The sequence below is a fragment of the Peribacillus sp. YIM B13482 genome (genome assembly GCF_042787975.1).
GTDB lineage: Bacteria > Bacillota > Bacilli > Bacillales > DSM-1321 > Peribacillus > Peribacillus simplex_A.
The window spans coordinates 1-50,631 of the sequence record NZ_JBHZPF010000036.1 but is presented as its reverse complement, the minus strand read 5'-3'; the positions used below and the strand labels follow the sequence as shown (position 1 = coordinate 50,631).

General features: G+C 42.5%; 47 protein-coding genes, 5 tRNA genes, 1 riboswitch and 1 other annotated feature. Of the genes, 21 read left to right on the top strand and 31 right to left on the bottom strand.

Going from position 1 to position 50,631, the window contains the following annotated elements:
* Positions 1-118: 118 nt before the first annotated feature.
* The 4 genes from ACFX4L_RS16900 to ACFX4L_RS16885 form a co-directional block, all read right to left on the bottom strand.
* Positions 119-3,283: a S8 family peptidase gene (locus tag ACFX4L_RS16900; protein WP_377405701.1), complete on the bottom strand. Its 3,165-nt coding sequence runs from the start codon at positions 3,281-3,283 to the stop codon at positions 119-121.
* 338 nt (positions 3,284-3,621) lie between these two features.
* The gene (leuS, locus tag ACFX4L_RS16895) at positions 3,622-6,036 is read right to left on the bottom strand and encodes a leucine--tRNA ligase (RefSeq protein WP_289319484.1); all 2,415 of its coding nucleotides are present in this window, start codon (positions 6,034-6,036) and stop codon (positions 3,622-3,624) included.
* Positions 6,037-6,090: 54 nt separating this feature from the next.
* Positions 6,091-6,326 (bottom strand) — a binding site (T-box leader).
* A 153-nt stretch (positions 6,327-6,479) separates the two neighbouring features.
* Positions 6,480-6,743, bottom strand: a complete 264-nt coding sequence (locus ACFX4L_RS16890; RefSeq protein WP_061465304.1) for a DUF2524 family protein — start codon at positions 6,741-6,743, stop codon at positions 6,480-6,482.
* A gap of 95 nt (positions 6,744-6,838) precedes the next feature.
* Complete coding sequence (locus tag ACFX4L_RS16885) at positions 6,839-7,345, bottom strand: SMI1/KNR4 family protein (protein ID WP_061465305.1); 507 nt, start codon at positions 7,343-7,345, stop codon at positions 6,839-6,841.
* 171 nt (positions 7,346-7,516) lie between these two features.
* Between ACFX4L_RS16885 and mnmL the strand changes: the two genes are divergently transcribed.
* The 4 genes from mnmL (at position 7,517) to ACFX4L_RS16865 (ending at position 9,595) form a co-directional block, all read left to right on the top strand.
* Complete coding sequence (mnmL, locus tag ACFX4L_RS16880; RefSeq protein WP_284469443.1) at positions 7,517-8,485, top strand: tRNA modification radical SAM protein MnmL/YtqA; 969 nt, start codon at positions 7,517-7,519, stop codon at positions 8,483-8,485.
* Entirely contained in the window at positions 8,475-9,047 is a 573-nt protein-coding gene (mnmM, locus tag ACFX4L_RS16875) for a tRNA 5-(aminomethyl)-2-thiouridylate-methyltransferase MnmM (RefSeq protein ID WP_377386801.1), read from the top strand. The genes mnmL and mnmM overlap by 11 nt, the downstream gene beginning before the upstream one ends.
* 152 nt (positions 9,048-9,199) lie before the next feature.
* Positions 9,200-9,397 carry a hypothetical protein gene (locus ACFX4L_RS16870; RefSeq protein ID WP_377386798.1) on the top strand — a complete coding sequence of 66 codons (198 nt, stop codon included), beginning with the start codon at positions 9,200-9,202 and terminating at the stop codon, positions 9,395-9,397.
* 15 nt (positions 9,398-9,412) lie between these two features.
* Entirely contained in the window at positions 9,413-9,595 is a 183-nt protein-coding gene (locus ACFX4L_RS16865) for a hypothetical protein (protein ID WP_377386795.1), read from the top strand.
* A 74-nt stretch (positions 9,596-9,669) separates the two neighbouring features.
* Here the strand turns inward: ACFX4L_RS16865 and ACFX4L_RS16860 are convergent, their stop codons facing one another.
* Positions 9,670-10,473, bottom strand: a complete 804-nt coding sequence (locus ACFX4L_RS16860; RefSeq protein ID WP_061465309.1) for an alpha/beta hydrolase — start codon at positions 10,471-10,473, stop codon at positions 9,670-9,672.
* Positions 10,474-10,683: 210 nt separating this feature from the next.
* Here ACFX4L_RS16860 and ACFX4L_RS16855 point away from each other — a divergent pair, with 210 nt between their 5' ends.
* Entirely contained in the window at positions 10,684-11,202 is a 519-nt protein-coding gene (locus ACFX4L_RS16855) for a gamma carbonic anhydrase (protein ID WP_061466260.1), read from the top strand.
* Positions 11,203-11,722: 520 nt separating this feature from the next.
* On the opposite strand, the gene metK is transcribed toward ACFX4L_RS16855, so the two are convergent.
* Positions 11,723-12,916: a methionine adenosyltransferase gene (gene metK / locus ACFX4L_RS16850; protein WP_061465310.1), complete on the bottom strand. Its 1,194-nt coding sequence runs from the start codon at positions 12,914-12,916 to the stop codon at positions 11,723-11,725.
* Between the two features lie 164 nt (positions 12,917-13,080).
* Positions 13,081-13,244, bottom strand: a riboswitch (SAM riboswitch).
* 399 nt (positions 13,245-13,643) lie between these two features.
* Here metK and pckA point away from each other — a divergent pair.
* Entirely contained in the window at positions 13,644-15,230 is a 1,587-nt protein-coding gene (pckA, locus tag ACFX4L_RS16845) for a phosphoenolpyruvate carboxykinase (ATP) (protein WP_061465311.1), read from the top strand.
* 555 nt (positions 15,231-15,785) lie between these two features.
* On the opposite strand, the gene ACFX4L_RS16840 is transcribed toward pckA, so the two are convergent.
* Genes ACFX4L_RS16840 through ACFX4L_RS16830 form a run of 3 tightly spaced genes read right to left on the bottom strand, consistent with a single transcriptional unit; the run spans position 15,786 to position 19,622 of the window.
* Entirely contained in the window at positions 15,786-17,087 is a 1,302-nt protein-coding gene (locus ACFX4L_RS16840) for a nucleotide sugar dehydrogenase (protein ID WP_089362668.1), read from the bottom strand.
* A gap of 44 nt (positions 17,088-17,131) precedes the next feature.
* Entirely contained in the window at positions 17,132-18,448 is a 1,317-nt protein-coding gene (locus ACFX4L_RS16835; RefSeq protein WP_377386760.1) for a glycosyltransferase, read from the bottom strand.
* Between the two features lie 28 nt (positions 18,449-18,476).
* Positions 18,477-19,622: a glycosyltransferase family 4 protein gene (locus tag ACFX4L_RS16830; RefSeq protein ID WP_377405699.1), complete on the bottom strand. Its 1,146-nt coding sequence runs from the start codon at positions 19,620-19,622 to the stop codon at positions 18,477-18,479.
* Between the two features lie 254 nt (positions 19,623-19,876).
* On the opposite strand from ACFX4L_RS16830, the gene wecB reads away from it, so the two are divergent.
* Positions 19,877-21,013 (top strand): non-hydrolyzing UDP-N-acetylglucosamine 2-epimerase, encoded by a 1,137-nt coding sequence (wecB, locus tag ACFX4L_RS16825; protein ID WP_377386754.1) that lies wholly within the window; start codon positions 19,877-19,879, stop codon positions 21,011-21,013.
* Between the two features lie 418 nt (positions 21,014-21,431).
* On the top strand, positions 21,432-21,632 hold the full coding sequence (locus ACFX4L_RS16820; RefSeq protein WP_377405698.1) for a hypothetical protein: 201 nt from the start codon (positions 21,432-21,434) through the stop codon (positions 21,630-21,632).
* Positions 21,633-21,838: 206 nt separating this feature from the next.
* On the opposite strand, the gene ACFX4L_RS16815 is transcribed toward ACFX4L_RS16820, so the two are convergent.
* Positions 21,839-23,200, bottom strand: a complete 1,362-nt coding sequence (locus tag ACFX4L_RS16815) for an erythromycin esterase family protein (RefSeq protein ID WP_377405696.1) — start codon at positions 23,198-23,200, stop codon at positions 21,839-21,841.
* A 478-nt stretch (positions 23,201-23,678) separates the two neighbouring features.
* Between ACFX4L_RS16815 and ACFX4L_RS16810 the strand changes: the two genes are divergently transcribed.
* Positions 23,679-24,257, top strand: coding sequence for a sensor domain-containing protein (locus tag ACFX4L_RS16810; protein ID WP_284471991.1), 579 nt, complete (start codon positions 23,679-23,681; stop codon positions 24,255-24,257).
* 119 nt (positions 24,258-24,376) lie between these two features.
* Positions 24,377-26,170 (top strand): response regulator, encoded by a 1,794-nt coding sequence (locus ACFX4L_RS16805; protein WP_377386745.1) that lies wholly within the window; start codon positions 24,377-24,379, stop codon positions 26,168-26,170.
* 128 nt (positions 26,171-26,298) lie between these two features.
* Here ACFX4L_RS16805 and ACFX4L_RS16800 read toward each other — a convergent pair whose 3' ends face one another.
* The 4 genes from ACFX4L_RS16800 to ACFX4L_RS16785 all read right to left on the bottom strand — a co-directional run bounded on the left by ACFX4L_RS16800 (position 26,299) and on the right by ACFX4L_RS16785 (position 28,871).
* Positions 26,299-27,072 (bottom strand): sulfite exporter TauE/SafE family protein, encoded by a 774-nt coding sequence (locus ACFX4L_RS16800; protein ID WP_377386742.1) that lies wholly within the window; start codon positions 27,070-27,072, stop codon positions 26,299-26,301.
* Between the two features lie 42 nt (positions 27,073-27,114).
* On the bottom strand, positions 27,115-27,579 hold the full coding sequence (locus ACFX4L_RS16795) for a 2-thiouracil desulfurase family protein (protein ID WP_284471990.1): 465 nt from the start codon (positions 27,577-27,579) through the stop codon (positions 27,115-27,117).
* A gap of 210 nt (positions 27,580-27,789) precedes the next feature.
* Positions 27,790-28,032, bottom strand: a complete 243-nt coding sequence (locus ACFX4L_RS16790; protein WP_089362659.1) for a DUF2584 domain-containing protein — start codon at positions 28,030-28,032, stop codon at positions 27,790-27,792.
* Positions 28,033-28,082: 50 nt separating this feature from the next.
* Positions 28,083-28,871, bottom strand: coding sequence for an alpha/beta hydrolase family protein (locus tag ACFX4L_RS16785; RefSeq protein WP_377386739.1), 789 nt, complete (start codon positions 28,869-28,871; stop codon positions 28,083-28,085).
* Positions 28,872-29,007: 136 nt separating this feature from the next.
* Here ACFX4L_RS16785 and ACFX4L_RS16780 point away from each other — a divergent pair, with 136 nt between their 5' ends.
* Genes ACFX4L_RS16780 through ACFX4L_RS16770 form a run of 3 tightly spaced genes read left to right on the top strand, consistent with a single transcriptional unit; the run spans position 29,008 to position 31,585 of the window.
* A complete protein-coding gene (locus ACFX4L_RS16780; RefSeq protein ID WP_375166196.1) occupies positions 29,008-30,006 on the top strand; it encodes an ABC transporter substrate-binding protein in 999 nt (332 codons plus the stop codon).
* Between the two features lie 27 nt (positions 30,007-30,033).
* On the top strand, positions 30,034-30,804 hold the full coding sequence (locus tag ACFX4L_RS16775) for an ABC transporter ATP-binding protein (RefSeq protein ID WP_089362658.1): 771 nt from the start codon (positions 30,034-30,036) through the stop codon (positions 30,802-30,804).
* Positions 30,794-31,585, top strand: a complete 792-nt coding sequence (locus tag ACFX4L_RS16770; RefSeq protein WP_284469434.1) for an ABC transporter permease — start codon at positions 30,794-30,796, stop codon at positions 31,583-31,585. Before ACFX4L_RS16775 ends, ACFX4L_RS16770 begins: the two co-directional genes overlap by 11 nt.
* A 321-nt stretch (positions 31,586-31,906) precedes the next feature.
* On the opposite strand, the gene ytkD is transcribed toward ACFX4L_RS16770, so the two are convergent.
* Entirely contained in the window at positions 31,907-32,368 is a 462-nt protein-coding gene (gene ytkD / locus ACFX4L_RS16765) for an RNA deprotection pyrophosphohydrolase (RefSeq protein ID WP_284469433.1), read from the bottom strand.
* A gap of 123 nt (positions 32,369-32,491) precedes the next feature.
* Positions 32,492-32,842 (bottom strand): hydrolase, encoded by a 351-nt coding sequence (locus tag ACFX4L_RS16760; protein ID WP_377405694.1) that lies wholly within the window; start codon positions 32,840-32,842, stop codon positions 32,492-32,494.
* 235 nt (positions 32,843-33,077) lie between these two features.
* On the opposite strand from ACFX4L_RS16760, the gene ACFX4L_RS16755 reads away from it, so the two are divergent.
* The gene (locus tag ACFX4L_RS16755) at positions 33,078-33,335 is read left to right on the top strand and encodes a DUF6154 family protein (protein ID WP_061465328.1); all 258 of its coding nucleotides are present in this window, start codon (positions 33,078-33,080) and stop codon (positions 33,333-33,335) included.
* Between the two features lie 104 nt (positions 33,336-33,439).
* On the opposite strand, the gene ACFX4L_RS16750 is transcribed toward ACFX4L_RS16755, so the two are convergent.
* The gene (locus ACFX4L_RS16750) at positions 33,440-33,880 is read right to left on the bottom strand and encodes a Dps family protein (RefSeq protein WP_377386732.1); all 441 of its coding nucleotides are present in this window, start codon (positions 33,878-33,880) and stop codon (positions 33,440-33,442) included.
* A 124-nt stretch (positions 33,881-34,004) separates the two neighbouring features.
* Between ACFX4L_RS16750 and ytzI the strand changes: the two genes are divergently transcribed.
* Positions 34,005-34,160: a YtzI protein gene (ytzI, locus tag ACFX4L_RS16745; RefSeq protein ID WP_377405692.1), complete on the top strand. Its 156-nt coding sequence runs from the start codon at positions 34,005-34,007 to the stop codon at positions 34,158-34,160.
* 39 nt (positions 34,161-34,199) lie between these two features.
* Here ytzI and ACFX4L_RS16740 read toward each other — a convergent pair whose 3' ends face one another.
* On the bottom strand, positions 34,200-34,673 hold the full coding sequence (locus tag ACFX4L_RS16740; protein ID WP_061465330.1) for an S-ribosylhomocysteine lyase: 474 nt from the start codon (positions 34,671-34,673) through the stop codon (positions 34,200-34,202).
* Between the two features lie 208 nt (positions 34,674-34,881).
* On the opposite strand from ACFX4L_RS16740, the gene yidD reads away from it, so the two are divergent.
* Together yidD and ACFX4L_RS16730 are read left to right on the top strand one after the other, a co-directional pair.
* Positions 34,882-35,103, top strand: a complete 222-nt coding sequence (gene yidD / locus ACFX4L_RS16735; protein WP_375166273.1) for a membrane protein insertion efficiency factor YidD — start codon at positions 34,882-34,884, stop codon at positions 35,101-35,103.
* A 115-nt stretch (positions 35,104-35,218) separates the two neighbouring features.
* Positions 35,219-36,175 carry a metal ABC transporter solute-binding protein, Zn/Mn family gene (locus ACFX4L_RS16730; protein ID WP_377405690.1) on the top strand — a complete coding sequence of 319 codons (957 nt, stop codon included), beginning with the start codon at positions 35,219-35,221 and terminating at the stop codon, positions 36,173-36,175.
* An 89-nt stretch (positions 36,176-36,264) separates the two neighbouring features.
* On the opposite strand, the gene ACFX4L_RS16725 is transcribed toward ACFX4L_RS16730, so the two are convergent.
* Entirely contained in the window at positions 36,265-37,329 is a 1,065-nt protein-coding gene (locus tag ACFX4L_RS16725; RefSeq protein ID WP_377387063.1) for a DctP family TRAP transporter solute-binding subunit, read from the bottom strand.
* Between the two features lie 142 nt (positions 37,330-37,471).
* Between ACFX4L_RS16725 and ACFX4L_RS16720 the strand changes: the two genes are divergently transcribed.
* Together ACFX4L_RS16720 and ACFX4L_RS16715 are read left to right on the top strand one after the other, a co-directional pair.
* Positions 37,472-39,082 (top strand): ATP-binding protein, encoded by a 1,611-nt coding sequence (locus ACFX4L_RS16720; RefSeq protein WP_061465333.1) that lies wholly within the window; start codon positions 37,472-37,474, stop codon positions 39,080-39,082.
* Positions 39,075-39,770, top strand: a complete 696-nt coding sequence (locus ACFX4L_RS16715; RefSeq protein WP_089362649.1) for a response regulator — start codon at positions 39,075-39,077, stop codon at positions 39,768-39,770. The genes ACFX4L_RS16720 and ACFX4L_RS16715 overlap by 8 nt, the downstream gene beginning before the upstream one ends.
* A 53-nt stretch (positions 39,771-39,823) precedes the next feature.
* On the opposite strand, the gene ACFX4L_RS16710 is transcribed toward ACFX4L_RS16715, so the two are convergent.
* The 7 genes from ACFX4L_RS16710 to ACFX4L_RS16680 all read right to left on the bottom strand — a co-directional run bounded on the left by ACFX4L_RS16710 (position 39,824) and on the right by ACFX4L_RS16680 (position 47,993).
* Positions 39,824-39,970, bottom strand: a complete 147-nt coding sequence (locus ACFX4L_RS16710) for a hypothetical protein (protein ID WP_155727454.1) — start codon at positions 39,968-39,970, stop codon at positions 39,824-39,826.
* Positions 39,971-40,534: 564 nt separating this feature from the next.
* Positions 40,535-41,638: an o-succinylbenzoate synthase gene (menC, locus tag ACFX4L_RS16705; RefSeq protein WP_377387058.1), complete on the bottom strand. Its 1,104-nt coding sequence runs from the start codon at positions 41,636-41,638 to the stop codon at positions 40,535-40,537.
* A complete protein-coding gene (locus ACFX4L_RS16700; RefSeq protein ID WP_377405688.1) occupies positions 41,635-43,116 on the bottom strand; it encodes an o-succinylbenzoate--CoA ligase in 1,482 nt (493 codons plus the stop codon). The genes menC and ACFX4L_RS16700 overlap by 4 nt, the downstream gene beginning before the upstream one ends.
* 85 nt (positions 43,117-43,201) lie before the next feature.
* Complete coding sequence (gene menB, locus ACFX4L_RS16695) at positions 43,202-44,020, bottom strand: 1,4-dihydroxy-2-naphthoyl-CoA synthase (RefSeq protein ID WP_061465337.1); 819 nt, start codon at positions 44,018-44,020, stop codon at positions 43,202-43,204.
* A 1-nt stretch (position 44,021) separates the two neighbouring features.
* Positions 44,022-44,843 (bottom strand): 2-succinyl-6-hydroxy-2,4-cyclohexadiene-1-carboxylate synthase, encoded by an 822-nt coding sequence (menH, locus tag ACFX4L_RS16690; protein ID WP_377387052.1) that lies wholly within the window; start codon positions 44,841-44,843, stop codon positions 44,022-44,024.
* On the bottom strand, positions 44,840-46,591 hold the full coding sequence (gene menD, locus ACFX4L_RS16685; RefSeq protein WP_377387049.1) for a 2-succinyl-5-enolpyruvyl-6-hydroxy-3-cyclohexene-1-carboxylic-acid synthase: 1,752 nt from the start codon (positions 46,589-46,591) through the stop codon (positions 44,840-44,842). Before menD ends, menH begins: the two co-directional genes overlap by 4 nt.
* The gene (locus ACFX4L_RS16680) at positions 46,584-47,993 is read right to left on the bottom strand and encodes an isochorismate synthase (RefSeq protein WP_377387046.1); all 1,410 of its coding nucleotides are present in this window, start codon (positions 47,991-47,993) and stop codon (positions 46,584-46,586) included. The genes menD and ACFX4L_RS16680 overlap by 8 nt, the downstream gene beginning before the upstream one ends.
* A 298-nt stretch (positions 47,994-48,291) precedes the next feature.
* Between ACFX4L_RS16680 and ACFX4L_RS16675 the strand changes: the two genes are divergently transcribed.
* Together ACFX4L_RS16675 and ACFX4L_RS16670 are read left to right on the top strand one after the other, a co-directional pair.
* The gene (locus ACFX4L_RS16675; protein ID WP_377387043.1) at positions 48,292-49,212 is read left to right on the top strand and encodes a 1,4-dihydroxy-2-naphthoate polyprenyltransferase; all 921 of its coding nucleotides are present in this window, start codon (positions 48,292-48,294) and stop codon (positions 49,210-49,212) included.
* 143 nt (positions 49,213-49,355) lie between these two features.
* Positions 49,356-50,102, top strand: a complete 747-nt coding sequence (locus tag ACFX4L_RS16670; RefSeq protein ID WP_377405686.1) for a TraR/DksA C4-type zinc finger protein — start codon at positions 49,356-49,358, stop codon at positions 50,100-50,102.
* Positions 50,103-50,143: 41 nt separating this feature from the next.
* On the opposite strand, the gene ACFX4L_RS16665 is transcribed toward ACFX4L_RS16670, so the two are convergent.
* The 5 genes from ACFX4L_RS16665 to ACFX4L_RS16645 form a co-directional block, all read right to left on the bottom strand.
* Positions 50,144-50,215 (bottom strand) — tRNA-Glu (locus tag ACFX4L_RS16665).
* Positions 50,216-50,218: 3 nt separating this feature from the next.
* Positions 50,219-50,309: transfer RNA gene (locus tag ACFX4L_RS16660), tRNA-Ser, on the bottom strand.
* A gap of 1 nt (position 50,310) precedes the next feature.
* Positions 50,311-50,385: transfer RNA gene (locus ACFX4L_RS16655), tRNA-Asn, on the bottom strand.
* Between the two features lie 12 nt (positions 50,386-50,397).
* Positions 50,398-50,474: transfer RNA gene (locus tag ACFX4L_RS16650), tRNA-Ile, on the bottom strand.
* Between the two features lie 5 nt (positions 50,475-50,479).
* Positions 50,480-50,553: transfer RNA gene (locus tag ACFX4L_RS16645), tRNA-Gly, on the bottom strand.
* Positions 50,554-50,631: the final 78 nt, after the last annotated feature.

The window sequence follows — 50,631 nt, the reverse complement described above, 5'->3', positions numbered from 1 at the left end:
GAAAATCAACGGCCAAATTGTACAACTCATAAAAAATAGACAAACTCGATTTTCATCGAGTTTGTCTACAGTCTGAGGCCGTTTAACATGTAAGTTAAACGGCCTTCACCTCTAATTATTATTTAGATTTTTTAACTGTTACTTTTGCTGCTTTTCCTGTATTGCCAGCTTTATCTTTTGCTGAGACGTATAATGCAGAACCTGCTTTTTTCTTGCTGATTTTAACAGAGAATTTTCCATTTTTATCAGATTTTGCCGTTCCGATGTTTTTATCATTGTACTTCACGGTTACGGTTGAACCGATTTCCGCTTTACCTGTTACTTTTGTTGCTTTGTCGTTTACTTCATTCACTTTCGGTGCGCCTGGAGCTGTTTTATCTTTAACCGTTACTTTTGCTGCTTTTCCTGTATTGCCAGCTTTGTCTTTTGCAGAGGCATATAATAAGGACCCTGCTTTTTTCTTGCTGATTTTAATGGAGAAGTTCCCCTTTTTATCAGCTGTTGCCGTTCCGATGTTTTTATTGTTGTACTTCACGGTTACGATTGAACCGATTTCCGCTTTACCAGTTACTAAGGTAGCTTTATCGCTTACTTCATTCACTTTTGGCGCACCTGGAGCTGTTTTATCGATAACAGTCACGGATGCCGCCTTGCTTTCACGTTTTGCTAAGTCTGTAGCTGTGACTGAAAGTTTAGTGCCAGCCTTTTGCTTGCTGATTTTCACTTTGAAATTCCCTTTGCTGTCCGTGTTACCTGAACCAATCACTTTTTTTGCGTTATTTTTGATCGTGATTTTCATGTCCGCTTGTGATTGACCCGTTACATACGTATCTTTGTCACTTAGGGCTTTAACAGTTGGCTTGTTAGGGGTTGCACCCTTATTCACGAATACTTTGATTGAAGATACTGCTAGTTTGGAAGAATCAGAGATATTCACAGTAAGCTGCTGCTCAGCTTTTTGGACCGGAATAGTAACGGTGAACGTTCCGTTAGCTGCCGCCGTTCCTTTACCGAGGGATTTCTTCCCGTTTTTCACTTCGATTACCGAACCTTTTTTAGCTGAACCAGTCAGTTTTGTTTGCGTATCCATTACAAGGTTGACTTTTGCTTGTAAATCCACTGTACTAAGTGCACTGTACGCATTCAGCCTTCCATACCCAGAGACTAAATCTTTTCCGACAGGCAGTTCTTCTTCTGGTATTATGATTTCTCCATCTTCTGGTTCATAGTCCTCATAAGGGTCTACATTATCTTCTTCTTCAAAAGCAACATATTCCGATGTCTCATGAAGGATTTCCCTTACTTCATTCACTTTCAGCCCAGGATTTCCGGACAATAACAAGGCTGTAGCTGCCGCAACATGAGGAGTTGCCATTGATGTACCATCCATGTAGGTAACATTCCCATTTAGTACAAGGCTTGGAATTCCTGTCCCTGGAGCGACCATGTCCAATTTCGCGCCATAATTGGAATAATCGGATACTAAATCAAGGGCATTGGTTGCACCGACAGATATCGCGTATTTTGATGATGCAGGATAAGAAAGACCTTCCGTCCCATCATTACCGCTTGCTACGACAACCATTACATTCTTGGCAGCTGCATGTTTCAAGGCATATTCAATCGTCCTGCTATATTCTCCGCCCAAGCTAAGGTTTATGACCTTTGCTCCATGATCCACGGCATATTTAATGCCTAGTGCAACTTTCTCATTGTCTCCAGCTCCTGAAGAATCCAAGACCTTCACAGGCATGATTTTAGCTACTGGATTGATTCCCTGCATCGAATATCCATTATCCGCTTTGGCAGCGATAATTCCGGATACATGTGTACCATGGCCATGGTCATCGATTGCCTTTTCATTCTTATCAATGAAGTTCTTGCCTAAGTCCATGCGAACTGTATCTTTCAAATCCGCCAGTGAATTATCGACACCCGTGTCGATAACCGCTACCAATGTATCTTTTAAATTACGTTTTTTAATTAGGCTTTGCAGTTTTTCGTTATCGATGTCCGCTCCCTTTATGCCCTCTTCGCCACCGGCGTTATTTAATGACCATTGATACGGTGATTGAATGTCGGCTGAAAGTGCTTTGTACGTTTTTACCGGTTCGATATATTCCACTTCTGGAAGTTTTTCGATACTGGATAAAGCTGCTGTACTCATATTAGCTTGATTCTTTAACTCTACAACGTACATATCATCATACAGAACCTCTTGGCGCTTAGGTGCCGATAATGTTCCATATCCTTTTCCGCTTACCTTGGATTGGACAGCGCTTAATGACTTCCCTGGTTTAAGTTTGACGATATATTTGTTCTTTATATTTTTCGAAGCCGGAAGTTTGATTCCTGCTTTGCTTGCGATATCAACGATTCTCTCACCTGCAAGCTTATCAAGATTGATTTTCTTTGCAATGCTGTTCATATCCTTTTTCAATCCAGCTGGAGCGACACTTGCCGCCTTATTGAATAATGCTTTAATCGCTTCTTGCTGCTTATTACTAATGACTGCCGTACTGCTTGCTCCATTTTCAGTAAGATCCTCAATAAGCGGCTTAATGACGACTAAGTGGTTATAGACCGCTTCCCTGGCCTTTTTATTTCCAGCCAGATGAAGGGCCAGAAACGGGGAAGCCTTATAGTATAAAGAGGAAAGGGAGCGTCCCTCAGATGACTTCGTGAGAACTTCATCTCTAAACACGCGGAGTGTTTTCAACATGGATTCTCCCGTTTTCTTATCGTTTACACTCAGTTCAACCGGGCATGCTTCGAGTTCCTCTTCGTCCCCAGAAGATGGCGGCAATGTCACTGAATGGGCATTGATGGAGTATTCAGCTTCATTTTTAGCATCGGGGATGGGATTTCCCTCATCATCCGTTTCGCCGAAATATTCAACTTTAACATAATACGTGCCTTCCCAAGCATACGGGAAATCGACTACAGCTTTTTCATCAGGATAAGAAGAGACAAAATAATTGCTCTCATCTTTTTCTGCTTTTTCTTTATTTTGATATACGGAAATATTCAAGATTTTGTCCGAATTGACTTCGAACTCAATATGGGAGAATTTTTGTATTTCTTCTTTTGTAGGGGTGATTTGATACCATTTAACATCCGGTTTATCAAACTTCCCGTCTAAAGTGTCCCCATTTTTAATCGTTTTTACATTTTCAATAGGTGTTGCAGTTGCAGCTTGAGAATTTAGTGGAACCATCAAGCTGATAATCAGTGCAAAAATAAGTACAAACGCCGTAAATCGACTCACATTCTTAAATTTCACAGTTTCCCCTCCAATAATTGGTTAAAAAATTACAGTACTATACCAAACTATCACACTGTAAAATTTTATCAACCAATTTTTTACCTTTTTTATGGCAAATACTTGATATATTGGGCCTTCAAGCCGAAAAATGATTCTCATGTACCAATTAAGCAAGATATTTAGGTTCCAATGCATTACTACCGCTTGTTGATTCCAAAATTTGATAGACTCATCGCAAATAGATTTAAATCGGGGGAAATCCTAACCATGACCTAATTCCTATGTTCAGCCGATGCCCACGCAAAAAAAAGCTGTCCCAGCATTAAAACATGCGGAACAGCCCTCAATCGATTTAGTTAGTTTGCGACGATATTGACTAATTTGCCTGGTACGGCAATAACTTTGCGGATGGTTTTCCCATCGATTTGTTCTTTGATGGAGTTATCCCCCATCGCAATTTCTTCCAGTTTTTCTTTTGTAGTGTCAGTCGGCACCATTAATTTCGCTTTAACTTTTCCATTGATTTGGATGACGATTTCGACTTCGTTATCCACTAACTTCGCTTCGTCGAACGCAGGCCATGTTCCGTATGTGATGCTCTCGGAGTGACCTAGTTTAGACCAAAGCTCCTCGGCGATATGCGGTGCAACTGGTGCAAGCAATTTGACGAAGCCTTCGATATATACCTTAGGAAGCGAATCCGCTTTATAGGCATCATTAATGAATACCATCAATTGTGAAATCGCCGTATTGAATTTCAATTCTTCATAGTTCTCGGTCACTTTTTTAACCGTTTGATGATAGACTTTTTCAAGCTTGCCCGTGTCATCCGTTTCGGTCACCTTATCTGTGATCGTATTGTCTTCGTTGACCAATAAACGCCAGATACGGTCAAGGAATCTGCGGGAGCCGTCCAATCCGTTTGTAGACCAGGCAATCGAAGCATCCAATGGTCCCATGAACATTTCGTACATTCGAAGTGTATCGGCACCATGGCTTTCAACGATATCATCCGGGTTCACGACATTCCCTTTGGATTTACTCATTTTTTCATTATTCTCGCCAAGGATCATTCCTTGGTTAAATAGGTTTTGGAAAGGTTCCTTCGTTGGCACGACACCGATATCGTACAGGAATTTATGCCAGAAACGGGCGTAAAGCAAGTGAAGCACCGCATGCTCAGCGCCGCCAATATAAATGTCGACCGGCATCCATTCTTTTAATTTTTCAGGATCTGCAAGTGCCTCCTTGTTGTCCGGATCGATATAACGAAGGAAGTACCAGCTGCTGCCTGCCCATTGTGGCATGGTGTTTGTCTCACGGCGCCCTTTTCGTCCGTTTTCATCCGTTACGTTCACCCATTCCGTAATGTTTGCAAGAGGTGATTCGCCTGTACCTGAAGGCTTGATGTCTGTCGCTTTCGGTAAAATCAATGGAAGTTCTTCTTCCTTCACTGCAGACATCGTGCCGTCTTCCCAATGTATGATTGGAATCGGTTCACCCCAGTAACGCTGACGGCTGAATAACCAGTCGCGAAGACGGTATGTTATTTTCTTCGTACCGATTTCTTTTTCTTCCAGCCATTTGATCATGGTTGAAATGCCTTCTTCTTTATTCAAGCCATCAAGGAATTCCGAATTCACATGAAGTCCATCGCCTGTATATGCTTCACTTGTCACATCTCCGCCAGCTACGACTTCCTTGATCGGCAATTCGAACTTGACTGCAAATTCATAATCACGCTCATCATGTGCAGGAACGGCCATGATCGCACCTGTTCCGTAGCTGATCAACACGTAATCAGCAATCCAAATCGGCATTTTTTCGCCGTTTACCGGATTAATGGCATAAGCCCCCGTAAACACGCCTGACTTATCCTTTGCCAAGTCTGTTCTTTCCAGGTCGCTTTTATGTTTCACTTCATCTAAATATGCGTCAACCGCTTTCCTTTGATCAGCCGTCGTAATTTTATCGACAAATGGATGTTCAGGTGCCAATACGGCATATGTTGCACCGAATAACGTATCTGGACGAGTCGTGAACACCGTGAATGTATCATCAAAGCCATCGATATTGAATGTAACCTCCGCGCCCTCGGAACGGCCAATCCAGTTACGTTGCATATCCTTGATGTTTTCCGGCCAATCGACATCATTCAAATCGTCGATTAAGCGGTCTGCATAAGCCGTGATTCGAAGCATCCACTGTTTCATCGGGCGGCGCTCAACCGGATGGCCCCCACGCTCACTTTTTCCATCGATGACTTCTTCGTTCGCCAATACCGTGCCAAGGGCTGGACACCAGTTAACGGCCACTTCATCAATATATGCAAGGCCCTTTTCATATAATTTCAAGAAGATCCATTGCGTCCATTTGTAATAGTCAGGGTCTGTCGTGTTAATTTCACGATCCCAGTCATAAGAAAAACCAAGGGCTTTGATTTGGCGGCGGAACGTGTTGATGTTGTGCTCCGTGAATTCAGCTGGATCATTTCCCGTATCGATCGCATATTGCTCTGCCGGAAGTCCAAAAGCGTCCCAGCCGATCGGATGCAAAACATTATACCCCTGCGCCCGTTTCATCCGTGCCAGGATGTCGCTTGCCGTATAACCTTCCGGGTGACCCACATGAAGACCGGCCCCTGAAGGATATGGGAACATATCCAGCGCGTAGAATTTGCGTTTGCCGCTTTCTTCACCCGTTTTGAATGTCTTGTTGCCTTCCCAATACTGCTGCCATTTCGTTTCTATGCTTCTATGGTCAAAACTCATATTATTTCCTCCTAATTTCCGTATAAAAAAACAATAAAAAACCCCTCATCCCAAAATAGGGACGAGAGGATTATGTATATCTTCCCGCGGTACCACCCACATTGGCGATAGCTAAAATCCGCCCAGCTTAAAACATCATCCGTAACATGGATTAAAACGCCAGGCATTACTTTTTACCTTCACACCTGGAACTCCAAGGCGAGTTCACGACCATCCCAGGTTGACTTGCACCACCCGTCAACTCTCTTTACTGAAATAAAATCGCTACTGTTCCTCATCATAGTCTTTATGAGAATATTTGATTATATTACATTCTAGTCAATTTTACCGATAATTGCAATAGCCGTACATAAACATTATCGACAGGTTTTTCATTATATATGCGAATTCAAGGAAAAACGCGCAAAAAAAGGGAGCTATGCATCCATAGCTCCCTTGCTCCTTTAATGTCGCAGTAATATCATTTCATTTTTCAATTCATTCAATTGCTGCCGCATCCGCGAAAGCATATCCCGTTGCTGGGCATTCGAACTGGCATACAATCGTTCCATATCAGTCAAAGCCTCTTCGATATACCTTTGCGAATTTTGAAATTGTTCATCATCATAATGCTCCTGCCGAGAGGCCTCGTTAAATTCAAACTCTGCAAAATGGAGAGCCCCTTCACATTGCTCTAAAAAATGATCGACGGATTGTCTGGTTGCCATTTCAAACCCTCTCCTTCGCGTCTCATTTGGATGACTCAGTATCATCTTGTTTAGTTTGAGCAAATAACGAGCGGATTATCATTTTTTTTGAGGAATCATCCTTTATCCCAAAACTTCTCCCCTTGATGGGAAATGAACCGCTCAATCCATTCGGCAAAGCCCATATGGAGTTTCTCGCCTTCTTCAAAATCATCGATATGGCCTTTTACCATTAAATAATCCTTATCACCTTTTGCGACGGCCTCCCCATCGATCACGATATTATCTTGATAAATGCAGGCCACTTTAAAGCATCCTTCGTAAGAACTTTCATATGTGTAATTAACAATATCATCCAGGCTATACAAATCATTTCCCTGACCAGATTCTACGCTATCGAACAGACGGCATCCATTCGTTATTTTCAAAAACTCTTTATAATCATCGGGCAGAAGCAATCCGGTTTTCTTTTCAAAGGAATGAATTTGTTCATCCGAAGCAGGTGAATTGAAGGTGCAAGTGGCTTTGTATATGAACCCATCCTCATTTACTTCAATCACCTGATTATTTTCGGCTAATTTCTTTTTCATTTGATTAATCGCTTCTTCAACTTGACCGGTCATGTCCATCAGCTCCCGATTGGATATAGTCATTCACTAGAGATACTAGAAAAAGCAGCTAATTGTTTAGCCTTCAAGTATACAGTATACGCTTATTTTTCAAAAAAAGACCTAGCTGCCCGAATGTTGTATAATATATGTTGCGCTTTATTTTTTACTTAGGAGGTTGCTGATTTGAATCAAGCAAACCCGTTTATATATGCAACGGATAACAAACGATATCATACATGGAATTACCACTTGAGAAATCATTTTGGACATAAGGTTTTTAAAGTTGCCCTTGATGGCGGTTTTGACTGTCCGAACCGTGATGGGACAGTCGCACATGGAGGCTGTACCTTCTGCAGTGCCTCAGGCTCGGGTGACTTTGCGGGCAGCAGGGTCGAACCGCTCGACGTCCAGTTCAAGCAAATCAGCGAACGTATGCATCATAAATGGAAAGACGGTAAGTATATGGCCTATTTCCAAGCGTTCACGAATACGCATGCACCCGTGGCAGAGCTTCGCGAGAAATATGAAAGTGTATTGACCCAGGAAGGTGTCGTCGGACTCTCCATTGCAACGCGTCCGGATTGCCTTCCAGATGATGTAGTCGAGTATTTAGCAGAATTGAACGAACGCACTTATCTATGGGTTGAACTTGGTCTTCAAACGGTTCATGAAAAGACCGCGACGATGATCAACCGTGCCCATGACTTCGATTGCTACAAAGAAGGGGTCGATAAACTGCGCAAACACGGCATCCGCGTATGCTCCCATATCATCAATGGCCTTCCTCAGGAAGATTACGACATGATGATGGAAACAGCCCGGGAAGTCGCCAAACTTGATGTGCAGGGCATAAAGATCCATTTACTTCATCTATTAAAAGGGACCCCTATGGTCAAACAATATGAAAAAGGCCTGCTTGAATTCCTTGACCGTGACGATTATGTCAGCCTGGTATGTGATCAACTGGAAATAATCCCTCCGGAAATGATCGTTCACCGCATAACGGGAGACGGCCCAATCGATTTGATGATCGGGCCAATGTGGAGCGTCAATAAATGGGATGTTTTGAATGCCATTGATGCCGAATTGCAACGCCGCAACAGCTGGCAGGGGAAAAATCATCAGACGGAGGTACAATCAGATGAAGCTTGACCGAATTTTGCCATTCGCCAGGATCCTGCTTGAAAAAGCGGTCCAGCCCGGGGATATTACCATTGATGGCACGATGGGCAACGGTTTTGATACTGTCTTCCTGGCAGGACTAACCGGAGAAAACGGACATGTCTATAGTTTTGACATTCAGAAAGAAGCACTCCAAATCACAGCGGCCAAACTGATGTCCGAGAATTTACAGGAACACTGCACCCTCATTCACGATGGGCATGAACAACTCAGTAAATACATCAGAAAAGAACATTCCGGAAAGATCACAGGTGCCATATTCAACCTAGGCTACCTTCCTGGCAGTGACAAATCAATCATCACCCAAGCAGATACGACGATATCAGCTATTGAACAGCTGTTCGAGATGCTTGCACCTGAAGGCATCATCATCCTCGTCATTTACCATGGACATCCAGGAGGATCGGCTGAACGGGATGCATTGATGGATTATGTACAGGACTTCCCTCAACAAAAAGCGCATATCCTGAAATACGGCTTCATCAACCAAGCCAACAATCCGCCATTCATTGTAGCGATTGAAAAGAGATGATCGCTCCTGACACCGTTCTTTCCCGGAACGGTGTTTTTTCATTAGAAGGAAATGGCTCAAATGATCGGCAGCAAATTTCCAATCATAACTTTTTGAATTTTTCGTCTATAATAATTATAATTAAAGAAAATAGATAAGAAGGTGTAGAAAAAATGGAACAGTTGCCTATTTCATTACTGACCGATATATTGACAGAAAGAATCAAAAGGGATTCGAGTGAAGAGTACGGGAATTTTGTCAGATCGCTTAATTCATTGACAGAAAAACAAAAAAACATGGAAGACCTCAAACAATTTGAAAATCATTTTGATAAGTTCCTGCCACAGCTCGATTTAGTGATTTCCACATAAAACCATGAAGAAATCATGAATATGAAAGCGACGCTTTTAGATTTATTCGCTAATGACTTGAGCTTTAAATCCATCTATCTCCTATCCACCGCCTTATCCAATAAAAATGAACTAACACATTTGAGCCAATTTATGTATCCGGTTACTTTTTGGGCACCGGTCATCAAATCGTACGAATTACTTACAAAAGCAGGTTGATCCATTTCAAATAAAAAAAGCTGCTGAATGTCTCACTTCAGCAGCTTTTTCAATTATTCCGCAGGATTTACCGATCAAACGACATACCCTAATATCTTTAGACGATTTTCAACAAAACTCAGCGCATATTGGAATACATCATCACGCTCCGGTTCGTTGAAGATTTCATGATAAAGCTTCGGCCATTCCTTATATTGCTTTTCACTGGCCAGGTTATAATTAAACCACTCACGAACCGCCTTCTTATTCACGATTCGGTCATCTCCGCCCTGCATGACCAAAAGCGGCACATCCTGAAATTCGGGAATCTCTTCAAAAGCATCCTTCATCGCCTGTGCAAGCTCGCGATACCAGCGAATCGAAACCTTCGTGATATATAATGTATCGTTTCTATCGGATTCACGAATTTCCGCACTTCTCGTCGCCATTTCAGGTGTCAATCCGGAATCTACTCTTAACTGAGGCATCATGATGTTCAAACCATGGGAGATGGTTGTCAGGAACTTCCGCGGCTTCGTCACGAGGCCTAAACATGGAGAAGAAAGAATCACCCCTGCAATGTCCCATTCCTCTTCCTGAAGAAGGCGTATCGAAATCAAACCGCCCATGCTATGTCCAAGTAAAAAGACCGGCAACGAATATTCGTAAGCCTCTTCTATCCAGCTTTTCACTTCGTCTAAATATTCATCAAAGGAATCGATATGTCCCCGGTAGGCGCGAGTTGTCATACCCTGCCCAGGAAGGTCGCCCATGACGACATGGTATCCAGCTGAAAGCCACATTTGTGTTAACCACTTATAACGGCCGTGATGTTCCATCGCCCCATGAATGATGACAATTACGCCTTTTGCGTCTCCTTCTGTCTCCCATTTCCACATTCGAAATCCCCCTTTCACTTTTCACTTGTTGTATACGATCCATGATAGTTAAAATAATATATATAAATTATAACCATATTCGTGATTTTCGCCAAAAAAGAAACCTAACAAGTTGTACATTTATATTATAAATAGCCAAGTGTATTTGCATACGGTATATTAAAATAATACATAAAAACATTCACTTCGGAAAGGAAATGATTGAAAATGATTATTTATCCGTTTAAAGGTAAAGAACCTGATATCGCTGAAAGCGCTTATATTGCTGAAAACGCTGTCGTGACAGGTGATGTGAAAATTGGTGAAGAATCGTCAATTTGGTTCAATTCCGTCATACGCGGCGATGTATCCCCAACCATCATTGGGAACAAAGTCAGTATACAGGATAACAGCGTTCTGCACCAAAGCCCAAATAATCCATTGATCATCGAGGATGAAGTAACCATTGGCCATCAGGTCATTTTACATAGCTGTAAAATCCGAAAAGGAGCTTTGATCGGCATGGGCTCGATTGTGCTTGATGCAGCGGAAATCGGCGAAGGGGCTTTTATAGGTGCAGGCAGTCTCGTTCCCCAAGGCAAAGTCATTCCACCGAACATGTTGGCATTCGGACGCCCAGCTAAGGTCATTCGTGAAATCAACGAAGAAGACCGTCAGGATATGGAACGTATCGTACGCGAATATGCTGAAAAAGGGCAATACTACAAAACGGCAGAACGTATAAAATAAACTGAATATAGCGGGAACTTATAGGTACGCACCAAACTTACGAACTCACGAGTATATGAGCCAAATTCACGAGTAAATGAACCAAACTCACGAGTATTCGCACTAAACTCACGAGTAAACGAGCCAATCTCACGAGTATTCGCACTAAACTCACGAGTATATGCACCAAACTCACGAGTATTCGCACTAATCTCACGAGTAAACGCCCAAACTCACGAGTATTCGCACTAAACTCACGAGTAAACGCCCAATCTCACGAGTATTCGCACTAAACTCACGAGTAAACGAGCCAAACTCACGAGTATTCGCACCAATCCATGAGTTTATGCACCAAACTCACGAGTATTCGCAACAATCTCACGGGTATACGCACCAATCTCACGAGTATTCGCACTAATCTCACGGGTATATGCACGTGAGTGGATTTCTATGGGATTTCTTGAATTATTCCCTCTGACGGCAAAATAAGTCAATAAAAAAAAGGTGTCCGCTATAAGCGGGACACCTTTTCATTTATTGATTATGCTTGTGCTTTTAATGTTTCTGCTTTATCTGTGCGTTCCCATGGAAGATCGACATCTGTACGGCCAAAGTGTCCGTATGCAGCTGTTTGTTTGTAAATCGGGCGACGAAGATCAAGCATTTTGATGATACCGGCTGGACGAAGGTCGAAGTTAGCGCGAACTAGGTCAACAAGGACTTCTTCGCTAACAGTACCAGTTCCGAATGTATCAATCGAGATCGATACAGGCTCTGCCACACCAATTGCGTATGCCAATTGAACTTCCGCTTTGTCAGCAAGGCCAGCTGCCACGATGTTTTTCGCAACGTAACGAGCAGCATATGCCGCAGAACGGTCAACTTTAGTAGCATCCTTACCAGAGAATGCACCGCCGCCGTGACGAGCGTATCCGCCATACGTATCAACGATGATTTTACGTCCAGTAAGACCAGCATCCCCTTGAGGTCCGCCAATTACGAAACGGCCAGTCGGGTTGATGAAGTACTTAGTTTCAGCATCGATCAATTCAGCTGGAACAACTGCTTTAATTACATGTTCTTTTAAATCTGCTTGAATTTGTTCAAGCGTAATTTCTGCATCATGTTGTGTAGAGATAACGATCGTATCTACACGTACAGGACGGTTATTCTCATCATACTCCACAGTTACCTGTGTTTTACCATCAGGGCGTAAGTAAGCAAGCGTTTCATCTTTACGAACTTGAGCCAGGCGGAATGAAAGTTTATGTGCCAATGAGATCGGAAGCGGCATAAGCTCTTCAGTTTCATTACAGGCAAATCCGAACATAAGACCTTGGTCCCCTGCACCGATTGCATCGATTTCTTCCTCTGACATGTGTCCTTCACGAGCTTCCAATGCTTTATCGACGCCAGCTGCGATATCGGCAGACTGCTCATCAATTGAACTTAATACAGCACAAGTTTCAGCATCGAAACCGTATTTCGCACGTGTGTAGCCAATTCCTGCAATCGTATCACGAACGATACGCGGAATATCCACGTAAGCGGATGTTGTAATTTCTCCAGCAACAAGTACAAGACCTGTTGTTACACTTGTTTCGCACGCAACACGTGCATTTGCATCCTTAGCAAGGATAGCATCTAAAATGGAATCTGAAATCTGATCACAAATCTTGTCCGGATGGCCCTCTGTAACAGATTCAGAAGTAAATAGACGTTTCTTTGACATCATATTTCCTCCTTGGAAGTTAGTATGTTGTAGGCATAAGCCTGATTTTTTACGGAACTCGTTTCCCTCATTAGTTTCAACTATAGACACAGAATTACTTATTAAAAACACAAAAACCTTCCCTGGCAAATGAGGAAAGGTTTAAAATTCTGTCTTCTATCCTTTCACTCTTATCGTTCAAGGGTTTTTTACCTTGCTCAGGTTAGCACCATCACCACTATTCCTTGAAGAACCATCGCTTTATTTTCGGCGATCGATCTTGGAGTCAAGTTCAATATGGCAGGTTGCTGGGTTTCAAAGGGCCTGTCCCTCCACCAACTCGGGATAAGAGAATCCGTACAATTTAAGATATTATCGTATCTGGTTGGAATTTGTCAATGCTTTTCTAAAAAAGAACATTTCCCCCAGAATGGGGTTCACGTGAAAATACGTGTTGGTTCAACGTCTTTAAAGGGTTTCCAAGCCAGGGCGAATAGAAATAATGAAAATTGCCATTAATAATAGAACATTGAGAAAAAGAATTGGAAAGGCATCATGATTTACCATTCAAAATTAAGATGCTTCCATGAAAGTATATGCGATCATCCTGACTCGGTTCCTTCCCATTTAAATTGATTAATGCGGCCAGTTGAAAATTATCACAAAAAAAAATAAATAGTATAGACTATTTAAATGAATGTGTTATACTAATTGTAATATAAAAACTTAAACAAAGGAAGGTACCTCATATATGAATTCTGTAGATGTTTCTAATGAGTTACACCAATTATTAACAGGAAACAATGTTCAAACTCAACTTTCAGTTCCTCAATTGGTTGAAAAGGTATTGAGCAGAAACGAAGGCGTTTTAACATCAACTGGAGCAGTAAAAGCTGAAACCGGCAAATATACTGGTCGTTCACCTAAAGATAAATATATCGTGGAAGAAGCATCTGTTAAAGATAAAGTCGATTGGGGTTCAGTGAACCGGCCAATTTCCGAAGATGTGTTCAATAAACTATATAATAAAGTAGTTGACTACCTAAAAGCAAAAGAAGAGATTTTTGTTTTCAAAGGTTTCGCTGGTGCAGACGAATCATCACGCCTTCCTATCCAAGTTGTTAATGAATATGCTTGGCATAATCTTTTCGCCCATACTTTGTTCATCCGTCCAAACGAAGAGGAACTAAGAGGTCACGAATCAGAATTCACAATACTTTCGGCACCTAATTTCAAAGCAGATCCAGAAGTGGACGGAACTTCTTCTGAAACTTTCATCATCGTTTCATTTGAACGCCGCACCATCCTTATCGGCGGAACGGAATATGCAGGAGAAATGAAAAAATCGATCTTCTCGATCATGAACTACTTACTTCCAGAGGCTGGAATCCTTCCAATGCATTGCTCTGCTAACGTAGGACGTGAAGGGGACGTCGCTTTATTCTTCGGACTGTCCGGTACAGGTAAAACAACGTTATCCGCAGACACTAATCGTAAACTGATTGGCGATGACGAGCACGGCTGGTCTTCTAACGGTGTTTTCAACATCGAAGGCGGCTGCTATGCTAAAACGATCAACCTTTCACGCGAAAAAGAACCACAAATTTTCGATGCGATCCGTTTCGGTGCCGTATTGGAAAACGTAGTTGTTGATCCTGAAACACGTGAAGCGAACTATGATGATAGTTCATTAACAGAAAACACTCGTGCTGCATACCAAATGCAAGCGATCGATAACATCGTGAGCCCAAGTATCGCAGGACACCCAAATACAATCATTTTCTTAACAGCTGATGCTTCAGGCGTACTGCCTCCAATCAGCAAGCTTTCCAAGGAACAGGCAATGTTCCATTTCCTAAGTGGGTACACAAGTAAATTGGCTGGTACTGAAAGAGGAGTAACTTCACCGGAAGCTACATTTTCAACATGTTTCGGTTCACCATTCTTACCGCTTCCCGCTACACGCTATGCTGAAATGCTTGGAGATAAAATTGACGAGCACAACGCAAAGGTATACCTTGTCAACACTGGATGGACTGGCGGTGCATACGGAACTGGCAGCCGTATGAAACTTGCTTACACTCGTGCGATGGTACAAGCGGCACTTGAAGGCGAATTAGCAAATATCGAGACAACCAAAGACGATATCTTTGGTTTGGATATTCCACTTCATGTTCCTGGTGTTCCTGACGAAGTGCTTCAGCCAATCAAGACTTGGGAAGATCCTGCTGCATATACACAAGCAGCTACAGCTCTTGCTGCCCAATTCCGTGCAAACTTTAAAAAATTCGGAAGCGTTCCAAGTGAAATCGAAGAACTTGGCGGCCCGACAGCATAATAAATTGTACCCAAAAGGACCAAGCCCTTGCTTGGTCCTTTCTTTATAAACTGACTAATCTGAGCAAAAAATCAACCATTACGATCTCACTGCTGTAAAAGCCACATTAGCCTGAAGCGCAAGGCAAACCAAATCTGCTCTTCACATGTCCACATAGGAAGTCATATTTACAGAACATATAGTATTATCCAATCTATATTTTTAAATAAAAACAGCTAAGAAACTGTCTCCTATGTTCCAGCTAGTGGCTATATTCCATTTGTTCAGAAAGCCCGGGGAAAGGTCTCCTGAACCAATCCTATACATCCTGCTGGCCATATAATAAACGAGAAAGTTCGTCATCCTTTTTTCATACTATAAAACCACTCCTCTTGCCCGCCCCACCTCCTCCTAATTAATTTAGACTTTGCTGCAAATAAAAAATTACAGGTTCATCCTATTATTATTTCAAATGATTTTTTAACATGTTGCAAAACTTAAAGGGTGCTGACTGAGTCAACACCCTTTATTCTCTATCCTATCCATTTCCGGCCTTGCAGCAGAATCAGTTGTTTATTAGATAATCATTTTGTTCCTTACTTCTTTCAAATGCTCTGTTTTATATTCGAATACATTGCCTAAGTTGACAATTTGGGTGTTATGTTTATTTGCATCAATGCAATTTCGAGTATCCAAAATTATTTTATGAGCCATCTTATTCGAAAGTTTGTCATAATCCATTTCTTTAAATTCATTATGATCGGTTAAGACAAGAATCAGGTCGGCATCCTTTACAGCGTCTTCGACAGAAACGACTGGCATTTTTCCAGATTGGACATGTGGGTCATGCAAGGATACTTCCACCTGATCCATGCTCATCAGGATATTTACAACATCAATGGCCGGGCTTTCACGGATATCATCTACATTTCCTTTGTAGGCAAGTCCAAAAACCGCTACCTTTGGTTTACGGATACCTTCAAGTAACATCCTGACACAATTGACGATATAATACGGCATAGAAACGTTCGTGTCGCGGGCTAATTTGATGATTCTAGCTGTCTCAGGAGCTTTAGCGACAATGAAATAAGGATCGACCGCGAGACAATGTCCACCTACCCCTGGTCCTGGTTGATGAATATTTACACGTGGATGCTTATTTGCCATTGATATGACATCCAATACATTGATATCCAATTGGAAGCAAACTTTAGCCAACTCATTCGCAAGAGCAATATTCACATCACGGAAGGTATTTTCCATCAACTTGGACATTTCAGCCGTTTTCGCATCCGTACGAATGATTTCCCCTTTAACGAAAGTTTCATAGACAAGGCTTCCTTTGTAGGAGCAGGCTTCTGTAATGCCGCCGACGATTCGGTTATTATGCACCAATTCTTCTAGTATTCTCCCAGGCAAGACACGTTCCGGACAATGTACGAGAAAGATATCTTTCCCGATCGTTAGCCCTGACATCTCAATCAATGGCTTGATATGATCATCCATGCTCCTTGGTGCAATCGTCGATTCAATAATGATGACATTTCCCTTCTGAACAAAAGGAAGAATACTTGAAGTTGCTTGCATAACATAGGTAAGATCACACGATTGGTGTTGATCCTCATTGTTTGGAGTTGGGACCGCAATGATGAAAACATCCGCAGGCTCAGGATTTAAGGCAGCACGAAATCTTTTGGCATCTAGCACTTCATTTAACACTTCTTCTAGTCCAGGTTCTTCAATATGGAGCTTTCCATTATTCAATTTATTAATAACATCAGGATGGATATCCACGCCAACAACATCTACTCCATGTTTTGCGAACATTAAAGATGTTGGAAGTCCTATATAACCTAGTCCCATTGTACATAATTTCATAATAACCACTCCTCATCATATTTTCTTCTAGTATTCTAGTTTTGTTAAGCTGATTGATAGATTTGGATGAAGATTTCTTTCTCTTGCTTCCAATTGTATTTTAGGCGGGCTTTCAGACAGTTGCTGCTCATTTCCGCTCTTTTTTCTGGATGCTTTAATAAATAATTGACTCCGTCTGCAATAGAACGGGGATCATGGGAGTCGACGCACATACCAACCTTCTCAGTGTCTACTACCTTTTGAATTTCTGGAAAGCTGCAGGCGATGACAGGAACTCCGCTCATCATATATTCAAACAACTTATTGGAAGAAGCAGAATAATGATTAAAGCAGACATTATTCAATACCTGAAAACCTAAATATGCGTTTTTCGTATAATGAAGCAAATCGTCAACAGGCACCTTCGGGATAAATTTCACCCGATGTTCGAGACCCATTGCCTCCACCTTTTTTATTAATTCAGGCTTGATCTTTCCATCTCCAATGAAAACAAGCGTTCCAGCTTCCATCATCGGCACTGCCTCAACCACTTTCTCTAACCCCCTGCCCGTTTGAATGCCGCCTTGATATAACAATATCGGCTCGTCCTCTGGCAGCTTGAGCAACTCGTGTAAATCCACGACTGTACTTTCCTCAGGCAATGTAGGGATTGGGTAGTTATGGACCACTTTCGGATACAGACCGTATAAGTCTTCATTATATTTAGCACGAGTATGATTTTCGGCAATCATTTCGTCGACAAATTTTAATAGAAATTTTTCCATTATCCCGTAAATCCGGCTATTATAACCGGTTCTGCTCGTTTGAACTTCATGAGAATCATATATGAGCTTTTTACGTCTTAGAAATTTACTGCTGATTGCTCCCTGCATTAACGTATTCAAATCATTCGAATGATAAAAGTCATATTTCTTTTTACGTCCGTAATGAACCATTTGAAAAAAAATATAGCTTCTTGTCAAAAGATTCGGCAGTTTTGTTTTCGTAACAATTGTGGCGATTATTGCAAGAAGCCCCATAACACTCACCAATACGACAGTACTGATCCAGCCCTTAATCAGGTTCATGTTCAACAAGGTATTCCAAACCAATAAAGTGAGAACGGTCAATTCAAACATCTTATTTTTCACTTTTTTCACGATTCTAAGTACTCTATTAAGTCTATCCCAGCGATTATTCACTCGAATGACATTAAATCCATTTTTATGTTTCTCTTTTTTTTGTAATTCTTCATTTTTCCAGTTATGAATGGCAATTAAGTCGACTTCATAACCTTCTTCAGTAAGGGCAGTGCACTCCCTTAGAACCCGTGCATCGTTGGTAAAATGATTCCACACAAACATACATACCTTCTTCGCCATTTTTACCTCCACTTTTCCAGATATGCCGTCAGCTAGATGCTTCCATCACGTTAATGAGCCCTTGAATATTTTTTGACCATAGAAAATTTTGTTTTGCATATCGATGGCCATTTTCACCCAGCTCTTCGCGAAGAGCCTTCTCAGAGGCCATTGTTAAAATATGTTGACTGATTTCATCAACCTTTCTACTATCTGCCACAATCCCGCATTGCGCCTCCGAAATCATTTGCCTGGCGCGCCCGGCGACATCACCGACAATCGGTTTCCCTACACACATATAGTCGATTATTTTTCCAGGCAGCACCTTGTTAAAGACATCCTTCTCAACTAAGCTTACATACGCAATATGGGATGAGGATACTTCTTTAAGAGTCACCCTCCTGTTCATCGCTTTGATGACCCTTATATTGGTCAACCCTTTAGAGGATATCTCGTCTTGGACCTCGGACATTCGATAGCCATATCCAATAATCGTGAATTCAATTTGTTTATGTTCTTTCAGTGTTTCAGCAACTGCTATTAACTTTTTAATATCTTGGGCAAGTCCGATATTACCCGTATAAACGACCTTGATCCTATTTTCCGAAATTGGCGGAAGCCTTTTTTTCAAGTTCAGCTCGTCTGCAGTAAGCGAATTTGGAATGAATTGGATATCATCATCTTTGACTCCTTTTGAAAGGATATAATCCCTAAATCCAGGACTATTGATGATAATTTGGTTAGAGTGTCGATATATTTTTCTTTCAAGGAAAAAAGCCATTTTCAAGATCCACTTATTCGTGAATACGCCTACTCCCTGCAATGATTCGGGCCATAAGTCTCTTACATCGGTTATTAGCTTTGCCTTCATCTTTTTCTTGGCAATCAATGCCGCAAATATCGGGAAAATAGGCGGGGTCGTGACAAACACATAGTCATATTTTTTTTCCAATCGAATGATTGTGTAAATGAAGAGCCACATCGCTTCCAAATAATGAAGCAAGCGTCTCCACATATTGCTTGTATACCTCTTCACTTTATCTGGTTGAATCCTGATGATATCTTTTTCCTCAATATCGACTTCATCCCAAAAATGGGAATCTTGATATAAACTTTGATGAGGATAACTCGGCCTCAAAGTGATGACTGTAACCTCATAGCCGCTTCGCTTCAAATTGAGATATACATTTTTCATCCTGTTTCCTGCGCTCCCAATTTCAGGATAAAAGTTTTGCACAATCATCAGGACACTTTTCATATGAGCCTATCACCTCGATTCTTAATATCGTCCTGCTTTTTATTGTAAATGGACGATATTAAGCGGGGGTTAAAGAAATATAAAGTCCCTATTAAGTTTGTAAATATTCTGTTAATTGTTGCGTTAATAAAATTTTTCTTAAGAACAACTCGTTATAATAGGGAGGAAATAAAGAAAGCGAGGAAATCATAATGCCTAAAAATCGTTTAAAGGTCATGACTGTGTTTGGGACAAGACCGGAGGCCATTAAAATGGCACCTGTCGTATTGGAACTGAAAAAACACCAGGAAGAAATCGAAACCATCGTAGTGGTCACCGCCCAGCATCGAGATATGCTTGATCAAGTCCTGCAATGTTTCAAAATAAGACCAGACTACGATTTGAATATGATGAAAGAAAGACAAACATTAGAAGAGATCACAACTCGCGGTATTGGGGAACTGAGCGCTCTTATGAAAGAACTGCAACCAGATATCGTGCTCGTTCATGGAGATACAACGACGACTTTCATCGCCAGCTTAGCCGCTTTTTATAATAAAATTCAAATTGGCCATGTTGAGGCTGGTCTTCGGACGGGTAATAAGTATTCTCCATATCCTGAAGAAATGAATAGACAGCTGACAGGCGTCTTAGCTGATTTGCATTTTGCCCCAACAAATCAGGCAGCAGAGAATCTAATTTTGGAAAATAAAAAGAGTGATTCGATCCATATTACCGGCAATACCGCTATCGACGCTTTGAAAACCACAGTAAGGAAAGACTACGAACATCCAATTCTATCTGGCTTGAATGGAGATCGTATGTTATTGATGACAGCGCACAGACGAGAAAATATCGGTAAACCAATGGAAGAAATATTCCGTTCCGTCAAACGGCTGCTTGAAGATCACACGGATATCCAAGTTGTTTTCCCACTTCATAAAAACCCAGTCGTCCGTGAAATTGCTTACCGGATTTTTGGTGAAACGGAAAGACTTCACTTAATAGAGCCGCTTGAGGTGCTTGATTTTCATAATTTTGCGGCGCACGCCCATCTAATAATGACAGATTCCGGAGGGGTGCAAGAAGAAGCTCCCTCACTTGGTGTTCCTGTCCTTGTATTACGCGATACGACAGAACGGCCAGAAGGGATTGAGGCTGGCACCCTTCTATTGGCAGGAATTGAGGAAGAACGAATTTATCAATTAGCCACAGACTTACTTACAAATGAAGAAGCCTATAAAAAAATGGCGACAGCTTCCAACCCATATGGGGACGGGTTTGCTTCAAAGCGGATTGTTGAAATCCTATTAAAGCATTGTGAAATGAAATCCCCCCTTCCATTATGAAAATAGTTCATGAAAGTAAGATAACGGAAAACGCCTGCCACTTTAGCGGCAGGCGTTTTCTCATTGGGTTGGATTTTAAAACGGATCACTTCCACTTTCAGGTTCTAAGCCAATGTCGGCAGTGCTTGTTCTTCAGTTTCAGCACTTATATAGGCGAGTGAAAAGTCTTCTCATGCAATTAAATGCCAACACAATAGCCTGAATGAGACTCAACGTAAATTAAATTGTATGGACCCATAGAGGAGGCCATAAGCATGGAACAAGCTCTTGAAGAGGAAAAAGCTTTTTTAGCCGGATTTCTGGAAGGGTACCGCTTTATTAAAGAGCCCCAGAGATCAGGTGGAGGTCTGACTCTGGTTTAGAGCATACAATCCGATATGCTATAAAAATAGAAATTATTTAATTGGAGGTGTCCAAGATGCGATGGGATGAAGTTCAGGAGCGTTTTCCTAATGAATGGGTCGTTCTCGAGGCGACCAAGGCGTATTCCAAGGAAGGTCAACGTTTCATTGAAGAGGTGGCCGTTATTGATTCCTACGAGGACTCCAACAAGGAGCTGAACCTTTACTTGTTAAATCTACAATTCACCGACGCCGAACAATCCCGCCAACGCTTTTAAGCCGATAAAAAGATAGACGAAATCGTAGTAATGCCAGAATACACATGGTTTGGTACATCTTTTGAGTAACGTTGCGTTTGCGTACATAGTGATCATAACGTTTGCAAGAATGCACGCCCCCAAGACAATCGAAGAGAACGGCATACAAAACGTAAACAATCCCTCATCCTGGTAACAAGTTAAGGGATTGTCTTTTTTATTTCATATTACTTGATATGCGAAGGGGTCGTTTTTTGAATATGAACCATAATGTCGAATTGCTCTTGAAGGGAAACATCATCATCATATTGCGGTACGTTAGGAATGATCTGTGCACCGCCATCAAAGAATGGCTGCTTTTCTTTTACCCATTGCTGCGCGGCTCCATTCAATTTGCGAAGATCTAACAGGAACTGATCGTAATGAACTTGTCCAAGCATATGATTGGAGCTGTTCTCGTTCTTCTGAATGGTATCCGCTGCAATCTTATTTTCACTTAATGATATATATGCTGTATATTTGCCTTCCGTGGTGGTGGAGCCAATTGCTACGTATTGATTACCTACACGTTCTTTCAGAAACTCCCCGGCGACTTTAGGATACATCTTCTCAGTGATGACACCTTTAGCTATGTGAATATTGTGCCCCCAAACCATCGTTTTTCCGCCAAGTTTTTCTTGAGCCCAAACAGCGTGCTCGGCTAGATACTGATCATGCAGCTTCACCATGCTCGGATAGTCAGCCGGAATCACCATCTTCGTAAAATTCTCTATCACCTTAGTCGTTTCTTTCACCCAAGCTAGCTCGTGTGAATCAGTCTCATTATTCGACTCCGTTTTGTCTTCAAGTAATTTGACTACTTTTTGCGCATTAGCCATATGCTTTTCTTTCACTTCAGTAGTCAGCTTCATATATTCCTGTAGATTACCTGCCACCGATGACAACTCTTTGTAGCTTTGCTCGACTTCCGGCAGCAAATCAGGATGATGCTCCTTTACATAGTTGATCACTTTATCGAAGACACTTTGATCCAGCATTTTTAAGTCGAGTCCGATAAATTGAATTTTCTTTTTATTTACAGGATCAGCGTTGTATTCCCGCATCCATTCTACCATAGCGACGATCTCATCATTTGGGTACAACAGCTTCAAAAACTCCCTAGGGTCGCCTTTTCCCGTTTGGATATACTCGTTCAGCTTTAAACCGTTGCCCCAATCCTCTTCAATCCCAAAATTGGTAAAGCCTAGCTCAGTGACCAAATACTTCACGAGGCGATGCTTCATCATAAAAATCTCCGAGCTTCCGTGAGTAGCCTCTCCTAAACCAACATAATTTGCATTCCCTATCATGTCTTTTAGCGGTTTTAAATCATCCAATGGTTGTTTCGGATCTGACGTCTTCAGTTGCTTCGCCTGTAATTCAAGTGATTTTGCAATACTATTTTGAGATATTTGAGCTGTCTCAACTGGTTGGGTTGTTCCTATTTGATCCGACTTTTCAGCTGGTCTCGTACTGCAACCTGCAGTTAGAGTCGCTGCACTTAGCATTACGGCAACTCCACCGTAAATCATTTTCCTTCTTTTGTTCATGGTATTCACCTCATGGATTTTTTTGAAGTACGACTCTTTCTGCATACAAGCATATTGGGTCGTCTTCAGCAGTCCAATTGTCACTCACTCACTATCATTTAAGCTAGTTACAAATCTACACTATTTCATATGACATGCAATGCTCGCTAACGTATTGATCAGCGCCAACATGTCACAAAGAAAATGATGACATGTTGTCACTGGTGGAGATGACAGCTGTGCGGTTAGTATGGAGCAGTAGGCAACCGCACCAACCTATTTTTTAAAGAGGTGCGGATTCACCTATAGAAAACCGTAGTCAAATCGCATTAACAACTTCAGAACAGTGTTTCCGTCTATGGCGTTTACTTTTTTTGCTGAGGTTGAGCAGGTTGGATATATTCCGAAAATGTCACATAACATTTTTACACTGGTGCGGTTGACGGAAGAAGCCCAACCATACAATACCGCTATTACACGGAGAGGAGCGATGAACCTTATGAAATCAGGTTTCATCCAAAATGGTTATTTTTTATTATTAACTTTCGTTACAGGCTTGTTTTACTTTTGCTTTTATATGGTAGCTCTGTCGTTCAGTTTAAGTCTTTCATTTATAGTAATCGGCATTCCACTATTTACACGAGTACTGCGAACTACGACAACCTTCATCCAATTCGAACGTACGCAGACGAAAGTTTATACAGATATTACGACAGCACATTACGACAAAAAAATAACAACGGATGCATCGATTTGGGTTCATGCCAAATTAGAACTTACGGATCGTCGCAATTGGCTCGCCGTCTTTTGGTTAATGCAGAAGTTGGTGATCGGACTCGTCAGTCTCGTCAGCGTAGCCGTTCTCTATTTAACACCGCTTGCATTCCTGTTGGCACCCATTTTGTATCGATACATCGATATGAATGTCATTTTCATGCAAGTAGATACTTTTGCGAAATCACTCCTTATCATGGTTCTGGGAGCGGTGCTTGCCGCAATAAGCGTCAAGTTGGGTGACCGGTTGACGAAAACATTCGGAGGTTATACGCGAACCATGATTCAACAGCTAGACCGATAGCTACTTTTTTCCGACCTTTATGCAGGTGACGGAGCGTAACAGCCAATTATACACTGCACAAAGGTTTGGTTTATAATACTATAGGAAACAAACAGATAGCTGCTTAGGGGTTGAAAGAATTGTTGGAAATGGTCAAAAAATGGTTTTGGTATGATTGGATTATGCTTGGGCTCCGCCTTATTACTAGCGTTTCGCTCATTCTCACGACGATCAGATTTCAGGAAGGTCTAGCGCTGCCTTTATGGATCGTTATTTTTTGGGAGATTGCCGCTTTCTCCATTCCCTGGATTTGCTTGCTGCTCAACTACAAATATTATTTATTCACAGAGATACTGCTCTTTGGCGGGCTATGCGTACATTTAACCTCGTTGTTTCCGGAAGCATTCCCTTCATTTCTTGTATCAGTCTTTCAGATCGCAGCGAATAGCGCTCGTCTGTCTTATCATTGGACGGCACCGGCAACGGTCTTGGTAATACCCGGAATTTTTTATGTTGTTTCGCCAAATAACAGCTATTGGGTCATGGTCACCTACTACGGACTTGCTTATGTGATGGGATTCGCTTTTCATTTATTGACCGTCAATCATCGGCAAAATGAAACGATCCGCAAGCAAAACGCGGTGCTTGAGCAATATATGTCCCAAATCGAGCGTATTACGCTGGCAGAAGAGCGAAACAGGCTGTCTAGGGAGCTTCACGATACTGTCGGTCATGCTTATACTTCCATCATCATGGGTATGGAAACGTTGCGCCCCGAGCTTGCTAACGAAACGGGTATACAGAGGCTGGATTCCTTGCTTGAGTTGGGCCGCAAAAGTATAGAGGAAGTGAGGGGCTACTTGCATCAAATGGAGTCTCCACAGCAGTCGCTTTCCTTGGTCCAATCTCTGCAAAAGCTTGGGGATGAATTTCAGGAGCATGCCCGGGTCGAGGTAAGCTTTCGTGCGTTCGGAGAGGAGCCCCGACTGTCCCGACAAGCGAAAATGGCGTTCATTCGCTGCTTGCAGGAGTCGCTTACGAATGCGGTTCGTCACGGTCAGGCGACGGATATCACCGTTTCTTTGCAATTTGGGCACCAGGATACAAGGTTGGAGGTGCATGACAACGGAAGAGGGATGGAAGAATGGCAGGAGGGCTTCGGCATGAACGCGATGAAGGAGCGGGCCATGAATTTGCAAGGTCAAGTGTTCGTCTATACGAAACCAGGGGACGGTACGCTTGTCACCTGTACGTTGCCGCGACAAGCGGAAATGGAGAACGACCTTATTCAGCTGTTGATCGTCGACGACCAGCCGTTTATTCGGGAAAGTCTGCAGGTGCTGCTCGACAAGTACCAAGACTTGAACGTAGTCGGCTCGGCAGAGGATGGCGAACAAGCCGTCGACCTGTGCGGACGCCTCCAGCCTCACTTAGTGCTAATGGATTTGGATATGCCACGCATGAATGGAGCCGAAGCAACCAAAATGATCAAGAAGCAATGGCCGCATATTCGCGTATTGATTTTCACGACGTTTCAGGATGCGGAGCAAGCGTTGGACTTACTGCGCAGTGGTGCGGACGGCTTCCTGCTAAAATCAGCCGAACCGTTAGAGCTGGCCGATACCATCCGGCTTATTCACAGAGGAGGCACATTAATCGATCGAGGGATGTCCCATAAAATATTCAAGAAGCTCAATAAGAGCGTCGAATCTACGCAATTGAAAGCCACCAACGACTATGATCTGACTAACAGGGAAATAGAAATATTGCAGCTTGTTGCCAAAGGGCTCCGGTACAAGACGATAGCGTCCAAGCTGTATTTGTCGGACGGCACGGTCAGAAACTACGCCTCCTCGGCCTATATTAAGCTAGGAGTACGCAACAAGGAAGAAGCCGTCCAGAAAGCATTGGAGATCGGAATCATCGTTAGCTAGAATTCGAAGGACAAAACTGAAAGAACAGGCAACTGATTCTGAGAGTGCCGTTCATTGGGACTTGAATTTCACAAAATGAATGTAAAAATGGCCGAAAATACGACTTGTATCTCCGGCCATCTTTTATTTCAGCCAAACACATGAAAATAATTCAAGACATTTTTTCCAATCAGTAAAATCGTGACGCAAATGAATAATAAACGCACATAAGAAGCACCTTTCTTAATTGCGAAATTCGTTCCGACCAAGGCTCCTGCAACCATTGCAAGCCCCATCGGAATTCCATAGGCAAAATTGACGGTCCCCATTGATAAGAAAATGATAAGTGCGGCTATATTGCTTCCAAAGTTCAATATTCTTGCATTCCCAGCTGCCTGGACAAAATCAAACCCTATGATCAAAAATGAAAATAATAAAAAGGAACCTGTGCCTGGTCCAAGAAAACCATCATAAAAGCCAATGGCAAATATAATGACAATCAAAAGAATCATTTTCTTCCGTTTCAGTCCTTTATACTTTGCATCTTTACCCCAATCCTTTTTTACCACCGTGTAAATCGCAACAATGACCAATAGGATCAAAATGAGGGGCTTTAAGATCTCTGCGGAAACGAAATGGACAACATATGCTCCTATTGCCGCTCCAACCACAGTAATCGGAAACAGCTTGATGACGAATTTGAAATTGACTTTTCCAGCCCGAATGAATGAAATCGTACTCGTTAAAGAGCCCATTGTACCCGCCAGCTTATTGGTGGCAAGTGCCGCTGAAGGCGAAATCCCCGTGAACAATAAAGCCGGAATCGAAATTAACCCGCCTCCGCCAACAACGGAATCAATGAATGCGGCAATAAAACCGGCCAGTATTAAAAATAGCAAAGTATAGAGATTGATATCCTCCATGTATTCCCCTTCTTTCATAAACACTCACTAAAACGACATTACTCATTTTTCAACCAGATGGTCGAATAATCTTTCCTCTGAAGTCACCGTAAACCCATGCCGTTTAAGCAAAGCCGCGGTCACCCCATTCCCTACCTTCTTCTTCCCCTTGAAATCACCATTATAAATCGTCGCACTTCCACAGGATGGACTATTTTCTTTTAATACGACTAGCGTCGCTCCGACTTCCTGGGCTTTCAATAATGTAAGATTGGCTCCTTTTATGTACAATTCCGTTACATCCCGGCCAGACTTTTCAATTATCTTCGCTTTTCCATCAAGGACATCCTCACCTTCACCGCCAATTATCTCAGCAGGTTCCCTAGGCGTCGAAAAACCTCCAAGCAACTCAGGGCAAACCGATATAGCCTTTTTCTCCCTCATTAATTCCAGAATCCTATCATCCAGGCTGTGTGTACCGTTGTATCTCACCTCAAGACCTGCTAAACAAGAACTCACCAAAATCATCAAATCACCCCAGCTCATGCTTTTTACACCATTTTACCATTCTTTTAGCATCTTCATTTCGAATATTGACCATCAACCAGAACTTTGCGGTGACGGAAGATAAGTCGTTGGTCGATTTATTAACCCGTAGGTCATTAATGCTGAATTCCGCCAACCAAATCAACAAAAAAAGCGCTTGCAGCGAAATGAATTCTCTGCAAGCACTATCTATTAGTTAGTCGAGTTCAATGATAGTAGTTGGTACGTAATGATGGTTTTTCCACTGGTCCATTCAACTTTTTGGATAACAGCTGTTCCGCTTGAATCAGATTGAATCGTTTTGCGGACATCGATTGGGATATCGATCGGGTATAACCGGTAACCTTCTTTCGACAGCCGAAAAATATTTTCTTCTTCACGGGTTTCGTTCCCTTTTGTAACGATCATGGTATTGAGTTCCATAGGCATGCCCATGTGTATTTCCTCCTCTTGCAAATATACTTTGAATATACTTCATTCTATCATCATTCGGTTTTGTTTTTCATCCAAGATGTTAAATCTTCGACAACTTTTCTGTTAACGGCCGGCGGGAAGAAATGTGTGAATTGAGGAAAATACCAGCTTTCGACCTCTTTGTCGTGCATTTTCAACCTTTTCTCCAACCGGTACGCGTGTTCAATGGCGACATTGTCATCTTTTTCACCATGAATGATCAGAACGGGCACATTCAAATCTTCAATTGCAAACAATGGTGTACGGTATTCATATTGTTCTGGGCATTTTTTTGGTGTTCCGCCGATGACCCGCTTCATCATCCGACGCATATCGACACGCTCGACGTATGTTAAAAACATATCCGATACACCACCCCATGTGACGATTGACGCTGCACTCCTGCAGTATATCCCCGTCCAAAGCGCCATGATGCCGCCTCGGGAAAATCCGAGGATATGAATGTGATCCTTGTTCACTCGGGGGTGCTGTTCAAGAAGATTGAATCCTGATATCGCGTCGAACCTATCTTCGCCTCCAAAATCCTCATCTCCCTCTCCGCCTTGATTTCCACGGTAAAAAGGGGCAAAAACGATGAAACCTTCCACGGCATACTGCACAATCCTTGCTGGCCTCACCTTGCCGACATTTTTAATCCCCCCGCGTAAATATAAGAAGGCATCATGAATTTCGCCATCAACCGGTTCAGCTAGTAACCCTTTTACTTTCAGGCCTTGTGATATGTATGTAACTGAATAAAGATGGATTTGTGGATGCGGTGATGGAAACCGCCTTTTTGAAATAATCGTTCCGTTCTCCAATTTTCCACTCTCCTTTCTCTTTAATCTTATTGTAAAACATCCGCTTGTTTTTATCCCCTGGGAGGCATTCACATTTTTTTCTTCCATTCATACGATAATGTAGGCAAAATACCTATTTATCAAGGAGGAAGGAATTTTGAAAAAATGGTGTAAAGCAGGTGTCGTATTTATACTTCTGTGCATGCTGGTCCCGCTCGGAGCATGTGGCAACAAGGACAAGGAAACAACGAAGGTGAGGGTGGCTGAAGTAACCCGCTCCCTTTTCTATACACCGCAATATGTAGCGATCGAAAAGGGATTTTTTAAAGATGAGGGCCTAAGCATTGATTTGAAAACGACGGCAGGCGGCGACAAGACGATGACCACATTACTGTCCGATGGAGCGGATATTGCTCTAGTTGGGTCTGAAACATCGATCTACGTTCAAGCCCAGGGTTCTAATGACCCCGTCATCAACTTCGCTCAATTAACACAGACGGATGGAACGTTTCTTGTTTCACGTGAAAAAATTGATAACTTCAGATGGGATATGCTGAAAAACTCTACATTCCTAGGCCAGCGAAAAGGCGGGATGCCGCAGATGGCCGGCGAGTTCGTATTGAAAAAACATAACATAGACCCGAAAAAAGATTTGAACCTCATCCAAAATATTGATTTTGCGAATGTAGCAACTGCCTTCGCCTCCGGAACCGGCGATTTTGTTCAACTGTTCGAACCAACTGCCAGTGTGTTTGAAAAAGAAGGAAAAGGCTATATTGTCGCTTCTTTCGGCACCGAATCCGGGCATCTTCCCTATACGGTTTATATGGCTAAGGAAAGCTATTTGAAAGAAGACAAATTGACTGTCGAAAAATTCACGAGGGCATTGAAGAAAGCACAGGATTGGGTTCAGGAAAATGATGCTTCGGAAGTCGCCAAAGTCATTCAGCCGTATTTTGAAGATACCAATATCGAGACCATGGAAACAGTTATCAACCGCTACAAAGAACAAGGTTCATTTGCCACCGACCCCATTCTTGATGAAGAAGAATGGAACAATCTGCAAAACATCATGGATGAAGCAGGCGAGCTGCCTTCACGTATAAGCCATGATGAGCTGGTCAATACCGATTTTGCTGAAGAAGTCATAAAATAGCATAACTAAAGGTAAGGAGGATGTCCGATGAGCTTTTTAAAAATCCAAGACATTCACCATACTTATTTTTCAAATCAGACGGCAGCGACCGCACTCGCGGACATTTCCCTCGACATTGAAAAAGGTGAATTCGTCTCCTTTCTAGGTCCGAGCGGCTGCGGAAAGACTACCCTGCTTTCCATCATCGCTGGACTATTTTCGCCCACCTCTGGAAAGATCCTGCTCGAAAACAAACCGCTGAAGGCCAACAGTGACCTTTCAATTGGCTATATGCTGCAGCAGGATTATCTATTTCCATGGAAGACGATAGAAGAAAATGTTTTATTAGGATTGAAACTGATTAAAAAAGATGAAGGCCTTGAGAGAATAAAGACGCTGAAACTATTAAGTGACGTTGGATTGGGAGGCACCGGAAAATTATATCCGCGCGAACTCTCAGGCGGAATGAGGCAAAGGGCTGCACTGGCACGGACACTGGCGGTCGACCCAAAAATCCTTTTGCTTGATGAACCCTTCTCGGCCCTTGATTACCAAACGAAGTTGAAGCTGGAAGACCTTGTTTTTGAAACCCTGAAATCGTTCGGAAAGACAGCCGTGCTCGTCACCCATGATATCGGTGAAGCCATCGCAATGAGTGACCGCATCTATCTGTTTTCCGCGAACCCGGGAAGCGTGCACAAAACATTCGAGGTGCCCGATGAACTGCGTGAACTGACGCCTTTCCATGCCCGCAACCATCCACAGTATCCAATGCTATTCCAAACGATCTGGAAGGAGCTTGAGAGCCTTGAATATTGAACAGCTTCATAACCAATATAAAACCAAGTTAAAAAAGGAAAACAGGCTCATTCGCTTTTATCAGATCCTGATTTTCATCGTTTTTTTCAGCAGTTGGGAACTTTTTTCCCGGATGGAATGGATAGATCCGCTCATCTTCAGCTCCCCAACCAAAGTGTGGCATCTTTTCATAAAAAAATTGGGTGATGGAACACTGCTTTCCCATTCCGGAGTGACGCTATTCGAGACGGTTCTCGGCTTTATCATAGGGACACTGCTTGGAACGATCCTTGCATCCCTGCTTTGGTGGTCGCCAAGATTATCAAAAACGCTTGACCCCTATCTCGTCATTTTAAATGCCATGCCGAAAGTGGCACTCGGCCCCATCATCATCGTAGCATTCGGCCCTGGCTTTCCATCCATCATCTCGATGGGGGCGATCATCTCCATCATCATCACCACCATCGTTGTCTACACCGCATTTCGCGAAGTGGACCCGAACTACCTAAAGGTACTCCAAACTTTTGGCGCCACAAGAACACAAGCCTTTCGGGAAGCCATATTACCCGCCTCCTTCCCAACGATCATCTCGACATTGAAAGTGAATGTCGGACTCTCCTGGGTCGGCGTCATCGTCGGGGAATTCCTTGTCTCGGCGAAAGGACTCGGTTACCTAATCATTTATGGCTTTCAAGTCTTCAACTTCACCCTCGTCATGCTCGCCTTGATGATCATCGCCGTCTTTGCCACCATCATGTATCAACTTGTCGAACTGCTTGAACGAAAATTAATCAAAGACTAACCTACTGCCGAAAACCCTCGGCAGTTTTTCATTTATGCTGGGATAACTCTGAGTTTGGGCAATTTATCGTGAGTTTGGGCGCTTTACTCGTGAATTTGAGCACTTTACTCGAGAATTTGGGCGCTTTACTCGTGAGTTTGGGCTTTACTCGTGAATTTAGGCAATTTACTCGTGAGTTTAGCCAATTTACTCGTGAATTTGAGCGCTTTACTCGTGAGTTTAGGCGTTTTACTCGTGAGTTTAGGCAATTTACTCGTGAATTTGAGCGTTTTACTCGTGAATTCCAGGCTTTACTCGTGAGTTTGTCCCATTTACTCTTTTTTAGAGAGAATTACTGCTAACCAGCTTTGATATGCTCAACGGCACAATCTCATCTTTCATGATGAAACTAAACTCATCACCCAGTACAGCCGGCAATGCTTCCAAAAAGATCGGGCCGTCCGTTTCCAGGTAATCTTCTTTCTTTTTCACCTCACGCAAATTAGCATAGAATATCGATTTAACGATTGGCTTCACTGGATCATGTACTTTATATTGTCCCAGAAATTGAAGCTGCCCCACCAAGCCCCCTGTTTCTTCATACACTTCCCGTATGGCTGTTTCTTCAATCGACTCCCCTGCTTCCCGCTTACCTCCCGGGAACTCCAACCCCCGCTCTCTGTGTTTGGTCAATACCCACCTTCCCTTGTACCTGCTGAGAACAAAAACATGCCAAGACTCTCCAAAAACAGGATCCTCGGAGAATTCCACCTTGTATCCGTTCGTATCAAAAAAACGTTTCATTTTTCCCCTTCTCTCCATATAAGAAATAATGCTTTATTTCATTGGACTCGTCTTTCATTATATGGATAAAAAAAACCACAATCCAGCAAGAATCTCCATTACATCAAAAAAACGATGGCCCCCTCAATATTCGAGGCCATCGTCTGTTGGTTTTGCCTGTAAAATCCCCATACTTTCTATATGCCGTCTTCCGTCTTCCGTACCTAGTGCATAAATCATCTCATAAATTTTTTGGAGAGTGATATCCTGTTTATCATTTTCCCGGTCAAAATGATATTGAAGGTATGGGACATGTGCCCTGTAAAAGTTTTCTTCCCCTATCGAATAATTATAATCAAATAACTCACGTAACTGGATGATTTCATTATCGGTCGCCTCGATCTCAAAATTCCATGGAGAACTTTCTCTATCCTGTGTTATCTGCCCGTTCGGAAGCCAAATGTAATACTTTTTCCTGTTTTCAGACACATTCATCCACCCTTTCCATAAATCCTACGCTTATTTTTTCACCTATTTCCCTACTTCATACAATGGAAAATTTTGTTTACAGAAGTACAAAGATGTTAAATAATAGATTAAAGTATCTTTCAAAGGGTAAAACATATAATAAGCCCAAGCATCCCTTCAGATTTTTATATGCACCCAGAGGTTTTTTTGATAACCTACATATAAAGAGATAACGATTTCTAATAAATGTGAGGTGAAAGTTTTGAAGTTAATTGAAGAATTATACAATATGTACCGTAATAAGATGACTGGTGATGAAGAAGATATTGATATGCTTACTTTTGCGGTTCTGGAGCAATTGGACCGTAAGGAGATTTTCGAATTGCTTCAAGAGATGGATGATCAAGAACTAACCAATCTAATGGGCCTTTACATTATTGAAACGTTAAAAGGGAAGTTCGCTCAAAATAGCATGAACGACACGAAACCTACACACTTTCCGCCACGGAATATTCATTAATACATACCTGTCTGGTGTCCCTCCTTTGATGGATGCCTTTTTTATTGTTTTAATTTTTCCTCCATTTAAAAAAAGCCCTACCGAAGTAGAGCTTTCCCTAAACCTTAATGTCCTAAATACGCACGCAGCATCCAAGCATGTTTGTTTAAGCTTTTCTTCATGCCTGTCAGCATATCGGCCGTAACCGGATCTTCTTCTTCGGCCACTTCGATAATTTCTAAGAACTCTCCGGAAAGCTTCTCAAAATCACTGATGACGCTTTGAACCATGTCTTCAGTATTTTCGTTACCTGTCGCTTCTTCGATCGTAGTCAATTCCAAGTACTCTTTAAGGGTAGCGACCGGTTTTTCCCCAATGGCCAATAGTCTTTCAGCCAATTCATCATAATTGGCTGTCACTTCTATATATAGTTCTTCCAATTTTTGATGAAGTTCAAAGAAGTGCGGTCCATTCACGAACCAGTGGTAATTATGAATTTTCGTATAAAGAACACTGAAATTTGCAATTTCCTTATTCACTAATATTCCTAGTTTTTTCTGAGCCATAAATATCTACCTCCGTAAGTTGGTTATACCTTTATAATTCCCTCTATTCTAAAATTGAAACATTATCCGCTCCGGTTCTTATGCTAAAATGAATCTAAATTGTGAACGTTAGGAGCTGTAAAGAATGATTACGGTTTTAGTTATCTCCATTATTGTGATTCTGATTGTTTTGGCATTATCCGTCCTGACAATCGGAAAAGGTTACAGCTATAAGCATACAGTGGATCCCAATGACCCTTTGCCAGAGGATGAGGGGAAAAAGGAAGAACCCGAAAAATGAAAAAAAGTTCCTGTCACAAACTGACAGGAACTTTTTTTATTAACCGAAAACTTTATGAAGGTCTTCTTTATCTTGAGCAAGCCAGAAATTCATTAATTTCTTTGCTCCTTCAAGATCATGCAATTTTGCTTGGCCGCATTGTTTTTCATTTGCAGCTGGAATTTCTGTAATTTGAACAGCATCCTTGAATGTATCTTCAAGTACATCGATTATTTCCGTTACTGACGGTTCGCCGCTGACCACAAGGTAATATCCTGTTTGACATCCCATTGGCGAAATATCGATAATATCAAAATGATCGTAGCGCTCAGAATGCTTACGGATATTGAAAGCAAGCAAGTGTTCCAATGTATGGATCGTATCCGGCTTCATCGCTTGTTTATTAGGCTGGCAAAAACGGATATCAAATTTATTAACAACACCATCTGTTCCTACCTTATGGACACCGCAATGTCTAACATATGGGGCTTTAACAGCGTTATGATCTAATTCAAAGCTTTCAACTGAAGGCATTTAATTCACTCCTTAATTGTATGTATCTCTATTCTACCTTGAATAACAATAAATTTCATCTATTAAAAACAATTCTTATTAAATCCATCGGATTACCCATATACTCATTCCTTTTTTACCCTTATTGGAAATTTAGAAAATATGCTATAATTGAGGGTAGTGAATTTACTCGAAAAGAGATGAAAGCATCGTGTTTAAAAAAATATTAATGGGAATCATCCGTTTTTACCAAGTTGCCATTTCACCATTAAAACCGCCTACTTGCCGTTTTTACCCAACTTGTTCCCATTATGGTTTGGAAGCGATCAACCGTTTTGGCCCTATAAAAGGAAGCTGGTTAGCCATCGTCCGGATTCTTAAATGTCATCCGTTTCATCCAGGAGGCATTGACCTTGTTCCAGAAAAAAAGAAAAAAGGTGAAGACCATTAGAAAAAAACCTTGCTTTCTTTTATAATTTTTTGTATTATACAGAAGTCAAATCGTAATCATTTCGTTTTTATAGATCAAATCGTAATCAATACGAATTATAAAGGAGCATTTCCATATGAAAAATCGAGCATTGCTCTCTCTTTTCCTTGTTACTGTGCTGTTTTTGTCAGCCTGCGGCAACTCAAAGGGAGATTCCACTAAAGAAGCCAAGGATACCTTAGATATTTATACGACGGTGTACCCATTACAATACTTCACGGAAGCCATTGGCGGGGAGTATGTGAACGTCAAAACGGTTTATCCACCCGGAACGGATGAACACTCTTTTGAACCCTCTCAAAAGGATATTGTAAAAATGGCGGAGTCAGACCTGTTTTTCTATATTGGCTATAATCTTGAAGGCTTCGTGACGAAGGCTCAACCAATTTTAAGTAAAGAAGGCGTCAGAACAGTCGCAGTAGGCGAAACGGTTCATCTTAATGAAGGTGAGCATGCATACAAAGACGAAGACGAGCATGAACACGAAGACGAAGACAGTCATGACCATGGGGGCGTTAATCCCCATTTGTGGTTAGATCCCATCTATTCCATTGACATGGCTAAAACCATCAAGGACGAATTAACGAAGAAAATGCCTGAACATAAAGACTATTTCAACAGCCACTTCAACGAGCTTTCAAAAAAACTGAAGGCACTTGATAAAAAACTCGCGACGACAATCGAGTCGGGCCGTACCAAAAAGATCATCGTTTCCCATTCCGCATATGGTTATTGGGAGGAACGCTACGGACTTGAACAGATTGGAGTTACAGGACTAACGTCTTCAAACGAACCCTCTCAAAAGGAACTTGCGAAAATCGTAACCATGGCCGATAAAGAAGACTTGAACTATGTCATCTTTGAGCAGAATATCAGTTCTAAACTAACAGAGATCATCCAAAAGGAAATGGGAGCGAAATCGCTTAAGCTCCATAACCTATCCGTGTTGACGGATAAAGATATCGAAGCGGGCGAAGATTACTTCAGTTTAATGGAAAATAATATAAAGACACTGCAAACTGCGTTGCAATAGTCAAAAAAGGCGGGTCCTGACGGGTCCGCCTTTTTTGTCCCCCAATAAAAAAATGGACTCAAAAGTCGAAGCTCTTGAGCCCATTTTCATTATTCATTTAAATGCTTCTCGCGGATTTTTTCCATTTTCGTCATCAATTCCGTGCCAATCGTGGATTCGAATTCCGGATAGATGACCGTCATTTCATCCATCCACTCTTTCTTTTCATCATCTGACAATGTATAGATGTCGATATTCGATTTTTGCTTGATTTCCAGAAGCTGTTTCTGATTCAATTCATTTGATTTGATCCATAACCATTTCGTCGTATCATCCATCGCACGTTTGATTTGCAGCTGAATATCCAACGGGAGATTGTCCCAAAACGGCTTGTTTATCATGACGACATACCCTAAATACCCGTGATCACTGATCGTTAAATATTTTTGCACCTCATATAATTTCTTGGAATAGATATTCGAAATCGTATTTTCCTGGCTGTCCGTTTTATTGATTTCAAGGCTTTTAAACGTTTCATTAAACTCCAGCTCCGATGTTGTCGCCCCAAAATGCTTGAATTGGCTTGCCAGGACTGCACTTGGCATGATTCTAAAACTCTTTCCCGCAAAATCCCTTGGATGCCGTATCGGTTTATTGCTTGTAATCTGTTTATAGTTATTCGACCAAAATGCGAGTCCCTCGATATCCATGGAATTCAGCTGCTTAAGCAGTTCTTCCCCCACTTCACCATTCAAAGCTTCCTTTAGCGCAGTGTCCGTTGGAAAGACGTAAGGGAGGTCCAATAGCATCCATTTTTTTGATATATTCGTAATCTTAGATGTAGTTGGAGCAATCATCTGCACCTTGTTTTCTTGTAACGCATTAATTTCTTCATGATCACTATATAATGATTGATTAGGGTAAACTTCAATTTTGACACGATGATCTGTATATTCATCGACAAGTTTGGCAAATCGGTTCGCAGCTAGCCCCTTAGGCGTATTTTCGGCAACGACATGACTGAACTTAATTACGATTTGATCCTTCATCCCCACCTGCTCCTCATCCTTCGGCAAATTGAAACCGAAGCTTGTGAAGAACGATTGAAACGATATATAAACTGCTATCAACAGCCCCATGCCAATTAAAATGAAATACCCCCATAATGCACGCATATCGACAACTCCCTACCGCTCACTTCACATTATCACTATTCTATCACAGCCTTTTTGCTGTCGTAATACAATGCGGGAAAAAGTAGCGAAAATAGATAGAACTTCTGTTACTATTAAGTATAGAAGTAATGGAGGAACAACAATGGATAAATCCTTTCATATGCCCATTCAATTTAAAATCACCCTGCTATCATTCGTAATCGTCGCTTTTTCGATACTTATAGGCGGGATTTTTATATTTGGAAATATCGTTTCAGTCAGGGAAGATGAAATCGGCAAACGTTCCATGATCACTGCACACACCATTGCCGAACTCCCTGAAGTACAAAGATTGGTCCGTGAGCCTGAAGGATGGACGCAACTCAATCCGATGATTGAAAACTTAAGGAAAATCCATCAAGCGGATTATATTGTTGTGCTCAACAATCAGCATATACGCTATTCCCACCCGGTGTTCAGACAATTGGGGACCCCATCTAGCAGCAATGACGAAAGCCCTGCGTTCGCTGAACATGAATACCTTTCAAAGGCGGCTGGCGAACTCGGCATTTCCGTTCGCGCCTTTGTCCCGATCCTCGATAAGGATAACGAGCAAATCGGCGTTGTACTGGTTGGGAACATCCTGCCGACGATACCGGAATTAATAAAGGATTTGAAAAGTGAAATCGCGATTATCCTTATCCTTACACTCCTATTCGGTGTATGCGGCTCATGGCTCTTGGCCAGACGGATAAAAAAAGAGACCTTCCAACTTGAACCGCATGAAATATCACGGATGTTGGTTGAAAGGACCGCTGCCTTCAATGCCATGCATGAAGGGGTCATCGCCATAGATAATAATCAAAAAATCACGATTTTCAATGAAAAAGCTAAGCAAATGCTCAATATCAACGGTCCAGTCATTGGCAAGAATATCAATGATATAATAAATGATACCCGGCTGCCAGAAGTGCTCGACCGGACATCCCCCATCTTCAATCAGGAAATATCCGTTCAAAACAGGAATATTGTAAGCAACCGGGTACCAATAAAGATTGCGGATAAAACGATAGGCGCCGTGGCCATTTTCCAGGATCGCACCGATGTGACGAAGCTAGCTGAAGAGTTGACCAGTGTCAAAGCATTCGTTGAAGCCCTGCGCGTTCAGAACCATGAACATATGAACAAACTCCATACGATAGCAGGATTGATCCAGCTAGGTAATCTGGATGAAGCACTGCATTATATTTTTCAAATCACGGAAGAGCAAGAGGAACTGACCAGGTTTTTAACGAAGCACATTCACGATGATAATTTAGTGGGGCTTATATTAAGTAAGATCTCCTTGGGAAGGGAACTCGGAATCGAACTCATCATGGACAAGCACACGAAATTGGACCAATTCCCAGCTGATATGGATCATCACGATTTTGTTTTGATAATCGGAAACCTGATCGAAAATTCGTTCGCTTCCCTAAAGCATTGTGCAGAAGAAACAAAACAGGTTTATCTATCCATTTACCAAGATGAACGGCATTGTCAAATCGTGCTTGAGGATAATGGACCTGGTATTCCCGAGGACATTCATAAAGATATATTCGAATATGGTTTTACAACAAAAGGTGCGGAAGGATCAGGAATTGGTCTTTATTTAATAGACCAAATTGTTAAAAAGGCGAACGGCGAAATGAAATTCACGACACGCCCTAACGAAGGGACAAGCTTTTTTATTTCTTTTCCCATGCACGATATAGAGGAGAACCAAAATGACTAAAGAATTTCGTGTACTTTTAATTGAAGACGACCCAATGGTCCAAGAGGTTAACAAACAGTTCATCGAGCGCCTGCCCGCCTTTAAAGTCGTTGATACAGCTTCAAATGGGCTTGAAGGTTTGGTGAAAATCAGGAAGATTAAACCCGATCTTGTCATTTTGGATATCTTCATGCCCTCTTTAAACGGGGTCGATACACTTTATCAAATCAGAAAAGAGCAAATTGATGTGGATGTCATCATCATTTCGGCGGCCAATGACCAGAAAACGATCCGAAAAATGATACAGAACGGGGCTTTTGACTATTTAATCAAACCATTTAAATTCGAAAGGCTAAAACATACACTTGAACAATATTTTGCTTTTCGGATGGAGGTTGAACCTGACCATCAAATCTCTCAAAATCAGCTCGACCGAATTCTCTTTCAAAATAAAACACCTTCCGAAACGAGTCCGAAATATGATGTTCCTAAAGGATTGAATGGAGCTACTCTTGAGCAAGTGACGAGATTCATAAAAACTCAGCCTGGATCTTTATCGGCAGAAGAAGTGGCTGATGGAATAGGAATCGCCAGAGTTACAGCAAGGCGTTATCTTGAATACTTGCACGGCGAAGAAGTCCTTCAGCTTGACGTCCAGTATGGCAGCATCGGCCGTCCAGTTAATAGGTACCGGCTTAGAAAAACTTAAATCGCATGGGGACCGGCCAGAACCGAAACGGTTCCCTGTTAACTTTCATTCATTTACGCTCCCGTCTTTCGATCATATATGCCCCACTTTCTCTTCAAAAGAAACAGCTCACACTCCGCCAACGCCGTCACTTCTTTAATGACATAGTCCGGCATGCCTCTTCTTAATAGAATTTCCGCAATAAGGTACGGTCTTTTCATATACTCTCCCCTCCCTATCCCTTAGTTGCCATCCTTTTATTTCATTATACAAAATAATCCAATAAAGAAAAAATAGTCAAAGCCCCATTTTCCAAAAAAATATCTGACTGATCGGGCCATTTAAATGATTTCCCTTCACTAAAATCCCGTTTTATAAAAGGAATGCTGGAGATGCAAAATATTTGCAGAATGTAGACAAATTAAAAAAGATCCAGTGATTTCAGAAACCCGCTCCCCTTCCATAGACTGTCTGCCATGCCTCATCAAAGTAAGCGCCTGCGGGGTCTCGTAGCCAGTTATTCGGCAGGAGTAACCGAGTTTTCTTAACACCATGATTCGGGGTGTGACCTATCAAACCTGCTTTTGTCTACAAACTGATATTTGTAAGTATTCTATTAAAATCATTTTCTAAAAGGGTGGGATTTCCGTCCAAAATGTATTAAATGGGTTTTTTAGAAGGCATGCAGCGAATAATATATTACTGCGAGCTAGGGGGATTATTATAAAACGGGGGTGGCAATATGGATTCAAAAGAGGCGGGCCATGCACCTCCTTTGATTTTTTTCACCTGTAAAGTTTACTATATGTAGTCAAATCCTTTAGCCGCTTTTCATTGATGGCAAAACCGATTCCCGCTTTATCAGGAACCTGGATCATACCATTTTTGACAATGACTTCCGGATCAATTATATCCCCTTCCCAATAGCGGGATGAGGATGATATATCCCCGGGAATCGTGAATCCTTTTAATGTGGCAAGAGCGATATTATGTGCACGCGATATGCCAAATTCAATCATCCCCCCGCACCAAACGGGCACATCATTTCCCAAGCATAGATCATGGATCTTGACAGCTTCTGTCCAGCCGCCGACTTTTGCCATCTTAATGTTGATCACCCCACAGCTCTCGAGTGACAGCGCACTTTTGGCATCATGAAATGAGTTTATGCTTTCATCAAGGCAAATGGGTGTCTGCAGCTGTTTCTGCAAAATGGAATGTTCAACAATATCGTCATGTCCCAGCGGCTGCTCAATCATCATCAGCTTAAACACATCAAGCTTCTGCAGATGTGGGATGTCATCGAGTGTGTACGCTGAATTGGCATCTGCCATTAGCGGGATATCTGGATAGGCCCGACGGATTTCCGATAAAAACTCCAGATCATTATGAGGATTGATTTTTATTTTATAACGCTGATAACCAGATTTTGAAAAATCCTCAATCTGGTGCATCGCGTCTTCAATATCATTGGATGCAACGACAACACCAGCGGCCACTTCACTTCGTTCGCCGCCAAAAAGCCGTCCGAGATAGATGCCATTCTGCTTCGCATATAGATCAAGTATTGCCTGCTCCAAAGCTGACTTCGCCATCGCATTCCGTCTGATTCCGCTCCATAAATTAGGCAGCTCATCAGGATGCCTAATCCGACCTGCCAATGTCAACGGTATTAAGAAGTCATCCAACATATGAAAGCATGTTTTGATCGTTTCCTCGGTATACCAAGGACTTGCAAAAGGCACCGCTTCCCCGTATCCAATCAATCCATCTTCATCCATGGCTTCGACAATTATCACTTCCCGGTCGGATACCGTTTCGAGATGCGTCTTAAATGGCCGCTTCAAAGGGGCCTTAACGAGCTTTAGTGAAATGGAGGATAACTTCATTGCCATTCCCCCATTCTCTTCTTCAGTTCCCTTCTCAGTAGCTTGCTCGCTCCATTACGGGGAAGCTCCTGACAAAAAATCACGTTCCGGGGAATTTTATAGGCCGCCAAATATTCTCTGCAATACTCCAGCAGTTCACTCTCATTAGCCTCAGCGCCTTGATGCAAGACGACAAAAGCGAGTGGAACCTGTCCCCATTTTTCATCGTCAATCCCCGTCACACCCGCTTCGAAAATATCAGGGTGCTTACAAAGGACATTTTCAACCTCAGCCGGATAGACATTCTCACCGCCGGATATGATTAAATCCGAGCGTCGCTCTAGCACATACAAAAAGCCTTCTTCATCCAGATAACCAAGGTCCCCTGTATATAGCCATCCATCGGTAATAGCCTGCAGTGTAGCGTCCATTCGATTAAAATAGCCTTTCGTCACATTCGGACCTGAAACCACGATTTCCCCCACTGCACCCGGTTCACAAATATTGCCGTCTTTCTCTATCCGTAACTGCGAAGGGAACAAAGGTTTTCCCGCTGATCCGATTTTTGCCATGCTATACTCCGGTGCAAGTGTCACAATCTGTGAGGACGTTTCTGTCATCCCGTACGTCTGATAGACTGGAATCCCTTTTTCCTTACATACTTCAAGTAAATGAACGGGTGCTGGGCCTCCGCCTAACAGCATACAGCGAAAAGCTTCCGGATAGCTTGTTCCCTTCAAATCCTGCAACATCCTATTCACCATCGCCGTCACGACCGAAATGATCGTCACTCCATTTTCCTGGATGCTCAGGTTTGCTTCCCGTTCGTCGAACCGTTCAGCCAAAACGACCTTCATGCCATAAATCACATTTTTCATCAGGATGGATAAGCCGCTAATATGAAAGATCGGAACTGCACAAAACCAAGAATCCCCCTCATGCAAGCCAAGGTTCAACACCGACCCGACAGCACTCCACCAATGGTTGCCGAAGGTTTGGATCACACCTTTTGGATTTCCTGTCGTACCTGAGGTATACATGATCGTAGCCGTATCCTCAAGATAAAACTCTTGAAGAATCTCTGCCGCTCCTTCATCCGGCAATTCTTCCATTAAGTGAAGGTGTAAATTTGGGAGAATACAACCAATTTCCGAGAGTTTTTCGGAAAAGGAACCTTCTGAAACAAGATAGGAAGTCTCACTATCCTCAATCTGCCAGGCCAACTCTTTTGCCGTTAACTTATTATTCAGCATCACAATTTTCACACCGAGATAAAATAGTGCGTGGATAACGACAACACCATCAATATGGTTACGGAGTAAAACCGCGCATGAATCGCCAGCCCTCAGACCAATGCTTGCCAGCTTGCCAGCCATCTTCTCCGATAATGTATGCAGTTCAAGAAAGCTATACGTATGGCCTTCAAATTCAATTGCCGGGCGATCTGGTGAAAGATGCGCCCGGTTTTTCAGCCAGTTCGGCAACTTTTCTTCTGCCATGATTGCTTATCCTCCTCCATTTGATATAGAAAACAGCCCGGCGATTATCCGCCAAGCTGTCAGTCTCATCATTTCACGCGTTTCATCAAGGGAAACGAGGGAATTGCCCAAAGTCCGGATTGCGTTTTTCTTTGAATGCATCGCGGCCTTCTTTTGCTTCTTCAGTTGTATAGTATAAAAGTGTAGCGTCACCAGCCAATTGTTGAAGACCTGCAAGGCCATCAGTATCAGCGTTCATTGCCGCCTTCAAGAAACGAAGTGCAGTTGGGCTCTTCTCAAGCATTTCTTCACACCATTTAACGGTTTCCGCTTCTAATTGGTCTAAAGGTACCACCGTGTTTACCAATCCCATATCCAATGCTTCCTGGGCATTGTATTGACGGCATAGGTACCAGATTTCACGTGCCTTTTTATGGCCTACGATACGTGCCAGGTAGCCAGAGCCATAACCGGCATCAAAGCTTCCCACATTAGGTCCAGTTTGTCCAAATACTGCATTGTCAGCAGCGATCGTCAAGTCACACACCACATTCAGAACATTACCGCCACCAATTGCATATCCTGCAACCATCGCTACGACCGGTTTTGGAATTACACGAATCAAACGCTGCAAATCAAGAACGTTTAGACGTGGAATGTTATCTTCACCTACATATCCGCCATTCCCGCGTACTTTCTGGTCTCCGCCTGAACAGAATGCTTTGCCGCCTACACCAGTTAAAATTATGACACCTATGCTGGAATCATCACGCGCCCTTGCGAATGCATCAATCATTTCAGCAGTCGTTTTTGGCGTGAATGCATTATGTACATGCGGTCGGTTGATGGACACTTTCGCAATCCCGTTATATTTTTCATATAAAATTTCGTCATACTCACGTATTGTTTCCCATTGTACCGTCATTTTAATTCCTCCTCCGATTTCGCTTCAAAAACTCACTTATTATTTTACCAAACTTTTCTCCATCTTCCACATGAATCGCATGTCCGGCATCATTTATTATTTTCCATTCAGCCTGCTTCAGCTTTTTTTTCATCGAGTCCGCAATTTCACAAAACTTAGGATCGAGTTCACCGGTTACAAGAAGCACAGGGAAATCAAGGTTTTTCAGGTCTTCCCAGTAAGAAGCCTGACTGCCGGTCCCCATACCAAGGAGGCTATTGTAAAGGCCGGCTGGGACATTTGCCTTCCTCTGCTCCCGAATGGCTGACCTGGTTTTGGCCGACAACCGTTTTTGACTTTCAAACAGCGGGATGTTTTCCCATTGATCCACAAAAGCTTCCACGCCCTTTTCAAGAATCCTTTCAGCAAGCTTCCTATCATTTTGCCTTCGGATTTCCCGCTCCTCTTCTGTTAAAAGGCCTGGTGAAGCGCTTTCCAATATCAATGTATCAACATACTCAGGATACAAACAGGCAAATCCCAATCCAAGCCTGCCGCCCATCGAGTATCCAAGGATATGGGCTTTCGGGAAATGTAACTCATCCAAAATGTACTTGATATCTTCAGCCACCCGCTCCATCCCATACCTTCGATGATCGGCCGGTGACGCAGACATGCCATGACCGATGATATCGACCATGATCATTGTATACCTATCACGCAATAGCGGAATGAGGAAATTCCATGTATCCCGATTTCCCGTAAATCCATGCAAAAGTACAAGAGGTTCTCCATTTCCCGTTATTTCAACAGCATAAGTGACATCCTTGCTGACAATATTCATGATATTTCCCTGTCTAACACCATTTTTATTTCCTGGGAAACAAAACTCCACAAATTTCGATGCTTTTGTAAATTGGACTCCCTTTCGGTCGGCACCTCAATGATTTTCAGACCTTGAATTCCAAATGACTCTGTAAATACCTTCTTTAACTCATCCCAATTTTGCACCTTGTTGTATTTACCGCCATACAGCTTTGCAGTATGGGAAAAATCAAGCCCATGAGGGGTGCCGAATAGCATTTCGAAATGTTCTTTCTCATTCGCCTGTGGCAAGAAGGAGAAAATGCCGCCCCCATCATTATTAATCAGCAATATGGTGATATTTTGTTTTTGAAGTTTTGCTGCAAGCAAGCCATTCATATCATGGAAAAAGCTTAAATCCCCGATTGCCAGTACTGTATTTTTCGAAACCGTACTTACTCCAAGAGCAGTGGAAACGACCCCATCGATGCCATTCGCCCCACGGTTTGCAAAGGTTTTGATTCCTTTTCCATTATTCAAAAAGAATGTATCCAAATCTCGTATGGGCATACTATTCCCGACAAATAAGGTGGATTCCAATGGCAACATATCAGCAAGCAGGGAGAACAGCTTGCCTTCACTTAATTCCTCTTCATCCCTGATGGAAGCTAAGGCATTCTTCGTTGCTACGTTGACAGTTTGCCATAAGCCAAGCCATTTATCATCTGAGGCATCAGTAACTTTTTCACAAACACGCTGGCAGAAATCTTTCTCTTCGCTGTAAATCATGTTCGTTGCCACTCCGGCTGGTTCGCGCCAACCCGCTCCGCCATCGACGACCAAAGTGATTGCTTGTTTTTGTTTTTTCATGAATAACAATAAGGGTTTAGAAACAGGCATTGTCCCAAAACGTAAAATCACGTCCGGCCTGAAAGCCGCTTTTGCCGCTTCATCGCGTAGAAACGTATCATACGCATCAATAATGATGGCTTTGTCGTGGCTCCCGCTCCTTAACTGGGAAAGAGGGTCAGCCAATACCGGAAAAGCAAGTTTATCCGCTAATGCGGCGATTGCTTCCTTCATCCCTGGATGCGGTAATTCGCCACATACAATCATACCTTGCTTAGCTTGTGACAAAGTAGTTGCAACAGCATCTATTTGTGATGCGGACAGTGACCGTTCTCCACTATCAATCAACACTGCAGGCGTCATTTTATTTTGCCTATATCCCTTTGCTTGCTCCAGATCCGGAATCAATGGTTCTCGAAGCGGGAAATTCAAATGTACTGGCCCTGCAGGTTCAGTTGCCGCTGTAGCCACTGCCCTTGCACCGATCGTCCTTGCATACCGCATCATCTCATCTGTACTTTCAGGAAGTGCCATTTCGACAAACCATTTTACTTGTCTCCCGTACAGATGAATTTGATCGATTGCCTGTGGGGCACCGACATCACGCAATTCATGCGGACGATCAGCGGTCAGCACTATTAGCGGCACTCTTGAATAGTAAGCCTCGATGACGGCTGGGTAAAAGTTTGCAGCCGCTGTACCGGATGTACAAAGAAGTCCGACAGGTTCTTTTAAGGCCTTAGCCAAACCCAGGGCAAAAAAAGAAGCCGAACGCTCATCCACATTAATATGAATTTCGATATCAGGATGTTCCACTAACAACAAAGCTAGGGGAGTGGATCGCGAACCTGGGCTCACAACCACATGCTTCATCCCATTTTGTGCCAGCTCATCGACAAATGAAGCAGCATACGCTGTCAATGCATCTCGGTCATTCATTAAGATTTCCTCCTAAAGCACTTAGCATCGGATTGAATTTAATCCCCGTTTCCCGGAACTCACTTTCGGGAGCCGAATCTTCAACTACGCCGCACCCCGCAAAGAGCGATGCCTCATTGTTCTGTATTAGGGCAGAACGTATCCCTACGGCGAATTCCCCATTTCCATACGTATCCACCCAGCCTAATGGTCCCGCATAAAAGCCGCGCTCAAGACCTTCCATTTCCCGAATCCGGACAACGGCCTTTTCTTTTGGAAGTCCGCCCATGGCGGGTGTAGGATGGAGATTCTCGACGAATTCAAAAATCGTGACACCTTCTTTGGATATACCGCGGACCGGTGTATACAAATGCTGGATATGACGGTTTTTCATAAGTTTCGGTTCGGCCGGGACCATTACCTTTTTACATACAGAATCAAAGGCATTTGATATCATCGACACGACATATTGGTGCTCTTGTAAATTCTTTTGGTCATGAAGCAATTCTTCACCAAGACAAACATCTTCTTGCTCATCTTTCCCTCGCCCCATCGATCCAGCAAGACAGGTAGAGAAAACTTCATTTCCCTGTTTCTTAATTAAACGTTCGGGAGTGGCACCGACAAAACAGTCACCACCAGCTTCCAAACTGAAAATATAGCTTAATGGCTGCTCAGCAATCAATTGCTCAAGCACTTTCCCTGAATCGATGGAACGCTTGAAAACAAGTCGAAGCTCCCTTGCCAATACAATCTTGTCGAGATCTGTCGTCTTGATTTCCTGAACAGCCTCTGCGACCGTCCGCTTCCATTCCTCAGGTTTGACTTCCTTCTGCATAACCAAGGCATTAGGAACCAATCCAGTGCCGTCCAGGCTTTCGAAAAGGAAAGCTTCCCGTTCATTTATCATATCTATGAAGAGTTTTTCTGAATCATCAGGCGAACAAAGTAAGTTTGTCGTTAAGTAAGCTTGTTTCCCCACTTTTGATAGCATGAAGGCAGGTATATAAAACAGGTTGTCCCCGAATTGATTCCAAAGGAGCGTACTGTTAGTTTCATAATCAAAAGAAAAGCCCCCAAACAGTAAAGGACCGGTCGCTTCTACATCGGTCAATCCCGTTTTGACAGCAGTATTCTGCAGTTTGATCCAGCTCTTTTCGACTTCTCTATAACGTTCGGCATTCGATGCCGCTTTGAGTTTCTTAACAGTGCCTAAACCAGTGATGGTTATTTCCTTTGCAGGGTCCTCCCAGAAAAAGCGTTCACCCGCGTACCGTTCTCTTCCAGCTTGATAAAATGAAAGGGGGTTGTTGCAATTAACTTTCTTAATATGACTGAATAGAACTTGATCATTCAAGTCCTTCGCCTTTTGTATAGCTGAAGCCAGTCCCTGAAACTGTTCAGTTTCTTCTGAGATAGCCAAGAAAATCCCCCCAAATGTACATTTTAAAAGCTTTTTAACCTATTTAAAGATACACCTCCCTTCAACCTCATGTCAATAAAACGCCCCTTTACCGAACGATTCATGCCTGCTTTTTTCCTTATTATATGAATCTTAGCGAATGAAGAGAAATATCCTTGATTTTGGAAGAGAATCTTCATGAAATCCAATTGACACACTTCTCCAGTTTTCCTACACTTATTAGGATAACCTTTTGTGCAACATTTCAATATTTGTTATAATTTCGAAAGAACCAATAATGATTTTGAGGAGAGAAATAATGCAAACAGAATACGACGGACTTCCCCTTAAACGGACCTGGAAGATTTGGTGGGAGTTAATTCGTCCACATACACTAACCGCAGCTTTTGTCCCAGTCTTACTTGGAACTGTGATCGCACTCTTGGAAGCTGGAGTGAATTGGTTACTATTCGCTGCCATGATGATTGCAAGTATCCTGATTCAAGCTGCAACTAATTTATTCAATGAATACTATGATTTCAAGAGAGGCTTGGATACGGAGGAATCCGTAGGTATCGGTGGCGGGATCGTGCGTCATGGGATGACCCCAAAACTCATCATGACCTTGGCACTTGGCATGTATGCCATCGCCCTGATACTTGGAATCTATATCTGTGCCGCATCATCTTGGTGGCTTGCAGCAGTAGGACTGGTTTGCATGCTTGTTGGCTACCTTTATACAGGCGGTCCACTACCCATTTCATATACACCATTCGGGGAACTATTTTCTGGTTTGTTCATGGGCTTTTTGATCATCCTGATTGCCTTTTTCATCCAAACCGGTTATGTATCTTCAACAGCCATCTTAATTGCCATCCCTAGTGGAATATTGGTCGGGTTAATCAACTTATCCAATAACCTCCGTGACCACGATGGAGATAAGGCACATGGCCGCAAAACGATGCCTGTAGTGATGGGCAGGAAAAACGCCCTGACATTCATGGCAATCATGTTTGCCTTCTCTTATTTATGGCTGGTTGGATTAGTCCTTACTGGAAATGTAACAGCGTGGATTCTCCTTGCCTTCCTTAGCATCCCGAAAGCCATGGCCGCAGTCAAAGGCTTCGTTGGTAAAACACAGCCGATCACGATGGTACCGGCAATGAAAGCAACGGCCCAAACGAACACCTTCTTTGGCTTACTTATGGCCATTGGTTTATTCATCAGCTATCTTATATAATTTTCAAGGACCGAGCTATCCGCTCAGTCCTTTTTTTATCTTCCGTTCCATTTTGTTTTCCTATACTCCGATTCGGGTAATAGATAATACAACCATCATAAAAATATAAAATGAGATATGGACTTTAGAAGGAGTGAATGGATATGGCAACGAAACAGCAAATGCATAAATTCAGAAAAGTACTGCTTCAAGAAAAAGCTGAACTTGGAAATAGGATTCAAAATGATGAACGATCCGTTCTTGATAAAAGCCAGACGGAATCCGTAGGGGAATTATCATCTTATGATAATCATCCTGCTGATCTTGGAACCGAATTATTCGAGATGGAACGGAACCAAGCACTTGATGAGCATGCACAATCTGAAATGGATAAAATAGAAGAAGCATTGAATGCCATAGAAGAGGGTTCGTATGGCCATTGTAAAACCTGCAATATAGAAATCCCTATCGATAGACTTGAAGCGATTCCAAGCACTCTCTACTGTGTCGAGCATGCCCCGGAACGACCAATTGCACAAGACCGACCGGTGGAAGAAGATATACTGATCCCATCCAAGGGTGATGATTTTGAAAATCGTCATGGAAAGGAAATAGTTGATAAAGAAGATAGCTTTGGTGAAGTCGCCAAATTCGGTACATCCGAAACGTCATCTGATTACACAGGTGATCATGACAATTATAATGATCTTTATAAAACCGAAGGTGAAACGAATGGATTTCCTGAAGACTATGAAGGATTTGCCGCAAATGATATCGAAGCGGAAAATAGGGTGAATATGCCGAACAAAAAGCAAAAGCAATATGAAAATACACTAGATGAAGGGAATGATACCAGTCTTGGAGACATTCCCTATAATCAAAAGGATAATTATATCAACGAAAAAAAATGAAAAAAAGAAGCATACATGTATGTATGCTTCCCTTTTTGTTATGACCCGTACGGGATTCGAACCCGTGTTACCGCCGTGAAAGGGCGGTGTCTTAACCGCTTGACCAACGGGCCAAATGGCGGAGAAGGAGGGATTTGAACCCTCGCGCCGCTCGCGCGACCTACACCCTTAGCAGGGGCGCCTCTTCAGCCTCTTGAGTACTTCCCCATGGCTCCGCAGGTAGGACTCGAACCTACGACCGTTCGGTTAACAGCCGAATGCTCTACCACTGAGCTACTGCGGAACAATATGAATATGGTGGGCCTAAATGGACTCGAACCATCGACCTCACGCTTATCAGGCGTGCGCTCTAACCAGCTGAGCTATAGGCCCATATTTGGAGCGGGTGAAGGGAATCGAACCCTCATCATCAGCTTGGAAGGCTGAGGTTTTACCACTAAACTACACCCGCGAAATGGGGCGACTGATGGGAATCGAACCCACGAATGCCTGAACCACAATCAGGTGCGTTAACCACTTCGCCACAACC

Bases quoted from the DNA above. Each gene is read 5' to 3' on its own strand.
- leuS (WP_289319484.1), bottom strand. From the start codon at position 6,036: ATGAGTTTTGACCATAGAAGCATAGAAACGAAATGGCAGCAGTATTGG.
- ACFX4L_RS16890 (WP_061465304.1), bottom strand. From the start codon at position 6,743: ATGGCAACCAGACAATCCGTCGATCATTTTTTAGAGCAATGTGAAGGG.
- ACFX4L_RS16885 (WP_061465305.1), bottom strand. From the start codon at position 7,345: ATGACCGGTCAAGTTGAAGAAGCGATTAATCAAATGAAAAAGAAATTA.
- mnmM (WP_377386801.1), top strand. From the start codon at position 8,475: ATGAAGCTTGACCGAATTTTGCCATTCGCCAGGATCCTGCTTGAAAAA.
- ACFX4L_RS16870 (WP_377386798.1), top strand. From the start codon at position 9,200: ATGGAACAGTTGCCTATTTCATTACTGACCGATATATTGACAGAAAGA.
- ACFX4L_RS16865 (WP_377386795.1), top strand. From the start codon at position 9,413: ATGAATATGAAAGCGACGCTTTTAGATTTATTCGCTAATGACTTGAGC.
- ACFX4L_RS16860 (WP_061465309.1), bottom strand. From the start codon at position 10,473: ATGTGGAAATGGGAGACAGAAGGAGACGCAAAAGGCGTAATTGTCATC.
- metK (WP_061465310.1), bottom strand. From the start codon at position 12,916: ATGATGTCAAAGAAACGTCTATTTACTTCTGAATCTGTTACAGAGGGC.
- pckA (WP_061465311.1), top strand. From the start codon at position 13,644: ATGAATTCTGTAGATGTTTCTAATGAGTTACACCAATTATTAACAGGA.
- ACFX4L_RS16840 (WP_089362668.1), bottom strand. From the start codon at position 17,087: ATGAAATTATGTACAATGGGACTAGGTTATATAGGACTTCCAACATCT.
- ACFX4L_RS16835 (WP_377386760.1), bottom strand. From the start codon at position 18,448: ATGGCGAAGAAGGTATGTATGTTTGTGTGGAATCATTTTACCAACGAT.
- ACFX4L_RS16830 (WP_377405699.1), bottom strand. From the start codon at position 19,622: ATGAAAAATGTATATCTCAATTTGAAGCGAAGCGGCTATGAGGTTACA.
- wecB (WP_377386754.1), top strand. From the start codon at position 19,877: ATGCCTAAAAATCGTTTAAAGGTCATGACTGTGTTTGGGACAAGACCG.
- ACFX4L_RS16820 (WP_377405698.1), top strand. From the start codon at position 21,432: ATGCGATGGGATGAAGTTCAGGAGCGTTTTCCTAATGAATGGGTCGTT.
- ACFX4L_RS16815 (WP_377405696.1), bottom strand. From the start codon at position 23,200: ATGAACAAAAGAAGGAAAATGATTTACGGTGGAGTTGCCGTAATGCTA.
- ACFX4L_RS16810 (WP_284471991.1), top strand. From the start codon at position 23,679: ATGAAATCAGGTTTCATCCAAAATGGTTATTTTTTATTATTAACTTTC.
- ACFX4L_RS16800 (WP_377386742.1), bottom strand. From the start codon at position 27,072: ATGGAGGATATCAATCTCTATACTTTGCTATTTTTAATACTGGCCGGT.
- ACFX4L_RS16795 (WP_284471990.1), bottom strand. From the start codon at position 27,579: ATGATTTTGGTGAGTTCTTGTTTAGCAGGTCTTGAGGTGAGATACAAC.
- ACFX4L_RS16790 (WP_089362659.1), bottom strand. From the start codon at position 28,032: ATGGGCATGCCTATGGAACTCAATACCATGATCGTTACAAAAGGGAAC.
- ACFX4L_RS16775 (WP_089362658.1), top strand. From the start codon at position 30,034: ATGAGCTTTTTAAAAATCCAAGACATTCACCATACTTATTTTTCAAAT.
- ytkD (WP_284469433.1), bottom strand. From the start codon at position 32,368: ATGAAACGTTTTTTTGATACGAACGGATACAAGGTGGAATTCTCCGAG.
- ACFX4L_RS16760 (WP_377405694.1), bottom strand. From the start codon at position 32,842: ATGAATGTGTCTGAAAACAGGAAAAAGTATTACATTTGGCTTCCGAAC.
- ACFX4L_RS16750 (WP_377386732.1), bottom strand. From the start codon at position 33,880: ATGGCTCAGAAAAAACTAGGAATATTAGTGAATAAGGAAATTGCAAAT.
- ytzI (WP_377405692.1), top strand. From the start codon at position 34,005: ATGATTACGGTTTTAGTTATCTCCATTATTGTGATTCTGATTGTTTTG.
- ACFX4L_RS16740 (WP_061465330.1), bottom strand. From the start codon at position 34,673: ATGCCTTCAGTTGAAAGCTTTGAATTAGATCATAACGCTGTTAAAGCC.
- yidD (WP_375166273.1), top strand. From the start codon at position 34,882: ATGGGAATCATCCGTTTTTACCAAGTTGCCATTTCACCATTAAAACCG.
- ACFX4L_RS16730 (WP_377405690.1), top strand. From the start codon at position 35,219: ATGAAAAATCGAGCATTGCTCTCTCTTTTCCTTGTTACTGTGCTGTTT.
- ACFX4L_RS16725 (WP_377387063.1), bottom strand. From the start codon at position 37,329: ATGCGTGCATTATGGGGGTATTTCATTTTAATTGGCATGGGGCTGTTG.
- ACFX4L_RS16720 (WP_061465333.1), top strand. From the start codon at position 37,472: ATGGATAAATCCTTTCATATGCCCATTCAATTTAAAATCACCCTGCTA.
- ACFX4L_RS16715 (WP_089362649.1), top strand. From the start codon at position 39,075: ATGACTAAAGAATTTCGTGTACTTTTAATTGAAGACGACCCAATGGTC.
- ACFX4L_RS16710 (WP_155727454.1), bottom strand. From the start codon at position 39,970: ATGAAAAGACCGTACCTTATTGCGGAAATTCTATTAAGAAGAGGCATG.
- menC (WP_377387058.1), bottom strand. From the start codon at position 41,638: ATGAAGTTATCCTCCATTTCACTAAAGCTCGTTAAGGCCCCTTTGAAG.
- ACFX4L_RS16700 (WP_377405688.1), bottom strand. From the start codon at position 43,116: ATGGCAGAAGAAAAGTTGCCGAACTGGCTGAAAAACCGGGCGCATCTT.
- menB (WP_061465337.1), bottom strand. From the start codon at position 44,020: ATGACGGTACAATGGGAAACAATACGTGAGTATGACGAAATTTTATAT.
- menH (WP_377387052.1), bottom strand. From the start codon at position 44,843: ATGAATATTGTCAGCAAGGATGTCACTTATGCTGTTGAAATAACGGGA.
- menD (WP_377387049.1), bottom strand. From the start codon at position 46,591: ATGAATGACCGAGATGCATTGACAGCGTATGCTGCTTCATTTGTCGAT.
- ACFX4L_RS16675 (WP_377387043.1), top strand. From the start codon at position 48,292: ATGCAAACAGAATACGACGGACTTCCCCTTAAACGGACCTGGAAGATT.
- ACFX4L_RS16670 (WP_377405686.1), top strand. From the start codon at position 49,356: ATGGCAACGAAACAGCAAATGCATAAATTCAGAAAAGTACTGCTTCAA.